General features: G+C 39.4%; 71 protein-coding genes (2 of these 71 cut by a window edge). 17 read left to right on the top strand and 54 right to left on the bottom strand.

Annotated features, from left to right (window positions below):
• The 4 genes from ACJYYY_RS02410 to ACJYYY_RS02395 all read right to left on the bottom strand — a co-directional run.
• Positions 1-283, bottom strand: the 5' portion of a protein-coding gene (locus ACJYYY_RS02410) for a MetQ/NlpA family ABC transporter substrate-binding protein (RefSeq protein ID WP_408869067.1). 539 nt of this gene lie to the left of the window's left edge; the window shows 283 of its 822 coding nt (coding positions 1-283); the start codon lies at positions 281-283; its stop codon lies off the left edge, out of view.
• Positions 284-294: 11 nt separating this feature from the next.
• Complete coding sequence (locus ACJYYY_RS02405; protein ID WP_035313031.1) at positions 295-969, bottom strand: methionine ABC transporter permease; 675 nt, start codon at positions 967-969, stop codon at positions 295-297.
• Positions 966-1,691 (bottom strand): methionine ABC transporter ATP-binding protein, encoded by a 726-nt coding sequence (locus ACJYYY_RS02400; protein ID WP_035313030.1) that lies wholly within the window; start codon positions 1,689-1,691, stop codon positions 966-968. The genes ACJYYY_RS02405 and ACJYYY_RS02400 overlap by 4 nt, the downstream gene beginning before the upstream one ends.
• Positions 1,692-1,831: 140 nt before the next feature.
• Positions 1,832-2,587: a DeoR/GlpR family DNA-binding transcription regulator gene (locus ACJYYY_RS02395; protein WP_035313029.1), complete on the bottom strand. Its 756-nt coding sequence runs from the start codon at positions 2,585-2,587 to the stop codon at positions 1,832-1,834.
• 138 nt (positions 2,588-2,725) lie between these two features.
• On the opposite strand from ACJYYY_RS02395, the gene ppdK reads away from it, so the two are divergent.
• The gene (ppdK, locus tag ACJYYY_RS02390; RefSeq protein ID WP_035313028.1) at positions 2,726-5,353 is read left to right on the top strand and encodes a pyruvate, phosphate dikinase; all 2,628 of its coding nucleotides are present in this window, start codon (positions 2,726-2,728) and stop codon (positions 5,351-5,353) included.
• A gap of 47 nt (positions 5,354-5,400) precedes the next feature.
• Here ppdK and ACJYYY_RS02385 read toward each other — a convergent pair whose 3' ends face one another.
• From ACJYYY_RS02385 to ACJYYY_RS02370, 4 genes are all read right to left on the bottom strand, one after another.
• Positions 5,401-5,889: a hypothetical protein gene (locus ACJYYY_RS02385; protein WP_035313027.1), complete on the bottom strand. Its 489-nt coding sequence runs from the start codon at positions 5,887-5,889 to the stop codon at positions 5,401-5,403.
• Positions 5,890-5,904: 15 nt separating this feature from the next.
• Positions 5,905-6,078: a hypothetical protein gene (locus ACJYYY_RS02380; protein ID WP_156921084.1), complete on the bottom strand. Its 174-nt coding sequence runs from the start codon at positions 6,076-6,078 to the stop codon at positions 5,905-5,907.
• 520 nt (positions 6,079-6,598) lie between these two features.
• Entirely contained in the window at positions 6,599-7,396 is a 798-nt protein-coding gene (locus ACJYYY_RS02375; RefSeq protein WP_035313025.1) for a Cof-type HAD-IIB family hydrolase, read from the bottom strand.
• A 12-nt stretch (positions 7,397-7,408) separates the two neighbouring features.
• Entirely contained in the window at positions 7,409-8,029 is a 621-nt protein-coding gene (locus ACJYYY_RS02370; RefSeq protein WP_035313024.1) for a sugar O-acetyltransferase, read from the bottom strand.
• A 303-nt stretch (positions 8,030-8,332) separates the two neighbouring features.
• On the opposite strand from ACJYYY_RS02370, the gene ACJYYY_RS02365 reads away from it, so the two are divergent.
• Genes ACJYYY_RS02365 through ACJYYY_RS02350 form a run of 4 tightly spaced genes read left to right on the top strand, consistent with a single transcriptional unit; the run spans position 8,333 to position 13,449 of the window.
• The gene (locus tag ACJYYY_RS02365; RefSeq protein WP_408869066.1) at positions 8,333-9,721 is read left to right on the top strand and encodes a PTS sugar transporter subunit IIC; all 1,389 of its coding nucleotides are present in this window, start codon (positions 8,333-8,335) and stop codon (positions 9,719-9,721) included.
• Between the two features lie 15 nt (positions 9,722-9,736).
• On the top strand, positions 9,737-10,744 hold the full coding sequence (locus ACJYYY_RS02360; protein WP_408869065.1) for a LacI family DNA-binding transcriptional regulator: 1,008 nt from the start codon (positions 9,737-9,739) through the stop codon (positions 10,742-10,744).
• Positions 10,745-10,748: 4 nt separating this feature from the next.
• Positions 10,749-12,095: an alpha-L-fucosidase gene (locus ACJYYY_RS02355; RefSeq protein WP_035313022.1), complete on the top strand. Its 1,347-nt coding sequence runs from the start codon at positions 10,749-10,751 to the stop codon at positions 12,093-12,095.
• A complete protein-coding gene (locus ACJYYY_RS02350) occupies positions 12,076-13,449 on the top strand; it encodes a glycoside hydrolase family 1 protein (protein ID WP_408869064.1) in 1,374 nt (457 codons plus the stop codon). The genes ACJYYY_RS02355 and ACJYYY_RS02350 overlap by 20 nt, the downstream gene beginning before the upstream one ends.
• A 56-nt stretch (positions 13,450-13,505) precedes the next feature.
• On the opposite strand, the gene ACJYYY_RS02345 is transcribed toward ACJYYY_RS02350, so the two are convergent.
• A complete protein-coding gene (locus ACJYYY_RS02345; RefSeq protein WP_035313021.1) occupies positions 13,506-14,639 on the bottom strand; it encodes a YhgE/Pip domain-containing protein in 1,134 nt (377 codons plus the stop codon).
• 124 nt (positions 14,640-14,763) lie between these two features.
• Here ACJYYY_RS02345 and ACJYYY_RS02340 point away from each other — a divergent pair, with 124 nt between their 5' ends.
• Complete coding sequence (locus ACJYYY_RS02340; RefSeq protein WP_408869063.1) at positions 14,764-15,348, top strand: TetR/AcrR family transcriptional regulator C-terminal domain-containing protein; 585 nt, start codon at positions 14,764-14,766, stop codon at positions 15,346-15,348.
• A gap of 97 nt (positions 15,349-15,445) precedes the next feature.
• On the top strand, positions 15,446-16,441 hold the full coding sequence (locus ACJYYY_RS02335) for a tRNA-dihydrouridine synthase (RefSeq protein WP_035313019.1): 996 nt from the start codon (positions 15,446-15,448) through the stop codon (positions 16,439-16,441).
• 64 nt (positions 16,442-16,505) lie between these two features.
• Here the strand turns inward: ACJYYY_RS02335 and ACJYYY_RS02330 are convergent, their stop codons facing one another.
• Together ACJYYY_RS02330 and celB are read right to left on the bottom strand one after the other, a co-directional pair.
• On the bottom strand, positions 16,506-17,405 hold the full coding sequence (locus ACJYYY_RS02330) for a PEP phosphonomutase (RefSeq protein ID WP_035313018.1): 900 nt from the start codon (positions 17,403-17,405) through the stop codon (positions 16,506-16,508).
• Entirely contained in the window at positions 17,402-18,694 is a 1,293-nt protein-coding gene (celB, locus tag ACJYYY_RS02325; RefSeq protein WP_035313016.1) for a PTS cellobiose transporter subunit IIC, read from the bottom strand. The genes ACJYYY_RS02330 and celB overlap by 4 nt, the downstream gene beginning before the upstream one ends.
• A gap of 183 nt (positions 18,695-18,877) precedes the next feature.
• Here celB and ACJYYY_RS02320 point away from each other — a divergent pair, with 183 nt between their 5' ends.
• The 5 genes from ACJYYY_RS02320 (at position 18,878) to ACJYYY_RS02300 (ending at position 23,237) form a co-directional block, all read left to right on the top strand.
• Positions 18,878-19,618 (top strand): MurR/RpiR family transcriptional regulator, encoded by a 741-nt coding sequence (locus ACJYYY_RS02320; protein WP_035313014.1) that lies wholly within the window; start codon positions 18,878-18,880, stop codon positions 19,616-19,618.
• 370 nt (positions 19,619-19,988) lie between these two features.
• Positions 19,989-20,300, top strand: coding sequence for a metal-sensitive transcriptional regulator (locus tag ACJYYY_RS02315; RefSeq protein WP_035313013.1), 312 nt, complete (start codon positions 19,989-19,991; stop codon positions 20,298-20,300).
• A 22-nt stretch (positions 20,301-20,322) separates the two neighbouring features.
• Entirely contained in the window at positions 20,323-22,746 is a 2,424-nt protein-coding gene (locus ACJYYY_RS02310) for a heavy metal translocating P-type ATPase (RefSeq protein ID WP_035313011.1), read from the top strand.
• Positions 22,747-22,806: 60 nt separating this feature from the next.
• Entirely contained in the window at positions 22,807-22,983 is a 177-nt protein-coding gene (locus ACJYYY_RS02305; RefSeq protein ID WP_156921083.1) for a hypothetical protein, read from the top strand.
• A 2-nt stretch (positions 22,984-22,985) separates the two neighbouring features.
• Positions 22,986-23,237 (top strand): hypothetical protein, encoded by a 252-nt coding sequence (locus ACJYYY_RS02300; protein ID WP_051456784.1) that lies wholly within the window; start codon positions 22,986-22,988, stop codon positions 23,235-23,237.
• Positions 23,238-23,678: 441 nt separating this feature from the next.
• Here ACJYYY_RS02300 and ACJYYY_RS02295 read toward each other — a convergent pair whose 3' ends face one another.
• From ACJYYY_RS02295 to ACJYYY_RS02145, 31 genes are all read right to left on the bottom strand, one after another.
• Complete coding sequence (locus ACJYYY_RS02295) at positions 23,679-24,632, bottom strand: hypothetical protein (RefSeq protein WP_035313009.1); 954 nt, start codon at positions 24,630-24,632, stop codon at positions 23,679-23,681.
• Positions 24,633-24,647: 15 nt separating this feature from the next.
• On the bottom strand, positions 24,648-25,139 hold the full coding sequence (locus ACJYYY_RS02290) for a Panacea domain-containing protein (protein ID WP_035313008.1): 492 nt from the start codon (positions 25,137-25,139) through the stop codon (positions 24,648-24,650).
• Between the two features lie 285 nt (positions 25,140-25,424).
• Positions 25,425-26,741, bottom strand: coding sequence for a GH25 family lysozyme (locus ACJYYY_RS02285; RefSeq protein WP_051456783.1), 1,317 nt, complete (start codon positions 26,739-26,741; stop codon positions 25,425-25,427).
• A complete protein-coding gene (locus tag ACJYYY_RS02280) occupies positions 26,741-27,016 on the bottom strand; it encodes a phage holin (RefSeq protein WP_035313006.1) in 276 nt (91 codons plus the stop codon). Before ACJYYY_RS02280 ends, ACJYYY_RS02285 begins: the two co-directional genes overlap by 1 nt.
• Position 27,017: 1 nt before the next feature.
• On the bottom strand, positions 27,018-27,296 hold the full coding sequence (locus ACJYYY_RS02275) for a hypothetical protein (protein WP_035313004.1): 279 nt from the start codon (positions 27,294-27,296) through the stop codon (positions 27,018-27,020).
• 1 nt (position 27,297) lies between these two features.
• The gene (locus tag ACJYYY_RS02270; RefSeq protein WP_156921082.1) at positions 27,298-27,453 is read right to left on the bottom strand and encodes an XkdX family protein; all 156 of its coding nucleotides are present in this window, start codon (positions 27,451-27,453) and stop codon (positions 27,298-27,300) included.
• Position 27,454: 1 nt separating this feature from the next.
• Positions 27,455-27,790 carry a DUF2977 domain-containing protein gene (locus ACJYYY_RS02265; RefSeq protein ID WP_035313003.1) on the bottom strand — a complete coding sequence of 112 codons (336 nt, stop codon included), beginning with the start codon at positions 27,788-27,790 and terminating at the stop codon, positions 27,455-27,457.
• Positions 27,790-29,511, bottom strand: coding sequence for a BppU family phage baseplate upper protein (locus ACJYYY_RS02260; protein WP_408869062.1), 1,722 nt, complete (start codon positions 29,509-29,511; stop codon positions 27,790-27,792). Before ACJYYY_RS02260 ends, ACJYYY_RS02265 begins: the two co-directional genes overlap by 1 nt.
• Before the next feature lie 19 nt (positions 29,512-29,530).
• Complete coding sequence (locus ACJYYY_RS02255) at positions 29,531-31,933, bottom strand: phage baseplate upper protein (RefSeq protein WP_408869061.1); 2,403 nt, start codon at positions 31,931-31,933, stop codon at positions 29,531-29,533.
• A gap of 19 nt (positions 31,934-31,952) precedes the next feature.
• The gene (locus tag ACJYYY_RS02250; RefSeq protein ID WP_408869060.1) at positions 31,953-34,613 is read right to left on the bottom strand and encodes a phage tail tip lysozyme; all 2,661 of its coding nucleotides are present in this window, start codon (positions 34,611-34,613) and stop codon (positions 31,953-31,955) included.
• 55 nt (positions 34,614-34,668) lie between these two features.
• Positions 34,669-35,367 carry a hypothetical protein gene (locus tag ACJYYY_RS02245; RefSeq protein WP_035312995.1) on the bottom strand — a complete coding sequence of 233 codons (699 nt, stop codon included), beginning with the start codon at positions 35,365-35,367 and terminating at the stop codon, positions 34,669-34,671.
• Positions 35,364-37,769, bottom strand: coding sequence for a phage tail tape measure protein (locus ACJYYY_RS02240; protein ID WP_051456782.1), 2,406 nt, complete (start codon positions 37,767-37,769; stop codon positions 35,364-35,366). Before ACJYYY_RS02240 ends, ACJYYY_RS02245 begins: the two co-directional genes overlap by 4 nt.
• A 12-nt stretch (positions 37,770-37,781) precedes the next feature.
• The gene (locus tag ACJYYY_RS02235; protein WP_035312993.1) at positions 37,782-38,018 is read right to left on the bottom strand and encodes a hypothetical protein; all 237 of its coding nucleotides are present in this window, start codon (positions 38,016-38,018) and stop codon (positions 37,782-37,784) included.
• On the bottom strand, positions 38,018-38,383 hold the full coding sequence (locus ACJYYY_RS02230; RefSeq protein WP_035312992.1) for a hypothetical protein: 366 nt from the start codon (positions 38,381-38,383) through the stop codon (positions 38,018-38,020). Before ACJYYY_RS02230 ends, ACJYYY_RS02235 begins: the two co-directional genes overlap by 1 nt.
• Positions 38,383-39,015 carry a major tail protein gene (locus ACJYYY_RS02225; RefSeq protein ID WP_035312990.1) on the bottom strand — a complete coding sequence of 211 codons (633 nt, stop codon included), beginning with the start codon at positions 39,013-39,015 and terminating at the stop codon, positions 38,383-38,385. Before ACJYYY_RS02225 ends, ACJYYY_RS02230 begins: the two co-directional genes overlap by 1 nt.
• Positions 39,005-39,379, bottom strand: a complete 375-nt coding sequence (locus ACJYYY_RS02220) for an HK97-gp10 family putative phage morphogenesis protein (protein WP_408869059.1) — start codon at positions 39,377-39,379, stop codon at positions 39,005-39,007. The genes ACJYYY_RS02225 and ACJYYY_RS02220 overlap by 11 nt, the downstream gene beginning before the upstream one ends.
• Positions 39,369-39,653 (bottom strand): hypothetical protein, encoded by a 285-nt coding sequence (locus ACJYYY_RS02215; RefSeq protein WP_408869058.1) that lies wholly within the window; start codon positions 39,651-39,653, stop codon positions 39,369-39,371. The genes ACJYYY_RS02220 and ACJYYY_RS02215 overlap by 11 nt, the downstream gene beginning before the upstream one ends.
• A 43-nt stretch (positions 39,654-39,696) precedes the next feature.
• Positions 39,697-40,023, bottom strand: a complete 327-nt coding sequence (locus ACJYYY_RS02210) for a phage head closure protein (RefSeq protein ID WP_035312986.1) — start codon at positions 40,021-40,023, stop codon at positions 39,697-39,699.
• Positions 40,001-40,267, bottom strand: coding sequence for a head-tail connector protein (locus tag ACJYYY_RS02205; protein WP_035312984.1), 267 nt, complete (start codon positions 40,265-40,267; stop codon positions 40,001-40,003). Before ACJYYY_RS02205 ends, ACJYYY_RS02210 begins: the two co-directional genes overlap by 23 nt.
• A gap of 141 nt (positions 40,268-40,408) precedes the next feature.
• Positions 40,409-41,641 (bottom strand): phage major capsid protein, encoded by a 1,233-nt coding sequence (locus tag ACJYYY_RS02200; protein ID WP_035312982.1) that lies wholly within the window; start codon positions 41,639-41,641, stop codon positions 40,409-40,411.
• Positions 41,642-41,643: 2 nt separating this feature from the next.
• A complete protein-coding gene (locus ACJYYY_RS02195; RefSeq protein ID WP_035312980.1) occupies positions 41,644-42,348 on the bottom strand; it encodes a head maturation protease, ClpP-related in 705 nt (234 codons plus the stop codon).
• On the bottom strand, positions 42,335-43,525 hold the full coding sequence (locus ACJYYY_RS02190; RefSeq protein WP_408869057.1) for a phage portal protein: 1,191 nt from the start codon (positions 43,523-43,525) through the stop codon (positions 42,335-42,337). Before ACJYYY_RS02190 ends, ACJYYY_RS02195 begins: the two co-directional genes overlap by 14 nt.
• Before the next feature lie 19 nt (positions 43,526-43,544).
• Entirely contained in the window at positions 43,545-45,209 is a 1,665-nt protein-coding gene (locus tag ACJYYY_RS02185; protein ID WP_408869227.1) for a terminase large subunit, read from the bottom strand.
• Between the two features lie 34 nt (positions 45,210-45,243).
• A complete protein-coding gene (locus tag ACJYYY_RS02180) occupies positions 45,244-45,597 on the bottom strand; it encodes a hypothetical protein (protein ID WP_035312979.1) in 354 nt (117 codons plus the stop codon).
• Positions 45,598-45,607: 10 nt separating this feature from the next.
• On the bottom strand, positions 45,608-46,057 hold the full coding sequence (locus tag ACJYYY_RS02175; RefSeq protein ID WP_035312977.1) for a hypothetical protein: 450 nt from the start codon (positions 46,055-46,057) through the stop codon (positions 45,608-45,610).
• A 164-nt stretch (positions 46,058-46,221) separates the two neighbouring features.
• Complete coding sequence (locus ACJYYY_RS02170; protein WP_084038417.1) at positions 46,222-46,506, bottom strand: HNH endonuclease signature motif containing protein; 285 nt, start codon at positions 46,504-46,506, stop codon at positions 46,222-46,224.
• A 50-nt stretch (positions 46,507-46,556) separates the two neighbouring features.
• Positions 46,557-46,856 carry a hypothetical protein gene (locus tag ACJYYY_RS02165; RefSeq protein WP_035312974.1) on the bottom strand — a complete coding sequence of 100 codons (300 nt, stop codon included), beginning with the start codon at positions 46,854-46,856 and terminating at the stop codon, positions 46,557-46,559.
• 278 nt (positions 46,857-47,134) lie between these two features.
• Positions 47,135-47,782: a hypothetical protein gene (locus ACJYYY_RS02160; protein ID WP_408869056.1), complete on the bottom strand. Its 648-nt coding sequence runs from the start codon at positions 47,780-47,782 to the stop codon at positions 47,135-47,137.
• A 46-nt stretch (positions 47,783-47,828) separates the two neighbouring features.
• A complete protein-coding gene (locus ACJYYY_RS02155) occupies positions 47,829-48,581 on the bottom strand; it encodes a hypothetical protein (protein ID WP_408869055.1) in 753 nt (250 codons plus the stop codon).
• 121 nt (positions 48,582-48,702) lie between these two features.
• On the bottom strand, positions 48,703-49,248 hold the full coding sequence (locus ACJYYY_RS02150; RefSeq protein WP_035312969.1) for a tyrosine-type recombinase/integrase: 546 nt from the start codon (positions 49,246-49,248) through the stop codon (positions 48,703-48,705).
• Between the two features lie 2 nt (positions 49,249-49,250).
• The gene (locus ACJYYY_RS02145; RefSeq protein WP_408869054.1) at positions 49,251-49,760 is read right to left on the bottom strand and encodes a hypothetical protein; all 510 of its coding nucleotides are present in this window, start codon (positions 49,758-49,760) and stop codon (positions 49,251-49,253) included.
• Positions 49,761-49,892: 132 nt separating this feature from the next.
• On the opposite strand from ACJYYY_RS02145, the gene ACJYYY_RS02140 reads away from it, so the two are divergent.
• Positions 49,893-50,261, top strand: a complete 369-nt coding sequence (locus ACJYYY_RS02140; protein WP_035312966.1) for a DUF2513 domain-containing protein — start codon at positions 49,893-49,895, stop codon at positions 50,259-50,261.
• Here the strand turns inward: ACJYYY_RS02140 and ACJYYY_RS02135 are convergent, their stop codons facing one another.
• Together ACJYYY_RS02135 and ACJYYY_RS02130 are read right to left on the bottom strand one after the other, a co-directional pair.
• Positions 50,262-50,447 (bottom strand): hypothetical protein, encoded by a 186-nt coding sequence (locus ACJYYY_RS02135; protein WP_035312964.1) that lies wholly within the window; start codon positions 50,445-50,447, stop codon positions 50,262-50,264.
• A gap of 22 nt (positions 50,448-50,469) precedes the next feature.
• On the bottom strand, positions 50,470-50,670 hold the full coding sequence (locus tag ACJYYY_RS02130; RefSeq protein WP_156921079.1) for a hypothetical protein: 201 nt from the start codon (positions 50,668-50,670) through the stop codon (positions 50,470-50,472).
• 140 nt (positions 50,671-50,810) lie between these two features.
• Here ACJYYY_RS02130 and ACJYYY_RS02125 point away from each other — a divergent pair, with 140 nt between their 5' ends.
• A complete protein-coding gene (locus ACJYYY_RS02125) occupies positions 50,811-51,125 on the top strand; it encodes a hypothetical protein (RefSeq protein ID WP_035312962.1) in 315 nt (104 codons plus the stop codon).
• Here ACJYYY_RS02125 and ACJYYY_RS02120 read toward each other — a convergent pair.
• The 10 genes from ACJYYY_RS02120 to ACJYYY_RS02075 form a co-directional block, all read right to left on the bottom strand.
• Entirely contained in the window at positions 51,118-51,282 is a 165-nt protein-coding gene (locus ACJYYY_RS02120; RefSeq protein WP_408869053.1) for a hypothetical protein, read from the bottom strand. The genes ACJYYY_RS02125 and ACJYYY_RS02120 overlap by 8 nt on opposite strands.
• A 2-nt stretch (positions 51,283-51,284) precedes the next feature.
• On the bottom strand, positions 51,285-51,470 hold the full coding sequence (locus ACJYYY_RS02115) for a hypothetical protein (protein ID WP_035312960.1): 186 nt from the start codon (positions 51,468-51,470) through the stop codon (positions 51,285-51,287).
• An 86-nt stretch (positions 51,471-51,556) separates the two neighbouring features.
• Entirely contained in the window at positions 51,557-51,751 is a 195-nt protein-coding gene (locus ACJYYY_RS02110; RefSeq protein ID WP_035312958.1) for a hypothetical protein, read from the bottom strand.
• On the bottom strand, positions 51,748-51,948 hold the full coding sequence (locus tag ACJYYY_RS02105; RefSeq protein ID WP_035312956.1) for a hypothetical protein: 201 nt from the start codon (positions 51,946-51,948) through the stop codon (positions 51,748-51,750). The genes ACJYYY_RS02110 and ACJYYY_RS02105 overlap by 4 nt, the downstream gene beginning before the upstream one ends.
• Positions 51,945-52,133: a hypothetical protein gene (locus tag ACJYYY_RS02100; protein ID WP_035312954.1), complete on the bottom strand. Its 189-nt coding sequence runs from the start codon at positions 52,131-52,133 to the stop codon at positions 51,945-51,947. Before ACJYYY_RS02100 ends, ACJYYY_RS02105 begins: the two co-directional genes overlap by 4 nt.
• Positions 52,133-52,741 carry an ATP-binding protein gene (locus tag ACJYYY_RS02095; protein ID WP_051456781.1) on the bottom strand — a complete coding sequence of 203 codons (609 nt, stop codon included), beginning with the start codon at positions 52,739-52,741 and terminating at the stop codon, positions 52,133-52,135. Before ACJYYY_RS02095 ends, ACJYYY_RS02100 begins: the two co-directional genes overlap by 1 nt.
• A 181-nt stretch (positions 52,742-52,922) precedes the next feature.
• On the bottom strand, positions 52,923-53,810 hold the full coding sequence (locus ACJYYY_RS02090; RefSeq protein ID WP_408869052.1) for a helix-turn-helix domain-containing protein: 888 nt from the start codon (positions 53,808-53,810) through the stop codon (positions 52,923-52,925).
• A gap of 80 nt (positions 53,811-53,890) precedes the next feature.
• Entirely contained in the window at positions 53,891-54,064 is a 174-nt protein-coding gene (locus ACJYYY_RS02085) for a hypothetical protein (RefSeq protein ID WP_156921078.1), read from the bottom strand.
• 18 nt (positions 54,065-54,082) lie between these two features.
• Positions 54,083-54,418: a DUF771 domain-containing protein gene (locus ACJYYY_RS02080; RefSeq protein WP_232217875.1), complete on the bottom strand. Its 336-nt coding sequence runs from the start codon at positions 54,416-54,418 to the stop codon at positions 54,083-54,085.
• 42 nt (positions 54,419-54,460) lie between these two features.
• A complete protein-coding gene (locus tag ACJYYY_RS02075) occupies positions 54,461-54,658 on the bottom strand; it encodes a helix-turn-helix domain-containing protein (protein WP_408869051.1) in 198 nt (65 codons plus the stop codon).
• A gap of 166 nt (positions 54,659-54,824) precedes the next feature.
• Between ACJYYY_RS02075 and ACJYYY_RS02070 the strand changes: the two genes are divergently transcribed.
• The 3 genes in view from ACJYYY_RS02070 to ACJYYY_RS02060 are tightly spaced (at most 16 nt apart) and all read left to right on the top strand, a layout consistent with a single transcriptional unit that may run on beyond the window.
• Positions 54,825-55,217 carry a helix-turn-helix domain-containing protein gene (locus ACJYYY_RS02070; RefSeq protein WP_408869050.1) on the top strand — a complete coding sequence of 131 codons (393 nt, stop codon included), beginning with the start codon at positions 54,825-54,827 and terminating at the stop codon, positions 55,215-55,217.
• A 9-nt stretch (positions 55,218-55,226) separates the two neighbouring features.
• Entirely contained in the window at positions 55,227-55,679 is a 453-nt protein-coding gene (locus tag ACJYYY_RS02065; RefSeq protein ID WP_051456777.1) for an ImmA/IrrE family metallo-endopeptidase, read from the top strand.
• Positions 55,680-55,695: 16 nt separating this feature from the next.
• Positions 55,696-56,475 carry the 5' portion of a DUF4041 domain-containing protein gene (locus tag ACJYYY_RS02060; protein ID WP_408869049.1) on the top strand. 576 nt of this gene lie beyond the right edge of the window, so the window shows 780 of its 1,356 coding nt (coding positions 1-780); its start codon is at positions 55,696-55,698; the stop codon falls past the right edge of the window.

Here is a 56,475-nt window from a genome sequence, read left to right as displayed (position 1 = left end):
TCATAAACGGTTCATGCTGTGCAAAATTGGCATCTACTTCTTTATTTTTTAAAAGTTCATTATACTGGATGTTATCATTAACCTGTACTAATTCAATCGTGTAACCGTCGGCTTTAATTACCTCGCCTGCTTTTTCTACCACATCGGTCATTGGTGTCATGTGTGACGCCACTTTAATGACCTTATCTGCTGATTCATCCTTCGTAGCAGTCTTGCTGCCACATCCTGCCATCAACACCATTACTACCACTAATAAAAGGCCAATCCAACTTTTTCTCATCATCTTTGCTCCCCCTACTTTCGTTTATCTAATTTGGTTGCTACATACGAACCTACTACTTGAATCGCAATCACGCTCAGTATCATGATAACAATCGTCGTGTACATCACATCATATTCATAGCGTTGGTAACCGTAGCGAATTGCAAAATCGCCAATCCCACCACCACCGACCACGCCCATAATCGTTGAATATGACACCATACTAATAATAACGGACGTTAAGGTTAACACTAACCCGGATCGTGCTTCGACATACAAAAAATGGCGTAAAAACTGCCATTTGCTTGCGCCCATTGCACGGGCGAGTTCAACCACCTCCTCTGGAACGTCTAATAATACTTGTTCTACGAGGCGTGCATACAAGGCAACGGCTACAAACGCTAGCGGAAAACTGGCAGCATATGTACCAAAAGCCGAACCGATGACCCATCTTGTTACAGGAATAAGGGCGACAACGAACAATAAAAAGGGAAATGAACGAACAATGTTCACATAATTGTTCAATAATAATGAGACGCCCTTATGCTCCAACACACCATTTTTTCGTGATAAGTAGATGAATGTCCCCATTGGTAAACCAATTAAGATTGCGGCTGCAATCGCTATGAGTAACATTACAGCTGTTTCACTCAGCGCACGTAGCATTTCTGGTTGATAATAAAGGAGATGTGCTAAGTATGTTGTCATTGTTGAAGGATCTCCATCGCCCTTGCCTCATACGAGTCATATTGCTGAGCGTTTTCTGCTGATTTTACAGCTGTGATACCAACAAGTTCACCTCTATTAAAAATCGCCGCACGTTGACACATCCGTTTAATTACGGCCAATTCATGACTAACAATGACCATTGTGGTTTGAAACTGACTGTGTATTTTTTCTAATAGACTGAGCACCTCATCAACGTGTTGGGCATCAAGGGCTGAGGTGGGTTCGTCACAAAGAAGCAATTTGGGTTCAATGACTAAGGCGCGGGCAATCGCAACCCGCTGTTTTTCGCCGCCACTCAATTCGCGTGGGTAAGCGTCTGCCTTATGTGTCAGGTTAACAAAGGCTAACATGTCTAATACGCGCGCTGGCTCCATCTTGCCGCGAAGTTTTAATGGCAATGCCACATTTTGGGCCACCGTTTGATTATGTAATAAATTGAATTGCTGAAAAATCATGCCGATTTGTTGTTGGCGCTTTTTTATATCCCGCTCACTTAAAGTAGCTAACACTTGTTGTGCCACTGTAATCGTTCCGCTCGTTGGTCTTTCTAACTGATTAAGCAGTCGCAAAAAGGTTGACTTTCCCGAGCCGCTCTCACCAACAACACCAAAACATTCGCCTTGATTAATCGTCAACGTCACGTTATGAAGCGCTTTCAAATCAGAATCGTAGTTCTTGGTCACTTTATCAAATTGAATCACCCTCACGCGCCTCCTTAGTTCCTTTTAATTAGTTATTTATAACGTTCTTTTCATCTTACAATAACATAAGAACAAACAGATTAATCACAATTTTCGCATAAACTGCTATAGCACACCATTTTTTTGTGCTATAACACCCTTCACCAATAAAACTCGGGTTGGGCCTCACTAGCTGTTAAATAATGTTCATCGACTGGTGCTTGATTAGTAATCACCGCTGAAAAAGCCGTTAATTGGGCTAATTTATAAAAATAGCGGGTTGAAAATTTAGTCGCATCACAGAGTAAAATCGACTGTTGCGAAACGTCCATCACCTGTTGCTTAAAATGGGCGTGTTGATTATTCGCTTCATAAGCAAAGTTAGGATCAATGCCACGGCAGGAGAAAAAAGCAACATCAATCGTAAATGGGAGCAAAAAGGCCTCGGCTAAGCCGCCACTCGCCCCCCCCAATCCTGGCGTGAGCTCTCCTCCAACAAAAAACACGCGGTTATTTGTTTCCGTATTCAGTTGTGCTGCGGTCGCTAAGCCGTTTGTAATAATAACAATATCCTGCTTATCACGTAAAAAGGGCACCAACAGATGGACACTTGTACTGCTATCTAAGAACACTGTTTGCCCGTTACCAATAAAATCACTCGCTATTTCAGCCATCTGTTGTTTTGCTTGTCTATTTTGACGTTGTCGCTGTTGAAAAACCGGTTCAGTATGTGCTAATTGTTTCAGCGATATCTTACCATATGAGCGTTTAATCTGGCCGTCTTTTTCTAACTGTATCAAATCACGTCGCACAGTCGATAAACTGCTATGTAACATCAAACATAAGTCACACGGCTTCACTTCTTTTTTCAACCGTAATATTGCCATAATTTCTTGCTGACGCTCCTGATTACTCATCGATGATTCCTCCTTATGATTACAGTGAACATTCGTCAACTTGTTGAACATTGATATCCGAACCCCTTTTCGCTGTCTATAATGGAATTGAGAAACGCCTTGCTCATAACGTTAATTTTGATTAGAAGGAGTGGTCTTGTGCAAAATTACATTTATTTTTTTGACGAAGGTCGCAAAGAATTGAAGCATCTCTTAGGTGGCAAAGGTGCCAACTTGGCCGAGATGAAACGAATTGGTCTACCTGTACCCGCAGGCTTTACAGTGACGACTGCAGCCTGTCTTGCTTATTTTAACGCAAAACAAACGATGCCACCAACCTTAAAGGCTGCACTGCCACTCGCAATCGAGCGACTGGAACAAGAAACGGCAAAGCAACTCGTTGGTACCACACGTCCGTTGCTCTTATCCGTTCGGAGTGGTTCTGTTCATTCGATGCCAGGAATGATGGACACGATTTTAAATCTCGGTTTAACTGACCAATCGGTTCTCATACTTGCGAATGAAACCAACAACCCACGCTTCGCCTTTGATTGTTACCGTCGCCTCATTCAAATGTTTGGTAATGTTGTCATGGGCATTTCAAGTGCGCTCTTCGAGGAAGCACTGACGGCACTAAAAACAGAGCAGCAACGTGCGCGCGACACTGACTTAACTAGCGACGACCTCCAACAACTGATAACGACGTATAAAACAATTTACCGGACACAAACAGGCAAAGACTTCCCCCAAGACCCTTTGCAGCAGCTCATGTTAGCGATTGAGGCCGTCTTTGATTCTTGGTACAACCCACGGGCACTCACTTACCGTCAACTGCATCATCTAGCAGACGATTTAGGCACCGCCGTTACCATCCAAGAAATGGTCTTTGGCAATATGGGTGACACCAGTGCCACCGGTGTCTGTTTCACTCGCAATCCATCGACCGGTGCAAACGAAATCTTCGGCGAGTTTTTGCTCAATGCGCAAGGAGAAGATGTCGTTGCCGGTATTCGAACACCTTTACCGATGCAATCGCTGCAACACATTATGCCCTCCTTATACGCCACATTTAGCGAACGGATTCAGTTGCTTGAAACCCATTACAAAGACATGCAAGACGTTGAATTTACGATTGAAAAAGGGCAGCTCTACTTTCTGCAAACCCGTAACGGAAAACGAACGGCAGCCGCGCAAATTCATTTACTAATGACTTTTTTGGACGAGGGCCTTCTTACAGCCGCTGAGGTGATTGAACGTCTTTCTTACGATGACATAGAAGCCGCCTTGCATGATACGTTTAACACCGCTGCCATCGAAGCACTCACTCCGTTTGCGATTGGTTTACCCGCTAGTCCGGGAGCTGCCACAGGTCAACTTTATTTTTCAGCGACAGCTGCTCAAGCCGCTGCTGAGCATAACATTCCCGTTATTTTAGCTCGGCAAGAAACATCACCGGAAGATATCGCTGGGATGATTGCAAGCGAAGCGATTATTACAAGCCGAGGGGGCATGACGAGCCACGCCGCTGTCGTTGCTCGTGGTATGGGGACTGCGTGCGTCTGCGGCTGTCACACCTTGTTAATTGATGAGGTGGAAAAAACCTTACATTATGATAACGGTATTTTAACCGAGGGTGATTGGCTCTCTGTTGATGGCAGCACAGGGAAACTCTATCCGCAAAAAATCCCACTCTCACCAGCCGTAATCACACCGAGTTTCAAGCGGCTGATGCAAGTGCTATCAAAGCGCACGCATATATCCGTACGGGCCAATGCCGATACAGCAACTGACTTTGCCCAAGCCTTGCAATTCGAAGCAAGTGGCATTGGCTTAACACGCACAGAGCATATGTTTTTTAGTCCCGAGCGTTTGCTTGAGATGCGTCGCCTTATTTTAGCAACGACGGCGGCGGAACGACTTGTCGCCTTGAACGAGCTTGAACCTCATCAAACAGCTGATTTTAGCGCACTCTTTCGGACAGCCGGATCGCGCCCTGTCACCATTCGTTTGCTTGATCCACCGTTGCATGAATTTTTGCCGACGCAACTGAGTGAACAACAGCAGCTCGCAACCCAATTAAACATCTCGCCCCTCCTTTTAACAGAGCGTTTAGCAGCCTTAAAAGAAAGCAATCCGATGATGGGACACCGAGGTGTGCGGTTGGCAATTAGTTACCCTGCTATTTATAAGATGCAGGTGCAGGCGATTGTTAAAAGCGCCTTACAACTGCAAGCTGAAGGCATTACGGTCACACCAGAAATTATGATTCCACTGATTGGTAGTGAGGCTGAACTGAACTGGATGCGTCATTTTTTAGAACAGGCAATTGACGAAGTGTTAACGGACGCTAATAAACAGCTGACTTATACGATTGGCACAATGATTGAACTGCCTCGTGCCTGTTTAATCGCTGGGAAACTAGCAACTACCGCTGACTTTTTCAGCTTTGGTACGAATGACCTCACACAAATGGTCTATGGTTTTTCACGCGATGATAGTGCCGGTTTTTTGCCGGAATATATAGCCAAGCAATTATTGCCGGTTGATCCTTTCCAAACGATTGATAAGGATGGTGTCGGCCAACTAATGCAACAGGCAATTTTGGCGGCCAAAGCAACGAAGCCAGGTATTAAAATTGGTGTCTGTGGTGAACTGGGGGGCGAGCCTTTATCGGTTGCCTACTTTGAAAAAATTGGGGTTGATTACGTTTCTTGCTCACCCTACCGCGTACCGCTTGCGAAGCTCGCTTTAGCCAAGGCTGCCCTCTTAAATCGTACAGTTAATTAAAACGAGAAAAACCCCAAAGACCGTTAAGGTGTTGGGGTTTTTGCCTGCTATTCACTAACAATCCGGTCAACTTTCCATGTGCCATCTTCTTTTTTGAGCTTAACAGTTGTGCCACTGAAATTAGCTTCAGGCTCATAGTCCAACTGAAAAATAAGTGTCTGTTCTTCAAGATGACTATCAGTAAAGTTAGGTGTAGTCGCTAAAAATACCGCCTTATCTTCATCGGTTCGTGGTGCAATAAAAAACAAATCATTGGCATAATTTCCCGCCTGCCATTGTGGTATCTCACTCTTCATCTTGCGCAGTTCATCTTTGGTGACGAAGTCACTTAACTTGTCGGTTAAGGTTTGTTTGAGTTCATCCGTATTCAATCGACTAAAGGTTTCATTCGTACTAAACAACTTACCCATTGCCGTTAATTGTTTGCTCGCTGCTTGCTGTTCTTTTTTGACATCAAAACTAGCTGCCGAACTCGAACAGCCACTAAAGAAGATGGCGGCTAAGAGTATCATCATTACTGCGGTGATTTTTTTCATTGCGTTTGCCTCCTTTTATGCTACCCATATCATGCCTTGAAAAAAAGCGTCTTCGCTGAGATTGCTATTTACTGGTAATTTTGTCCCATTAGCCACTATGATAACAGTGTAATTAGCAACAGGACCACTTCCAGTATAATAACGCCCGCCTTTATTACTACCTTGAAATGGACTATATTGTCCTACCATCACCATTCCACATTTATACATCGGAAACAGTGGCCTTTCAATAGTACCGTCCCTCTTTTCTCACGTACGTCGCCTGATCCATTCCCTTTCATATTATGCTTACCACCTAATGGACAAGGAATATATTTCGGAGTTTTTTCTGACATATCAATAGTTACCTCAACATCATTTTGACACATAATTATCAGCTCCCTTTTTTATTTCTACTTACATTTTAAAACAGGTAGCTAACGAAAGTCAAAGGGAATGGTCTGAATATTCACTTTTTTAAAAGGAGTAAAAGGCCTGTTAACATACAGTTAACAGGCTCAGAGTGAAGATAAACGCTATTCTAGGTCGTCAATGCCTCGCCTTCTCGGAGTCGAGTACCATCTGTACACTCACCTCAAAGGCTCGTGTTGCCTAGAACAAAAGAATTTAAAACCGTTCTAAACTGCAGTGATTGGAGAAAAAGTCTAAACAGACTTCATTTTCTTTGAAATGCTATGATAGTGTCTTTGTTTACGAGATGATTTCGCTTTTATTTCTCCAGTAATTCTTCCATAACCGTCAGTACGCCTTCAGCATCATTTCGGGGGGCAATGTATTTAGCAGTCGCACGTACAATCGCACTCCCATTTTCCATCGCATAGCTCTGACCAACATGGCTGAGCATTTCGAGGTCATTGCCACCATCACCAAAGGCCGCAATATCCTCTGCACGAATCTGCCATTTTTCTTGTAATACGCGTAACCCATTCGCCTTATGTAAGCCAGGAATGATTAAGTCAATATCGCCATGACCACTGGTGACTGCTTTAATCCTACCACTAAAACGCTCGTTGATGGCAGCCATCCGTTGTTCCGTCTCTGCGATTGGTACATGTAAGGCAAACTTAAATAACACATCAGCCGGTAAGGTCTTAAAATCAGCAACGGTCGCCAAGCGATGATAATACTGACTCGCTTGTGTGATAAAGCTTGCGGGTTCACTCACACGTACGTATGCGCTATGACGTCCGCATAAGATAACACGCACCTCTTGCTGGCTATCTAAAAAGGCTAAAACCTCTGTAATCAGCGCTGGTTTCAACTTGCCACAGAGCAGTTCATCACCTTCACTAATAACTAATGCCCCATTCTCGGCAACAAACGAAATGTCAGCCGCAATGTCCGCAAAAAAAGAGGTCAATTGGTAGTACTGATTACCACTGGCAACAACAAATTTAACATCTTGCTCCTGCATTTTTTGATACAACCTCTGAAAACGTGCTCTATTATAGTCTTTCGCTGAACTTAAAAAAGTTCCATCCATATCTACTGCGATCATTTTCACCATCTAATTGCTCCTCTAGTCGTTTTCGTAGTCAGCCCAATAAGCTGCTTGTTTTTCTTCCCATAACTGCTTATCAGCAGTGGTTAGTTCGCGAATGACACGGCAAGGGTTACCTGCTGCAATAACATTTGCAGGCATTGTTTTCGTCACCACTGACCCCGAACCAATAATTGTATTGACACCAATTGTCACACCTGGATTAACCGTAACGCTACCGCCTAGCCACACATTGTCGCCAATCGTAATTGCTTCTCCATATTCTAAGCCGCTATTTCTAACCGTAGCATCCAATGGATGACTGGCTGTTAACAAGCTAACACGCGGGCCAAACATCACGTTATCACCGATTGTAATCGGCGCTACATCAAGTAGCACGCAGTCATAATTGGCATAAAAGGACTCTCCAACCGTAATATTCGTGCCGTAATCACAACGGAGGTTCGGCTCGATGTACAGCTGTTCACCTGTCTTTGCAAACAGCTGTTTCAGTAAGGTCGTACGATAATCAAGCTGTTCTTCTGTGCTTGTATTAAATAGACGTGTCAATTGTCGTCCCCGTTTCATCTCCGCCTTCAGTACGGCATCATTCGAACGATACAATTGTGCTGCTATCATCTTTTCTTTTTCGGTTGTCATCTTCTCACTCCATTCATCCTTGCTCTTAAATAAAGCGCTTACCTCTTAAGTATAGCGAGCAGACAAAGTTAATGCAAAAAATTACTTTTAGACCCTCTATCATCTACTTTCAAAAGATGCTTGCAAGAACTCATCCGCCAAAAATTATTTTTTCGAGAATTATCATATCGTTTCATCCCCTCACTCTCTTGGTCTCCGTTTAACTCTCCCTGATTTGGCTACAGTATTTATTGCATCTTATAAATACTAATGATTAGTTCCTCTCAAAAACAGTATTTGCAATCGTTTACATTTTGTTTTACGATGAACTTGAATCGATTCAAGTTTTACGATAAACTGATGAAAGAAGGAACATTTATGTCTTTTTCTGATAAGTTAAGCACGCGCTTAATGCCCTTGGCTGCTAAAATGGCTAATCAGCGTCATTTAGTAGCGATTCGTGATAGTTTTATTGATATTATGCCCATCATTATGGTCAACTCGCTCTTTATTTTATTAAACGCCCTCGTCTTTACCAACGTCAAAATCAATCAAAGTTGGCTCGATTTACGACCACTTTCGAATTTAGCGACGATGGTTAACAATGGTACGATGGGTTTCATGACAATTTATTTAACCTTTTTAATCGGCTATCGCCTTGCAACACATTATGTGAGCGTTTCGAAAATCGAAGCGAAGTATTTCAATCCGATACATGCTGGTATTTTAAGCCTTGCGCTTGCATTAATTATGTTTCCACTCATGAATGACGTAATACCACTTGGTGCCGAACAATCGGTTGAAATTGCAGGTGCCTACATGCAATCACTAACTTCTTCAGGAGGGATGTTTGTTGGTATTATTGCTGCACTGCTTGGCACCGAATTATTACTGCGTATTTCACAAAATAAAAAACTACGTATCAGTATGCCCGACGGGGTTCCACCGGCAGTTAGTGATTCCTTTAACTCGCTCATTCCCGAGGCCATCGTCATTATCATTTTTGCGGTTGGTACGTTTAGCTTCGTCTCATTAACAGGGATGACCATTCCTGATGTGGTAACGAAGGTTATTTCGAGCCCGCTTCAATTTGCAATGCAATCACCGATTGGCTTGTTCAGTGTTGAGTTGTTAACCCAAATTTTTTGGTTCTTTGGCCTGCATGGACAAAACATCGTCTCGTCGGTGACCTCACCGCCGATGTTAATTGCGATTCAACAAAACATGGATGCTTTTGCAGCTGGCTTACCGATTCCAAACATTGTCACGAATCCTTGGATTGGCATGTACACCCTCTTTGGTGGAACAGGTGCGATTTTGCCCTTCTTAATTGCCATCTTTATTGGTTCAAAACAAAAAAACTACCGTCAGGTCGGAAAAATTGGCCTACTACCGAGCTTATTCAACATCTCTGAACCAATTATGTTTAGTTTACCCGTTGTGATGAATCCGTTCTTTGTGATTCCTTTTATCTGCGTGCCACTCATCAACCTCGCGATTGCCTATCCGCTCACTGTGATGGGACTCGTTGCTAAAAGTGTCGTCATTCCACCATGGACACTTCCACCGATTATTACTGCTTGGGTAACAACAGCAGGTGACATTCCTGCTACCTTACTGGCGGCAGCGCTTTTCATCCTCGATATTTTCATCTATTTACCTTTTGTACTTGCAAGCAATCAATTAATAAAAAAACTTAATCAAACACAATAGAAAGGTGGAATCTCAATGGCAACGATTCAAGAAGTCGCCAAACAGGCCGGTGTTTCTGTCGGTAGTGTCTCTGGCTACTTAAACGGTCATAAACTGCGACCTCAAAACGCCAAAAAAATTGCTGCTGCGATTGAAGCCTTGGATTACAAAGAAAACTTTTTTGCCAAAGGATTAAAAAGTAGCGAAACGCACACAATTGGCTTATTAATGAATAACATGCAAAGTAATTTCAGTGCTGCTCTTGTCGCCAAAATTGATGATGTATTAGAACCACTCGGCTATTCACTGTTATTATCGAATTACCGTGATGATCCACAACTGATTCCCAAAAAGCTCAACTATTTTGCCTCTCGTGCAATCGATGGCTTAATTATTGTCGGTGCCGAGCAACAGTGGCCGCAGCTAGACATGTTGAAACACTTACCATTTCCCATCGTATCATTGATTACACCACTCGATAATTCCCAAATCGATTCGATTGTCGTCGATAATCGTGCCAGCACAACAAAGGTACTCGCCAAGATGCTTGAGCTCGGACACGAGCGGATTGGTGTAATTGTTGCACCACAAACCGACTATGTTGCACGTGAACGTTTTCTAGGCATTCTTGATGCGTTTGAAGCACAGCAACAGCTGTTAGCAGAAGAGCTGATTTATTACGGTGATTATTCTAAAGAAAGTGGTGCCCGTGGCATGGCCCATTTGCTCACACAAAAAGTCACTGCCGTGTTCGTCTGTAACTACAACATGTCACTGGGGGCGTTGCAGACAATTCATACACAACAAATCCACATTGGCAGTGCTCTTTCGTTTGCCAGTTACGATTATTTTGATGCCAGTGATATCTTTTATCCACAGCTTACGGTCATCAAACAACCGATTCCGCTAATTGGTCAATTAGCGGTCGAACGACTGCTTGAAAAGATTCGCAATCAAGACCACTTAAAAAGTGAAACCTTTACACTCACCAATACGATTTTATGGCGTGACTCCATTGTTAAAAATAACCTAAAAAGCGAGTGATTAGATGGCGATTAACCGTGCAGATATTGAATCAAATGATGATACAGCGCTAGAACGGTATCAAGCGCTCACACCTGGCTTAGCCAAAAAAATTGACTGGTTTAAAGATCAAAAAATCGGTGTCATTTTTCATTGGGGTCTCTATAGCGAAGCCGGCATTGTTGAATCATGGCAACTATCGGCTGAAGATGAGTGGGCCCGTAAAAAACCGTGGCGTGATGATTTAGACGTGTTGCGTCAAGATTATTGGCGACTCAATCAGCAGTTCAATCCCCTCCAATTTGATGCAACAGCTTGGGCACAGCAAATTAAGGCAGCTGGTTTTAACTATATGCTGTTTACGACGAAACATCACGATGGCTTTACAATGTACGATACACAGCAGACTGACTATAAAATGACGGCATCTGACTGTCCTTATGCTGTCCAACCAACAGCTGATGTTTTCAAAGCGCTTGCAACCGCCTTTAAAAAGGAACAGCTGGCCGTTGGTGCTTATTACTCTAAAGCCGATTGGCACCATCCTGCTTATTGGGTGCCCGGTTCTGAGCCACGTGGCCGTTATGCAAGCTATGACCCGCTCAAACAACCCGCACTCTGGCAAAAGTTTAACGACTTTGTTGCTGCGCAATTGACTGAACTGTGCCAAAACTACGGCGAATTAGACATTCTGTGGCTTGATGGTGGTTGGGTGAATCGTGCCAACAACGAACAGCTTGATATGACAACACTCGTGCCACAATTACGGCAATTGCAACCGAATCTGCTCGTTGTTGACCGTACGATTGGCGGTGCCTTTGAAAACTACGTTACGCCGGAACGTCAGATTCCGACTGAATTACCGCTTAAAGCTTGGGAAAGCAATATTCCCTTTGCCAAAAATTGGGGGTACGTGCCGAATGACACCTATAAATCCTTCGCTGAATTGCTGGAAACGCTCGTAAAAATCGTAGCACTGGGTGGCAATGTGATTTTTGGCATCGGTCCTAAACCAGATGGCTCTTTACCTTTGGAGGCGCAGCAGCTTCTGAGCGAATTTGGCGCGTGGCTCAAACGATTTGGTGACGGTATTTATGGCACCCGTCCCTTTAACATCAAGGCCCTTGACCCTTGGTATTTCACTCAAAAGGAGAACAAAGTGTTCGCCTTTTTATTACCACAGCCAACAGCTACTAGCTTGACATTAGCTGATTTGCAACTCAACAGTCCGCTAAGCCAATGTCTGGTAACTGATACAGGTGAAAGTCTCTGCATTATAAAAGGACAAGTTACTCTTCCAGCTGCCACATCAATTACTGCTTTAACACTACTATTAGAAAGTGAGGTCTCTTATGTACCAGTTTCCAACTAATTTTTTATGGGGCGCTGCCGCCTCTGCTCCCCAAACCGAAGGACATGCCCTCTTAAACGGAAAAAGCCCCTCAACTTGGGATAAATGGTATGAGCTTGCACCAGCTAACTTCCAACCGAATCAAGGCCCCGCTATCACCTCTAATGTCTATGAATGCTATGCTGATGATATTAAGCGGATGCAAGCAATTGGCCTGACTTCTTATCGCACATCCATCTCATGGACTCGCTTATTGCCTGACGGAAAAAACATCAATGAAGAAGCTGTTTCTTATTACCGCGACTATTTTAAAGCCCTTAATAAGGCTCACATCCACCCCATTATTAACCTCTTTCATTTCGATATGCCATGGTGGTTGATGGAAAAAGGTGGATGGGAAACTCGTGAATCGGTTAATGCCTTCGCCTTTTATGCACAGACTGCCTTTGACCTTTTTGGCGATCTCGTGCCACAATGGACGACTTTTAATGAACCGATTGTTCATGTTGAATGTGGCTACTTATTCGGTTATCATTATCCAGCAGTGGTCGATTTAAAAAAAGCTGTCCAAGTCGGCTACCATACGCTAATGGCCCATATTGCCGCTGTTGAAGCCTTTAAAACCGGTGGTTTCAAAGGCTCAATTGGAATAATTCTTAACATTTCACCAACCTATGCTCGCAGTGAATCAGCGGCCGATCAACGCGCAAAAGATGCGGCCGATCTCCTTAATAGCAAAAGTTTTCTCGACCCTTGTGTGCTTGGACACTTTCCGCCAGCCTTGATTGCCTTATTGAGCGAACATCAGCTCATGCCACTAACCGAAGATGGTGATGCAGCTCGCATCGCTGCTAATCCCGTTGATTTTCTCGGCCTTAACTATTACCAACCACGCCGGGTGCAAGCGCCGACACAGCCAAAATCCCCTGCGCAAATGCCGGCAGATTTTTACAGTCCTTATGATTGGCCTGCCAAAAAAATGAACCATTACCGTGGGTGGGAAATATACCCCGAAGCACTCTATGACATGGCTGTGATGATTAAAGATGAGTATCACAACATTCCGTGGTACGTGGCTGAAAATGGGATGGGCGTGGCCGATGAGGACCGCTTCATGAACGCTGCTGGCATGATTGAAGATGATTACCGCATTACTTTTATGCAGGATCATTTGCGACAATTACATCGTGGCATTGCTGCTGGCAGCAACTGTTTTGGCTATCATACGTGGACCTTTGTTGACTGTTGGTCATGGCTTAACGGCTATACTAATCGCTATGGTTTTTATCGGATGGCTTTAAACGCTCCGTATGAGCGTTCGCTCAAAAAAAGTGGTCTCTGGTTTAAAACAGTCAGTGAGAACAATGGTTTTTAAATAGCTTTTTAGACATAAAACGCCCCCGTAACCAAAACGTTACGGGGGCATTTTATTTAACGATTTTGTCGTTTAAATCCTGATAACACAAAGACGATTAAACCAACGATTCCAATGCCGGCAATCACATTAAATGAATGACCAGTATAGAAGCCGCTACCGAAGTAGAAAATATCACGTAAGCCTTCAGCAGCAAAGCGGATGGGAATCCATGGACGAACAAAGTTGACGAAGAAATCAGGAAGCATTTCAGGTGGCATCATAATGACACCCATGCCTAATAACATTACCACCATGAAAAGCGTAATGGCTGGTTTGCCGATCCACGCGGTTACCGCTGAAACGAGTAAGTAGAAACAGAAAGCAGCAAATGACACGAATAGCGCCACTAATAAATAGCTCGGCATCGCAATATCCGCAATTGTGCCGATGGTTGCGACTGTAAAGCCTGAGAATAAGGCGATGATAATCCCAAACAGCAGTTGATTGCTCATTAAGCGTAGCACTTGTGACCGGTTCAAGCGTTCTTTTTTTACAATGCTTGCGGTTGCTAAAAAGACGATGAAGCCACCGATTAAAGCACCGACCCAAGCTGGCATCGCCATTAATAACGGTGCACTCCCATTGGCTGTTTTTGCTGTCACAGCATTAAAGACTTTATCTTGTGCCACAATTGGATTCGCCAGCACGGTTGCATCAGCCGCATCAATTTGTTTATCCCCTAGTTGTTTAATAAAGGTTGTTGAATACTGTTGACTCATTTGATTAACGAGTGCTGTTAAGGCCGTTTTTGCCGCATTGGCCCCCGTCGCATTGTATCCTTGGTTCACATACACTTTTAAGGTTGCTGGTTGCTTATTTTTAACCGCATCTGTCAGTGCATCATGATAGCCTTTTGGAACAACTAAGGCCGCATAATAGGTTTTGTCATTAAAGAGCGTGTCAATATCAGCCTCTTTTTCAGTTGTAAAAGCAATCACTGGCTCTGCACCATCGACGCCTTGGCTCATGTTTTTCACGGCTGTTTTAACCGCATCGACGTTTTTACCTTCATCATTCACAATCAATGCAACCGGTAAATTTTTAATTTGTGGATCCCCTTGCACAAAGAGGTTGACCGAAAATAAAGCAATGATTAAAATAACCGCAATCGGTGCCGCCCAGGCTAATTTTTCTTTAAATAATCGCACGTTAACTATCCCCTTCCAAATTTGAACAACTTGTTTATTTTTATGTTATTATCATATAATGAGCAACAAACCAAAGCAATCAACAAAAGTGAACAACTTGTTCATTTTTGAGAAAGAGGTGTTTATGAGTCGTTATATCGAAAAAAATAAGCGCACGAAAGCACTTATTACCGAAGCATTTATTAACATTATGAGTAAGAAAACATTTGATACGATTACGATTGGTGACATTACCGCGGCAGCAAAGATTAACCGCGGCACGTTCTATTTACATTATCTGGATAAGTTCGACCTCCTCGATAAGGTCGAACAGCAACTGTTTACTGATATCGGCAATCATCTTGACGAGTTACAGGCGCGCTATGCCACTCCTGCTACCTTTGCCAAAGAGCAGGAACTGTTAGCGGCCAGTTTATTTCGATCTATCGCCACCCAATCACCCTTGCTGAAGATTTTTTTAAGTGACCATGGTCGGGCTGGTTTTCACCTTCGTTTTAAGGCAGCTTTTGCAGAAAAAGTGCAAATTAATCTCAGCAAAAACGACTATTACCAGCAAAACCTCAATGTACCACTTGATTATTTTATCGCCTTTATCACATCGGCCTTTTTAGGCTTGATTGAACAGTGGCTCCAAAATGACCTCGATCAAACACCGATGGAACTAACGACTCTCTACATTAATATCATCGCTTTTATTCAAAAAAAATAAGACCATCATGAGCGAAAGTCTGTGCAAGTTCCGCCGAAAAATGATACTATTTATGAGCATGTATAATTTAGAAGATAATGACTAAGGAGAAGATGAAATGACTAAGCAAGACAATTTTTGGCTTGATTTACCAAAGCCGTTTTTTATATTAGCACCAATGGAAGATGTGACCGATGTTGTCTTTCGACACGTCATTAGTGAAGCTGCCAAACCCGATGTCTTTTTTACCGAGTTCACTAATACGGAAAGTTACTGCCACCCTAAAGGCAAAGAAAGCGTGCGTGGTCGTTTAACCTTTACTGAGGATGAGCAGCCGTTAGTTGCACACATTTGGGGTAACAAACCCGAATTGTTTGCACAGATGAGTATAGGCATGAAAGAAATGGGCTTTAAAGGCGTTGACTTAAACATGGGCTGCCCCGTTCAAAACGTGGTTTCAAAAGGACGCGGCTCCGGCTTAATCAATTACCCTGAAAATGCGGCTGAAATTATTCAGGCTGCTAAAACAGGTGGGCTGCCTGTTAGTGTCAAAACACGTCTTGGCTTTACCCAAATCGATGAATGGCGTGACTGGCTAACTCATGTGTTAAAACAAGACATTGCTAACTTAACGATTCATTTGCGGACGCGTAAAGAAATGAGTAAGGTCGATGCGCATTACGAACTGATTCCAGCAATTAAGCAGCTGCGTGATGAAATTGCACCACAAACATTGCTAACGATTAATGGCGACATTGCGAATCGTGCCGATGGTTTAGCACTCGTCGAAAAATATGGTGTGGATGGTGTGATGATTGGCCGTGGTGTTTTCACAAACCCTTATGCTTTCGAGATCGAGCCACAAGCACATTCAGCTGCTGACTTTTTAAACTTATTGTTGTTGCAAGTTGACCTTTATGATCACTATGCAAAAATAACCGAACCTCGTCCCTTTACACATATGCACCGTTTCTTTAAAATTTATGTACGCGGCTTCAAAGGCGCAGCCGAACTACGCAATGCTTTGATGAACACCAAGTCAACTGATGCTGTTCGCGCCTTAGTGAATGAAGCACTGCAACAACCGATTGAAGAGATTGGTGAAGATAAATAAGCAAAAGACAGGCGAGTAGTTGAATGCAACTACTCGCCTGTCTTCTGTCTTACACGTATTACTTCTAACGTTTTATCGAACGTGCCATCATACTCACTGTATGGCGTAATCCTCGAATTGCAACAGATAGTGCAAAGATGTTTTGCGGTGGTGCCATTCCACCAACACCTGCATCACCAATATGTTGAATGTCGACTCCTGCCATTTTATTTTTCAATGCAATCTCTTCTATCACATGTTGCGACGATGATTCTTGACTCGTACCTATCGCCGACATCACTAAAGCTCCTGCTGCTCTAATTTTTTTAACAACCACATGAAATTCTTGTTCTGTCACACCTGCAACTGTACCTAAAGCTGGTACTAAAATAACATCCGCACCACTCGCAATAAAAGCATCAATTGTTTCATCATCTGGTAAAACCGATTCATTAACACCTGCACCATGCATCTTACCAGCAATGACTAAACCATCAAAATGTTCTTTTACAGTCTTAATCGCTCGTTTAATTTCTTTATTAGTTACACCCGTTCCTGGATTCCCTGTTAAGCAAATGAAATCAACACCTAATGCCTGTGCTTTCTGAATCGTTGCAACTGAGCATATCCGCCCTGATTCCAGCTCTGTTTTATATTCTAACAGTTCCGCTGTTTCATCTACAGGCTCTAAGTTAATTCCGATTGGACGTCCCGTTAAATCCTTTAATTGTTGCACTGGATTGGTAGTGTTTTCCCCTAGACCATTTACAATAGGATGAATACAATCAAATGCATTTAATAGAATCAAATCCGCTCCAAAACTTTTTGCAACTTCAGCATTTGTAATATTCGAATCATAAGGTTGACTCATAACCACATTTTCAGAACAGACTGTCCGACCTTCACTCGCTAAAATTGCTCGTTTCAAATCGGCTCCCTTCATCTTCTTAAAGTCACTTGCCTGACAATTCAATAGTCTTTTCATTTGTCCATTCCTTTCGAGAAACTCTCAATTTTCATTTTTTCATTATCTAACATCTTAAAGAACGGGAAGTAAATTAAGATATCAATTACAATTATGACTACTTGTAAAATCGATCCCGTTATATCTCCGCCTGTAGCAAGATAACCGCTGATTAATGGTGGTGTTGTCCATGGAATGGCTATCCCGACTGTTTTAGCAACCAGTCCAGAGGACATTGCGATATAGGCAATCACTGTATTCGCCATCGGTGCAAGCACAAAGGGTAAGAATAAAATTGGCTTCATAACAATTGGAATCCCAAACATTGCTGGTTCTCCAACATTGAAAATATCTGGGAAGAAACTCAATTTCCCCATCGTCTTACCTTCTTTACTTTTCGAGAAGAAAAAGAGCAAGAATACTAAAGCAAATATAGCCCCTCCCCCACCGATATAAACAAATGCATCCGTAAAGGTCGATGTGAAAATATGCGGCATTTCTTTGCCTGCTTGAAACGCTATTCTGTTATCATCAGTATTCATTAACCAAATAGGTCCCATGACCGAACCAACAATGTTTCCACCATGAAGGCCAATAAACCAAAAGATAGAATTTAAACTCACAGCAATCATCGTGCCAAATAACGTGCCACCCAAAAAGGTTAGCGGCTTATTAAAAATAATTAAAATTAAATCGTGAATATTTGTAATATCAAACATATTCAATGCTTGATAAATCAATGCAAAAAACAAAATAATCGCAAAACCAGGAATTAAGGCAGAGAACGATTGAGATACTGCCGGTGGTACAGAATCGGGCATTTTAATTCGGATGTTCTTTTTAACAAACCATCTAAATATTTCCGCTGATAATAGACCAATCAACATTGCGATAAACAATCCACGGCTTCCCAAAAACAGGAGCGGTACACCCGCGGCATCAGTGCTGTCTAGTATATTAGGTGTCACAATTAAAAATGAGGATAATGAAATAATCCCCGTTGAAATCCCATCAATTTTGTACTGATGCGCAAGACTATAGGCTATCGAAAAACTGGCGACTAGTCCCATCGCACCAAATGAGCCATCTACAATTTTATTAAACCATACCATCAAATCACTTGTATTGTTTAAAAACTCGCTGTATCCAGGAATCGGTAAATTGGAAATAATTAAGAACAGTGACCCAATCATTACTAACGGCATCGAATAGACAATCCCATCACGGATAGCAACTAAGTGTTTTTGTGTTCCTAGTTTTATACCTAAAGGTGCTAACTTACTTGCTAAAAAACCAACGTACTTATTCACTTTTTTCTCCTCCTACATCTAAAAATGTATTCGTTTACATTAATGCTATTAGCTAATAACTTAATTCTAATTTACCATAAACAAAGCTCACTAATAACACATCCTAGTCATAAAGACTCCCAAACGGTATACTCGGTACAATTATCTAACTAGATACACTGCGTATCAACGGGAGGCTGTTAAATGTTATTTTTAGAACACACCCCTACCTTGGGGGAAATTGATTACGAAATTTACCGCTTTATTTCTAACAATTTAGAGATAATGCCACATATTAATATTAGAGACTTAGCCAAAAAAAAACATACGAGTGTCGCAACTATACAACGCTTTTGTAAAAAGTTCCAATGTGATGGTTTTAATGAATTCAAAATCCGTATGAAAATCTACCTTGAAGAACAACAATCAAAAAAAAATACGTTGAATTTCGATTCCTACGTCTATAGTAATTTTTTGAATCGTAGCAATGAAAAAGAGTTTCAAGATCAAATAAAAGCGGCCGTTTCGTTGCTGAAAGACAGAGAGTTCGTTCTTTTTTTAGGTGTTGGAACATCTGATATTCTCGCTAACTATGGGGCTATTTATTTTTCGTCATTATCAAAAATGGCTTTACGCATTGAACAACCCATTACCAATCCACAAAACTTTGTCTCTAATCAAATTATGGAGCAGTCTTGCGTTATCGCGATTAGCGTTTCAGGGGAAACAACCGATATTGTTAATTATTTAAGTTCTCCACCATTTAGAAATGCCTCGATTATCTCAATTACAAACTCGCCATCGTCAACCGTGGCGATGTTATCCGATGCGAACATTTCTTATTTCATTCCCTCCGAAAGTTTTAACGGACAGGACGTCACCTCTAAATTACCGATTTTATTTATTTTAGAACATTTAGCAAAGGCCCTGCACGCTGAATACTAAGTGTAAATGGACATCACTTTCGATAATGTACACATTGATGCCTTGCTCTCCGTTTACCTTCAATCTGAGGAGCTGTTCTCTGAGGGATAGCTCCTTTGTGCTAATTCAAATAAAAGAAACTCCTTTAATTTGAATTTAAAATACTCACGCGTCACAAATAATTGCAGCAGTAGTGGCTTTTATCGGATAATCGGGGGGGAAGAGAAAAGCCTCAAAACGATAATTTTCGTTATTTTTATAACTTTGTCACAATTATTGTCGCTGATTGTTGCCGCTTTATATTCGATGCAACTAGTATCTCCCTTTAAAATGCGGCTCCTACATACCCCCTGTAGGTATGTTATACTACTCCTATAAGGAGCTGATTTTAATGACGACCCCCAACAAAACCACCCCAAACTGTCGCAAAAGCCACCATCCTGAGGCAGTCAAACAAAACTTAACGACGCGGTTGAACCGTATCGAAGGTCAAATCCGTGGTATCAAAACAATGATTGCGGATGATGTCTACTGCGATGACGTTATTACCCAACTGGCGGCCAGTCAAGCCGCTTTAAACAGCGTCGCCAAGCTGTTGCTCGAGGGCCATTTAAAAGGCTGTGTCGTAGATCGACTCGCGGCTGGCGATGACGACGTGCTTGATGAACTTGTTTTAACCATCCATAAACTCATGAAAAAATAACGACCGAAAGGAGTTGGTTACGATGACAACAACCGCTGTCTTAAAAAACACCCAGTTGCAAATCACTGGCATGTCGTGTGCCGTCTGTGCCACACGGATTGAAAAAGGACTCAAGCAATTAGACGGTGTGACACAGGCCTCAGTTAACTTCACTCGAGAACAAGCCGTTCTCACCTATGATGGCGCTCAACTTGACGAAGCTGCGATTGCCGCAACGATTAAAGAACTCGGATTCGATATCGTCACCGCAACAGCTGACTTCGCGCTTACTGGCATGTCGTGTGCGGTTTGTGCCGCGCGAATCGAACACGGCTTGCAACAATTAGATGGTGTGACACAGGCCACTGTCAACTTCACTCGGGAACAGGCGCACATTGGCTATCTTCCCCACACGATTGACGTTGCTCGCATGGTGTCAACGGTTGAAAAGCTCGGCTATCACGCCCATCATTTACAAGCTGAGGAACCCGCAGCTGATTACCGTGCGCGCGACTTACAAGCGCAAACACGCCAACTGCTCATTGCCGCAGTGTTAACCTTGCCCTTGCTTTGGAGCATGGTGGCGCATTTTTCATTCACGGCTTTTATCTATGTGCCCGCCCTTTTGATGAATCCTTGGTTTCAGCTGTTATTAGCCACTCCGGTGCAATTTTTAATTGGTGGTCGCTTTTATGTTGGCGCCTACAAAGCGCTCCGACATTGGAGTGCTAACATGGATGTACTCGTTGCGTTGGGCACTTCTGCGGCTTACGTATACAGTCTCTATCAAACCATTGCCACAAGCGGCAGCTCACAAGCGCCCCAACTCTACTTTGAAACAAGCGCACTCCTAATCACCTTAGTGTTATTAGGCAAGCTAATCGAAGCTAAGACCAAAGGTCGCTCGGCGGATGCCATCAAAAAATTAATTGAACTGCAACCAGCAACCGCTCTCGTCATTCGTGATGGTCACGAACGTGCAGTGCCACTTGCCGACGTTCAGCTCAATGATTTAATTGCGATTAAGCCTGGTGCCAAAATCCCGGTCGATGGTGAGGTCATTAACGGTTCATCCGTCGTCGATGAAGCGCTGTTAACCGGCGAAAGCATACCCATTTCTAAACAGAGTGGCGATAGCGTCTATGGGGCAACCCTTAATAAAACTGGTTTCATCACCATGAGGGCCACAAAAATCGGCAGCGATACGGCTTTAGGTCAAATTATTAAGATTGTCGAAGATGCCCAATCCTCAAAGGCACCGATTCAACGCTTAGCTGACACGATTGCCGGTGTTTTTGTGCCGATTGTTGTTGGCTTTGCTCTTATTAGTGGGCTCAGTTGGTTTTTCTTGTTTGCTCCAGGTGACTTTACGACTGCCTTTGAAGTCTTTATCGCCGTCCTTGTAATCGCTTGCCCCTGTGCGCTAGGCTTGGCAACCCCGACCTCGATTATGGCAGGATCCGGTCGTGCTGCTGAAATGGGTGTTTTGTTCAAAGGTGGCGAATACCTTGAACAAACTGGGCAGATTGACACCGTTGTTGTCGATAAGACCGGCACACTCACACATGGTCAACCGGTTTTAACTGACGTTATCCTCGCTCCTCAACAGACGAGAACGGCCTTTTTAGCAGTTGTGGCCGCTGCTGAAAAACAATCGGAACATCCACTCGCTCAAGCCATTGTTGATGCGGTGTCAGCCGAGTGGATTGCTATCGATAACGCCGAGGCGTTTGAGGCAGTGCCTGGTTACGGTGTAAATGCAACGGTTGCTAACGATACCATCGTGATTGGCACGCGTGCCTTGATGCACCAAAATGGCATCGCGACTGCGGCGCTTGAAGCAACGATGACCCGCCTCGAACACGAAGGAAAAACGACCATGATTGTAGGTATTAACGGCCGCTATGCCGGCTTAGTGGCTGTAGCGGATACGCTCAAACCGACGTCGGCAGCTGCTGTCGGCACCTTACAAAAAATGGGCATCGCCGTGATGATGATGACCGGCGACAATGCCCGAACAGCAGCAGCAATTGGTGCTAAAGTCGGCATTGATACCGTCATTGCTGAGGTGCTCCCTGTCGATAAAGCGCGGGCGATTGAGCAGTTACAACACGAAGGAAAAATCGTAGCAATGGTAGGCGATGGTATTAATGATGCCCCTGCCCTTGCGAGCGCTCAAATCGGGATGGCGATTGGCACCGGCACCGACGTGGCAATCGCTGCCGCTGATATTACCTTAATCGGTGGTGACCTTAACGCTATCGTTGATGCCATCATCATCAGTCGTAAAACGATGCGTAACATTAAACAAAACCTTTTTTGGGCGTTTGCTTACAACATCATCGGCATTACGATTGCTGCATCCGGCCTCCTCGCACCGTGGGTCGCAGGTGCCGCGATGGCCTTTAGCTCAGTGTCGGTTGTGCTTAATGCACTGCGACTACAACGGGTGAAATTAAATGAATAACTTGTTACCTACATTATTCCACAACGAACTAGTCGTATCTAAAAGAAAAGAGCTTACATCATGTCATCTTTTATCATCCAAATTGTACTTGGTCTCTTAATCGCCCTTGGCGGTGTCACCTACACAATGGTTGCAACTCAACCTAATTACCTCATCGTAACGTTTCTCTATGCCCTTGCTGTGATACTGATTGCCTTAGCAATCGCAAAAGTGTTTAAATCAAATGAAGAGGAATGAGCTTGATTATTTCACAAGCAGCCACTGAATATCAAGATTCTGACTCAGAAAAGCAACCTACCGAGCAGACCAACGAACAAGGTTATAGTATAGATGAAACGACATTAACAGGCTTTTTGAATAAATATGGAATGACCCCTGTTTCTTATAAAATACAGCAAGGTATGTCTGAAGATGAAGCATTTCGCTCTACACCTCGTGATATGAAAATGTCTGGCGAAATTCAGTATGAATATATGGAATACGGCCGATAATGACATAAAATAAAAAGAACAAACAGCCGATAAATCCATTCAATATGTCAGTTTTTAAACAAAGCGGAAGACATTACGGAAGAAGTGGACAAAAAAAGAGGACAATACTCACGAAACCCATTGGGGCAGTGAGTATTATCCTCTTTTAGCGTTCCAAATTAATGGAGACGGCGACCATTGTTTAATTATCTATAAACACTTGATATAATAATGATTACAAGATGTTTACCCATCAAATAATGTACCATTAGTGTACACTATCTTTGGAATCACAAATGGCTTTTCCAAAAATATCTGTTAATATATATAGTGACATTAAAATCCAAACAAGATAAATATACCTTTATTTAATTAGTCGAATTCAAAAAAACATACATTCTATAGTGGTAAATGAATTGGTATCTTTCTATTTTAAAAAAACTGTAATTACTAAGTACGCTTTTATTTTTTGTTTGTTTTTTCTCCAAATATACGCCATTTTTTATTTACTGACCAATTGAGACTTACAATCATTCCAATAATCAAAACTATTCCTATCATAACTAATCCATAATATAAGTACGTTTCTTTCACATATATGCATTCAAAAACAGTTTTTGGGATTATTTTAACTAACACACTAATAATGAAAATTGATGATAAAGCAATAAGATTAAGACTCATAACTGGATGTCGTTGAAAAACAGAATGATAACATTTCGTTTTATTGTCGCATCCACAACTCTTTAAAGTTGATTTAGATAGTATTTTAATGCCTTGCATTAAAGCAAATAATAATAAACTTAGTGATCCTAGTGTCAAAGAAATCGCTATCATTATATTAGGTAAATTAATAGATTTATTAAACGTAGCAGTTACTATGTCTCCTATAGCTGAAAACCCTCCAAACAAACCAAATATCAAAGCGGAAAATATCCCCATAATTGCAACAAAGTCTGTATATATTTTCCCTTTTATATCTTGTATGTCTTCTATAATTTTCTTCGCCTGTAAACTATTTTTATTTGCATCTACCATATTTTTATCTATATAACTTTTTTGAACACATGCAAGGTTATAATGTGTTTTTACTTTGCTTTTGAATTTTTCAGTCTCTGTATCAATTTCACCACAAACTGCCTCTACTATTCTATCGAAATTTGTGTCAAACACATCAATTTCAATACTTTTACTGCTAATAGAATAAACACTACTAGTTATAATAGGGTATGGAATGTTCTTTTTTGTAATATACTCTTGTAGATATATTGAGACAATTTTTATTTCATCAGATTCTAAAAAACGGTTACTAGAGAGGTTAATTATTTTTTCTATGACCGGATTTAAATTTACAATTTTACCTTCATCATTAGTTTCTACAATATCTAATATAGTCTGTACATCTTTACTAGGCACTATTCTTACCACCTCTTATTTAACAATACTATTTTTTTTAAAATATTTTTCGATTTCGTCATTTTTATATTGCAAATGTCTTACACCTGAAAGAATATCTTTTTCATCATTACTCCACATAGGGTGTGCGTGAGTTAATTCGACTAAATCGAAATCTCCATATTTAGACAATTCTTTAATAACCTTATCTATAAAATTTTTGACATCCTCTAATTTAGCAGAATCAAATGATTTCCATACCACATTTGACTTAGTAACATATAATTCTTTTTCTTCAGTTATAGGGTTACTACCAAATTGATTGTAATTATAATAAACACTTGGTGTTACAGGTCCTAGTCTCCATTTTTCAATAATATCATCAAATAAAGGCTTACCATATTCCGCAAGATACTCTCCTTGTAAAAAATACATAGTTTTTTGTAGTCTTAGATTACTAATTCCTCCTTCTGATTTACCTATTATATATTTTGCTATATCGAGTGCATCATATGTTTTTCCCATCATATTCCACAACCCCTTCTACATTATTATCTCATACCAGAAAAACAGCCCCTCTTAGTACACTTTAGACAAGCGGTGCGAGAGACTGTTCTATTAGTTAACCCTATCTTACCTGTTATTGAACATAACGTCAACGAAAAATATATATTACAACATTCATAAATGTTTAGTATTCAGAACATTTAAAACGAATATACTAATATTTTTCAGTGCGATATGAATTTAATTTCACTTTCATGTATATATACTCTATATAGCCCTATCTCAAATAAGAGGCGGAGCTTAGTTTTATTTCACTTGTAGTTTTTGATCAACGTAAATTTTATTCACGTCTGAAAGCTTGTTCAAGCTCTTGATTTTAGCGGTTGTTGTTGCGTGTTTTTTAGCAATGAACTCGACGTTGTCGCCTGATTTAACAGTGTAGTACTGCTTAGCAACTGTTGTGGTTGTTTGTTGAACGTATGTCTTGTTCGCAGTGAGTAAGTGACCTGATTGCGTTACTAATCGAGGTGTGCCACCACTTGATTTTTTAATGCCTGTGATGACAAATTCAGTGCCTTTTTTGAAACTTGCTACCTGGTTAGATTGCTTATCCCAGTCAGCTCCGTTTTGCGCGTTTTTCTTGCGAAGTGTAGATGCCTTCTTCAAGGTGACACGTTTCGGATTTGTGTTGTAATAGTTATCATTCGCAGCAGCTGTTACTTTCGCAACGTCCTGTGCCAACACCCATGAATTAATGCCGCTAAGTAATACAGCTTGTTTTGAGTGTGACTGCGCAATCACTTTTGTTTCTAATACTTTGTAGTTTTTGTTTTTAACTGATGCATCGATTTTTTGCCCGGTGTGGTAGTGAGTAGCTTTATTAAGCAACTTCACTGATTGCCCGACAGAGTAGCCACCCTCTGTGTAATCATTTGCTTGTTCGTTTGCCTCTGTTTTACCCACATAGTAAGATAACGGCTTAGCATCGTTTGTGAGCTTGTTTAAATCAACACCACCTGTGATACCTTTTACTTGTCCACCGTCCGTATATTGCCAAATATCATGCTTGTGGTCGGGTGCGGCTGTTCGGTAAGCTGGAATCCATACAAAGTCAAACTTAGAAGTATCTAAGTTGAACTGCGTGTACGTATGATTCCCTACATATAAACCGATTTTTTTATCAGTTAATGATCGCAACTCTTTAACGAATGCATTTGTTGCCTCACGCATTGTTCCTGATGTGACAGTAAATTCTTCCACATCTATAACGTAAAACTTAGCACTTTTACTTGTGCGATTGTATAATGCTCGTGCTTCTGTTTTTGCATCAGCAGCATTGATATAACGTGCGTATGCATAAGTCCCAAACGGCACATCATGCTTAATTGCTTCTGACTGATTACGGTCAAGATACTTATCTTTATAGTTTGTTCCGTACTGTGCACGAATAATTGCCATGTTTAAATCATCTTTTGCTAATGACCAATTGATGTTGCCTTGCCACTCTGAAACATCAGCAATCTTGGGATTTTTAATATCATTTGCTGATACTGTTAATGCACTACCTAAAAATAGCCCTGTTGCTAATACACCTGCTGTTAATAATTTAATTGTTTTATTCATTATTTATCTCCTTTTGGATTATCGTATTTTTGGGCTTGTGAGCTGTCTGTAGCACCTTCGGTCGTTGGGTCAATAACGACACCTAACAGAACTAAAACGCTGAATACCGCACCTACAATGTCTAATAACTGCGATTGTAGTTGCGTGAAGTTGAAGTCAATTCCCACAACAATTAATAATTTTGAGCATAAAAAAAGGATAGCCGGGATAATGGCCACCCAAAACATTTTTGATTTGATTCGAACTTGCCAGTTAATGCCTAAAAAATTCTTCATATTAATTCTCCTCTTTTCTTAAGTCTGTTATTCGTACGTCATGTTTCGCTAATAAAACCGTATGCTCTTGTAATTTTTTCTCTGCTGAATCTAATCGTTTGGTCGTTGCATCTAATGTTTGTGCTAAAATATCAATGCTTCGTTTGAACGTTTGCATATCAAAACTTAGTCTATCCATTACAAGCTTTTTAAGCATCCAAATAACAAAACTAAATGCTGATGTTAATAAACCGACAATTGCACCAATATCCGCAAATGAGTAATCACCAATTCCGTGCATGTTATACCTCCTCTAAGATGTAATCAAATCCAGTAATGTCTTTGTATTCTTTGGCAGTTAATCGGTTATTCAGCACAAGCTGTTTCATATCGTCTAATGTATATGTTCCGTTGCTATAAGACATTATTACTAGCTTCAAAGCGATAATGCTTGTCATGTCATTCTCCTCCATTCAGATTTGTGGCCAAATACATTTCAGCCACCATTTCAGTCAATTCAGCAAGAGTTAAAGCCTCATTATTTTGTTCTTCGATTGGTTCGATATAGTTTTGATTTAGAATGATGCGATCATCTATTAAAGAAAAATAAAGAGGCTTAAAATCAGCCTCAAAATTCGGTGGTAACCCATACAGATATTCATCATCTCGTCCATCGTCACTTCGGAGTCTGTCAAACTGCCGCGGCAACAGTAGTTCATAGGATACCGCGCCTTCAATTTCTCCGATTAATGCATAGGCTACAATTTCATTTGATTCATTTAAAACAAGCTGCATTAGTCTACCTCCTCTACTTTTCTTAGAGTAAATGTATTTTTATCAAGGGTTGTTTTACTTGTCGTCAAGTCATAGACCGCATCAAAAATAATTTGAAATCCTGTAAGCGTTGAAAAATCAACTTGTGCTTCATAAACACCACCACCACTTCCAGCATCAATTAAATTCAAGTCGTGAATAATAAACTTCTTAGTGTTTGTTAAATCAATGACAGCTACTTTTCCACTTGCACCGGGATAATCATAAGTAATCCGTATCTTACGAGCAAGATTAATCGCACGTGTCAGCTTATAAATGGTGTTTGCGACACCCTTTGCTGAACCAGACCATAAAACAACTGGTTTCAAAGTCGTAATGGACGATTGTAGTGTTGAAATATCAGTATTTGTTGCCAACTTAATCCAGCCAAGCCATGTACTTGTTCCTGCATTATAAGCATTTCGATAAATTTCATTTTTACCAAAGGCGGAAAAGTACACTTCCATGTACCCACCGTCACGTACGTTACGCTTGTAATATCCTGACGAATTAGTTGTATCAGGACCGTTTAAAGGGGTTGTTACATAAATATTTTTACTTTTTAGTTCTGTCACATTTAACATGTCGTAGTTGCTTTCTATTTTTATAGTTCCATCGTCTTTCCATATCTGATCTTTTTGAAAAGTACTAACATCTTCATCTGTCATATTTTGAAGCCAAGGCAACCAAGCGGTTGCTCCCTGTTTACGTTGGCGTGAATATACTTTATTGGTACTGTAGCTTCTAAAAATCTGTAGGTAGTATCCAGAATTGGTTGTAATGTCTATATTACCGGCAAGGACCGTTAAATAACCATTTCCTGTTGTAGGCCCATTTTTAGGACTTAGACAATAAAAATCACCTACGGTAAAAAACGTGTCAATATCTATATTGCTGATAGCCTTTTGTGTTCCATTTGCGTTCCATCTTTGGAATAACTCGCTTTTTTTCCAAAAGTCGCCGTCTTTAATTGCAGCTAACACTTCTTCACTTTTTTTATCAACAGCGTTCATTGCTGTAGTCGAAGTCGTTTCAATGTTTTTTTGACCGCTGGTAACCGCAGCGTTAATAGATATTACAGCTGTTGTTGCCGCAGCCGAAACATCTGCTTGAGCATCAGTTGCTGTATCCTTTAAATCTGACATAGATTGATTGACTATTTTTTCTATCTCGGACTTTCCAGATGCTAAAGTCGTATTCATCAAAGATACATAATCCTCTCCGTTTGCAAGAGCTTCTTCGATAAGCTGAACACGTTCAGTAATAACCGTTTCTAAGTCATGAAATGTTTTTATATATTCAAGTTTAGTTTGAGCACTGTAACTACTTGTAAGACTGTCTTTTAGCGTGAAACTAAACATACGAGTCACAAGAATATTGTCATTTTGATACACGTATATCTGACCAATAACAGGTCCAGTATGTTTTAAAAACCAAGTCGGAATTGTATAACTTATCTCTCCTTTTTCTTCATCAAATACAATAGGTAAATCGTATATTTTACTGCCATCTTGAGCAATCAAGACAATATTGCTTTTCGCTTTTTCTTTTGATAAATTGATTGGCTTTCCGCATCGTGTCAGTATAAAGTGCAAAACTGACGTGTTAATATCTTGATCGTAAAATTCAACATTCAAATCGGATAGCGGTTTAATGCTAGACCCTAGTTCCATGCGAGAGTGATTTACTTTTTTTATTTTCATCATCGAGACTCCTTTCTAATCAAAAGATAGGTATTGTTAGATACATATAAACAGATGTAATTGCCGGTTCATTAACTGCATCTAATCCATAAAAATTCATGCGGCCATCCGCATTAACGGTCACCTTCGTATAACCAGTTGTCCCTCCTAATGCGCATATTTGCTCCCAGTAAAAATTAGGACGATAGCCTTCAGGTAAGTTAGCAAAAATAGCACCGTCATTATCTTTGAAATTTATTTTTGTTTTCCCTCGAATGATTAAATAATTCCCTTGATTAGCCACACGAAGTTCTTCTACTTCACTAGCGATTGCAGGCACTAAAGGTATCTTTACATAATCTAATTGACCGGCTCGTGTAGCTATCCACGAACTTATGCCATTGTTCATCCGTTGGTGAATGTGTCCGCGCGTACTGCTGTTTTTTGTTAATCTTTGCAATGAATTTCCAGCGCTATCACCTGATAACACTTCAAAGAACCAGCCCGACTCGCCATCTTTTTCAGGATGGTCTTTAAATAGTTTTGCTTGAGGTGTTGTAATGTAATAGGTGTCTGGCAAAATAACATTAGATAACTGATAATCGTAATCTGCAGCTGCGATATATTCCTGTTGTGAACTTACTGACGAGCGAGTGGACCAAATGCCGGCGCTACCATCGTAGTCCAACATTCGTTCAACACTTAAATTTTTCCGACTATAAGAGGACCGTGTCACAATTTGTCGTAAATTATCATGTTGTTCACCAGGTTTATTTTCTACAAAGATTCCAGCATTTTTAAATTGTGGGGAAGGTAAATCAGTCAATAAAGCACCCATTTCAGCTGTTAAATAATAAACACCTGTTCGTCGTAAATCAGACAGTTTAGTAAGTCCAGTTGGAATGCCATGTGCGCGTCCATCACCTCTAAAATAGGCGTAATTTTGAGATTCTAACGCTCTGAGGCTGTCAAAATGTTCTTGTGCACCTCGTTGGTGGATAGCATAAATCATTTGATAACGTTTAATTGAGTCCCCACTCGTAATTCCCATCAATAATGACTCTTTACCTGTATAAGGGTTGATATAGTAAGCCAAACCTTCAGGCTCCCGATAATCATCAGTAAATCCATTACCTGTCTCATTTGGAAATTCAAACTCACGTGTGATCAGTAATTTTTTTGAGACCATATCATACTTAAAAACTTTCACTGCATTGGTTGACCAACCGGAGTACCAGTACAAAGTAGTGCCGTGTGAAACAGCGCCTTGCATTGGACGGTCGTCATTATTTTCAGTGATAGGCACCTGTACGCTATATAACACCTTATCTATGCCGTTCTTAATGTCATCTAAATGACGTAATTCACATAAACCATCACCACGGCGAATTAGCATGGTGTTATGAAGCATGTCAACGACTGGAGTGAAATAGATGTTTTTCAGACTTGCTGGTGTATAATCTTTCAAGTCCGTTGAATAGTCGAGTGTGCTGTTTTTTACATAAGGAACACGAATTAGACGTTGTTCATCCGCACAATTGTTAGTAATCGTCCAGATATAAATAGTGTCTTTTTCACGTTCCATGCCAAATGTCGTCCCATGTCCAGAATTTGGAAAGTTCATGGTAGATAATAACTTGCTGCCTGCAGGCGATATCTGAGAAATAACAAACCCTTCAGGCGTTTGACTATCTGATTGTGCTGCATAATACTGTGAAGTTTTAGTATCAATACAAAATGCCTGCAGCACAGCATTTCTTCGAGTGGCTAAATTAGAAACGAACATAGGCTCTAGCGTAGCTAAATCAAAGCTATTTTCTAACTCCTCTAACCTTTTAACTAAGGCATCAGTATAGTCCAAACGTTCTTTTAATGTACTGTGTTTCATATCAAACGGTGTTGAATGACGTGCATCGAGTAGTTCTTTTAAAATAACGCCACCAGGATCAATCGAGGCTAAAATATCTTTGACAGATTCAAACCAATCATCAAAATCACCCATCGCGTGTTCAATGTAGTCTTTCAGATTCTCTATCAAATCTGCAATCGTCCAAACATAGTCGCACCCATGATGTAACGGGTGGCTCAGTGCGGACCAAATAACGTTATAACTAAAGTCTTTTGTGCTAAATAGAACATCATCTTCATTTTTAAAGCTAAAGTAAGCTTTACAACGACCGACTGACTGCATCGCAGCTTTATTTAAATGGTATTCAACCAAACCATTTGGTCCATCTGTGATATAAGCTTCATCAACAATAACGTGGTCCTTTGCATCAACCATATTAAATTCCGCAAAAACACCGGTTAAATTTTTAGGTGAGCCGTTTTCATAGATTGTTACTTTGAAAATTTGCGATTCATCATCGTCTTGTCGTACACGAATAAGCCCGATAGAGTTGTTAGGCTCTGTCGTGCTTAAGTTGAATTGGTAGATTGTCATGTGTCACACTCCTTATAATTTACGGTCGTATTAGCCCAAGAAACGGAGCGGGGTCTTGATACGGTCCCCACAGTGCAGTCCCAACACTGAAATGTAGATGAACACCTGTTGAGTTCCCTGTCGTCCCCATGTTGCCTATTTGTGACCCTTTGCTGACTTTAGCGCCTGTAGATACTGAACGAGCATTCAGATGGCCGTATCCTGTAAAATTGCCGTCTGCGTGCTTAATAACGACGTACTCACCAAACCCGCCACTTTCAGCTGTTGGTAAGCTGGCAATAACTTCGCCATCTTCTACTGCAAAAATCGCTGTTCCTAATGAATCTGCAAAGTCCATCCCTTTATGCGTTTCTAAATTACCGGGATTCATTGGATCATCACGATCGCCGAACCACGACGTGATTTGATAACCGGCCGGTACAGGCATGCCATATTTTCCTGCGGCCACTAAGCCATGTAGTTTTTCATACCAAGCCTTCGCCATTGGAATACGCTCTGGATGAGTTACCGCAGGTCGTTCAAAGTTTCGTTCGAAGGCAACCGTTGCCGTCGTGATATCCGTTAATTTTTTAAATTGCGTGGGGCTATAAGGATAATCGGATGTTTGAATGTACTGTCCGTTTAACATATCCCATTCCAATAACTGGAGCTGCACGTTAATCGTGCGATAGTCGCCAGAAATACCAGCTTCTTTCAGCTTACGTTGCACGTATGCTCGACCGGTTTCGCCAGCGTTCGGAGACGTCCATTGCACTAATCCATAACCAGGGCCACCGCTACCTTCTTCAGTGTCGGGTATAATGTACGACTCTTGTTCCATGTTTCCCAATACGCCGGCCACTGCTTGTTCGGACCAATCTCTGTCTTTGAGATAAGACCAAATCGCCCAAGCGTTTTTTTCTTGTTCGGTTGTTAGGCTTGGTGGTGTACCACCGCCTCCACCACCGCCTGAGCCTCCGCCAGTGACTTCTTTTCCGTTAACGAACAGTTTATTAACGTTTAACGTTCCGTCAATTCCCATGTTTCCCATGTGTACCCAACCTGCAGGATTATCTGGATCAACCGCACTGTTAATTTGTCCACCTTTGTATATACCGATGCCATATCCTTTCCCATCATCAATTTGGAAAAGTTCAGCCGCGGTATCTAATGAAATAAAGGCTCCTTTGCCTGTCTTATCTTTTCCAAAATCAGCCGTTCCAGCAATGGCCACTTTCCCTGCTGTCCCAATTCGAGCGAGTTGGATGTCGTCGTTCCAAAATTCGAGACCTGTTTTTGTCAGTTCCATAATTTTATTTTTAGCATTGTAAATCACCAATGCATTATTCACGAGTTGCAATGTATCACCAATGCCATTAAAGCCAACGCGTAACATTTCAGCGTTAAATGTGCCGGCAGTAATTACATCTGCCACAATTTGTCCGTCTGCAGTCATGGCCGCATTAAAAGGGCCATCCACTCCATTTGATGAGTGGCCAAGACCGCCTAAGTTCCAGCGCCACACTTCTTTGGCCGTATTAACGTTGTCAGTGTCCATAATCAAAATTTCAGACGGTTTATTCTTCGGTCTGAAACGAACGTAACCACCAACTGTACCGGTAATTAGATTTGAGGCGCTTAGAATCTTCTCTGAGAGCACCTCACTTTGCAGTTTCAGCTCTTTTCGCACGCTATCTACCGTATTGTTGAAGGTATTTGAGTACATTTCTAAATCATTGCCCAAAACTAATGATTTATAGTTTCCCGTACGCGGTAACCAAGTGTATTCGATCAAACGTTCTTCGACTTCGATATCAATTTCCTGTAGCTGACAATGAACAGTATCGCCTAACTGTAATTCGACTAAACGAATAAATTCTTTGTACTCGTCAGTCCCAGCTAAATCAATAATTGAAAGTTCATGTGTGACTTTCGGTAAATGAATTTTATCTTTATCAAAAAGAGACTGTCCCCATTTTTTCAAATCTTCAATGGTTTTACAGTCTCCGTTTTCACGTTTTTTTATAATGCGAGTTTCGTCGGTCACGCCCTTAACTTCTAAATAACTGAAGGTTATAGGGTCCTGTTCAACATCATAATCGCCTTCAGGTGTTGCTCCGACTAGAAAAAGTGAGTTGGCCATTGTCGTGACATCGACAGTTTCGGTGATACTATCTAAGTTAATGCCAAAATCGACACGAAAGCCGCGGTCTTGTCCGAGCCGGTCTTTCAACGTAATCTTGAACTGGTCCATATCTAGCTCGCCACCTGTCACGCCAGTTAAGTTCTGACCACCATTGTTACTTCCAATCAGAATGTCTATCGGTGAACCTTGCTTCGCGGTGAACTGATGCGTACTTGTGACATTAGACGCGTATGAAAACCGTTGTTTAAAAGCCAACGACTGTTCCAGACCGGCCATGATTTTAGCACCACTTCCATTAGACTCAAAAAAATTAGAAATGAAGTTTCGATTCGCATCATAACAAATATGAAACCCAGAAAGTTCAATGGTATTCAAACTTTTTTCTTTGATTTGAATACGAAACAGCTGCCACGTTCGATCAGGACAAAGAACTTTTAAAATACAGTTTTCTTTCAGCTGTTCGGAATGTTGGCCATGCATCGCATACACACCAAAGAAACTAAACGCGCCATTTAAAACACGTTTAACCTCTGGTTCATCCTCAAAATCTTTCATTATTAAGCCATTGTGTGTAAAATCAACTTCATTTGCGTCGTATAAACTAATATCGTTAATACCAAACACTCCTTTTTTGCAGTGACACGCGCTTGAAAGCACCGTTCACCTCTATTTCGTTCAGACCTGGTTGCAGTTGTGGGTATTTCCCTTTAGATTTAACGATTGCACCATCAAATATAGCTTGTCCGAGCTCACTATCTAATGTAATGAAGCCCGCTTTTGTGTTCATTAATGAGAACGTGTCACCATTAATGACGAACACTAAGTCACCACCCAACGACTCAATATAAAAAACTGGTTTGGCACTTTCTGTGCCTGCATCGAATAGACGATTGACCCCTGTTTCTAAGTCAATCACAGGGTCCACAACCTTGTATCTAAAGGGCTGACATTCGAAGCTCACACTGAACGTATAGAAAACACCCCACTCGTTTTCGTACTGAAAAGGCGCGCCCATTAGTACACGAGCTTTTCGACACTTGTCTTTATCTGTATGCAAAATTAAATCACCAGAGCCCCTTAGCCAACCTCGAACATCGTCCAACCGGTCGCAGGGAATGGTTATATCTTTGATTTCATAGGTGAAAGAATCATAATCGCCATATGAACGATGTAAGGACCCGTTTCGTCCAGTTATTTTGATAACTTCAACACGTTCTTCGGCAGACACTTCATGAAGTTCATTTTCAATGATGCAGTCATAATCAATCAAACTGTGTTGATTGTTAAAAATAAAATAAGGAACACTCACGCATTCGTCCTCCCTACTCCGAAGTTATTTAAACGTGCCGCTTTTGCAATGCCACGATTCATACGATCAAGCTCATTCATGCTACCTGTATTAATACTGTTAATATGAACATGTTGTTCGACGGTTGTTCCTTTAAGGTTGCCACCAATCCCTTTGCTTTTTTCATCATTAGATAGAGGTGTAACGGTAGTTCTACCATTTGTACTCGAAACAAGTTCCGGTCCAGCTTCACCTACAATCGCTTGGCCATTTAAGAAATGACCACCTTTAGCAAGGTAAGGAATTGGAGAGATTGAGAAGCTATTCCCACCAAATTTAGGCACCCAGTCCGGTATCTTGATATGATTTAAACCACCAATAAACCCATTAATCATACCAATCACAGCATTGAGTGGCGCTTTGAATACCGCGCTTAAACCGTCCATGATGCCTCCGAAAATGTTAACGAGACCTTCCCAAGCGCGGGACCAGTCACCTGTAAAGACACCCGCAACAAAATCAATAATTCCATTAAAATAGCGTTTCATTGCAGAAAAAACATCACTGACAGTAGTTAATATTCCGCCAAAAGACGACTTGAAAAAGCCGGATATAAACTTGAGAATCGTGACAAATATATCTTTAACACCTTTCATGTACATATTGACGCCGTCCCGGAACCAGCCTATTTTTGTGTAACACAAAACAAACGCAGCAATTAATAACCCAATTCCTAAAACAACCGGGTTAAATGACATTAATGCTAAAGCGACCTGTAGCGATTTAACCACTCGAACAATCGCACTAACGCTAGTTACCAGTTGACCTAATATAATTAAGGTCGGCCCAATAGCAGCTACAATACCAACGAACGTCATAATCATTTGTTGCGTGTTTTTGTCAGCCTCACCAAACTTGGTAGCGATTGAAGAAATAACATTCAGTATCGGTGTTAATCCATCCAACATTCCCGCAACAGCATCCATAAAAGGTCCTCCGACAGTAATCATAATGTCAGAAAATTTATTTTTAACCATCTGAAGTTTCGACTCAAATGTAGCATAGCGTGTCTCGGCTTCTTTAGTGAGAGCTGTGTTTTCGCGCCAACCTTCAGCCGACGTATCTAATGCGCCACTTAGTACATCACCGGCACCAGCTAGACGTAGCATCGTATCAACTTCTTGTGTTGAACGGATACCCATGTCTTTTAAAATGCCAGATACATCCTCGCCTGATTTACCGGCCGAGTCCAGTCCTTCAACAAATGAAACAAGTGCACTCGATGCATCCTCTTTCCACGCTTTCTGAAAGTCAGAAGCACTCATGTTCGCAACACTTGCAAAGTTTTCGAGGTTTCCAGCACCACTCATCACGTCGCTATTGATTTTCTGCATGATGCGCGACATAGAACCACCACCGGCTTCAGCATTAATACCAACTGACGACATGGCCGCAGCCAATGCTAATATTTGGTCCTCGCTCATGCCTGCCTGTTTAGAACTACCAGCCAGTCGCAAAGACATTTCGACAATATCAGACTCTGTCGTTGCCATGTTGTTCCCTAAATTAACAATTGACGAGCCTAACTTATCAAAGTTCTCTTGTGGCATTTGCGTGATATTCGCTAATTTTGCTAATGCGGTGGCCGCATCCTCAGAACTCATGTTTGTCGCTTGCCCCATATCAATCATCGTCCGAGTGAACGAAAGAACGTTCTCCGTTTTAATACCTAATTGGCCAGCCGATTCAGCAACTGCATTTATTTCAGTCGTTGCTGCAGGTATTTCTAATGCCATTTTACGAATACCATCTTCAAGGTCTTTATAAGAAAGTGTTACTTTACCGTTCTTATCAACAACCTCATCCACCGTTTTCTTTACACCAGCGAACGAACTTTCGAAGTCAGAAGCTGCCTTAATTGATAGACCGACACCTGCAACGATTGGCGCAGTGACATACATCGACATCGTTTTCCCGACACTTTTCATTTTATTGCCAACTTCAGTCATTTTGTTTAATTTTTCTTTTAGTTCATCGCTGTAAATCGCTTGCTTCTTTAACTCTTGGTTTGTCTTTGCGAGCGAGTCTTTTAATACTTTTTCAGCGCTGTCAGACTTGGCTAACTGCCCATGTAATTTAAGTGATTTATCAGAGTAGGCGCCTGTTTCTTTAACTGATTTTTCGTATTCTTGGCGTAATTTTTCAGTTCGCTTGGTTCCTGCTTCGATTTGTCGTGTTAACTTTTCTTTCGTCGCTTTCAATCGATCGGTGGCGGTGGCATCAGTGCCCATCGCATTCGTTTGCATTCTGTATTTTTGCGCGGCTTCGTTCATGATTTTATTTAGTTGTTTCGCATTTTGTGCAAACTCTACTTGACCGGTCTGCTTGAAATTAAGTACGACGTTTTCTTCTTTTGTCCCCACTTTTTTCACCTCCTACCAAAACGAGCCTTTATCAATAGTGAGTACCTGTTCTTCTTCAAAAAGTTCACCATTTTGCATTTCCAAATATTTAATGTATGAAACAAGCCAAAAACGAGGAGATGCTTTAAGAAAAAAAGCGATATCCCAATGTAGGAGGGACACCGCAACATGCAAATAAACGTCCCAGGGGGTAACTAATTCCTCGGACGTTGCATCTGTTTTCTTCTGTTGTTCGTTCGTGACTTTCATTATTTTTTTAAGTCAGACTCCTGAAAATTCTGGCGCGTAAATACATCCAGACATGTTTCAAAAATAGCTGGTAGCGTATTAAATGGCATAGACGCATTTAATTCTTCCGGTGTACATTCTGTTCCACCGGAGCGCACCATTCCGTAAATCAATGCACGTATAATTTTCAATGTTGAACTTTTAAAAGTAATGGTTCCTTCTTTCAGAAATTCATTAATGTCCCGCTCAAACTGGGCATATTCACCGTATACATCACCGATATACTCCATTGACTCCATCCCAAATGAAATAGGAATTTCAGCCTTTTGAATGGTAACTACGTCACTGTTATGACTGACGTTAACTAAATCTGATAGTTTGGCCATTATTCATCACCTCCAGCAGGTGGTTCTGGAATATTTAATTGTTTTTCTTCGTAGATTGGTTCTTCAATAAACGTTGCGAGATCAATCATATCTGTATCCATGCGAGTGCTGTCATACGCTGAATTCAAGACATCATTAAATAATAAAGCGCCCGCAGTAAATGTCGCTTTAACATCTTTAATCTCGTCATCTTCTTCAGCAGTGACGTATTCAGACTCCGTCGCATTAACCATTTGAACTTTTGGATACCAAACAGCCATTCGCTCACCATCACTAATTCGGCCGATAAAACCGAAGGCAAAATAAGGTAACTCAGTGGCCATCGCACGTTTAAATACGACACCTTTATTTGAAATGACATTTTGTATCTTATCGAGCACTTCGATTGGAATACCGACATGCTCCAGTGATAATTCATGTTCGGTTTCGCGACTAACACGACGAAAAACCTTACTAGAGGCATACTTCACTTTAGTTGAACCGTTCCCTTTAACACCTAACTTAGTAGCAATCGGTAAACGATACAGTTGCTCGTCATAAACCGGTGGTGTTGCAATCGTATCTTCTTCTTTCATCATGACAATCATGATGTCATCAATGCCTTCAAAATACACTTTTTGATTAGCGGCCATAATTACTCATCTCCTTTAATAGTTGTTTACTCATTAAACTTTCAATTTTTGTTTTGTTTTGCGCATAGGTTCCTGAAGCGAAACTTTGTGCACGTTGATTGACCGTACCGTTTTCAACAAAACGCCAATAAAAAGCCGTATCTTCAAATACGACTCTAATTTGTTCATTTTCGATGATGACTTTCACGTGATCACGCATGTGTTTTTTTGTCTTAAGACTTTTTGGAATTCGTGGTATCATTTGTTCGACATAGTAGGTCGCGGCTTCTTCTAGCGATTTCAATGTAATGTCACTTTCGGCCACATCAGATAACTTGCCTAAATAATCGGCCATTCCTGCAAAACCATTGCCATCAGACGACATCTTCAACACATCCAACCGTTATATAGAAATTAGTCACCGTCTCATCGTTTTCATCACCTTGAATACTATTCATCGGTGAAAAAAGGACCTTTCTTTCGTTCAGAGCATCTCTAATCGCTTTAAATTCATCTTCGACTCCAGTCGTAAACAATGACACTTGGTACTTAGGAAACACCCTGTATATTGACCCTGATGCGCGCTTGTAGTCTTGATTAATATACGTGTAAACGATATACGGATAAGCGGTGTTGCTGGGCGCTTTATCTCGAAACACTGGAAAAGGTGTCTTTTTTAGTAACATGACAAATTCTTTACTGCTAATCGACATAAGCCAAACTCAACTCCATTTCTCGCAATGTCCTGTTTGTAAAGATACGTGTAATGTTGTAATTGACATCATTGATACATACGGCTGACTTTTTTTCAGTGATCAAGGGGTCCCATCGTACTTTTATACGTAAAACAACATTTGTTTTAGCTTGTTGTGATAGATATTTTTCTTCTGCTAAAATACCAAGTTCTTCATACAACAAATCACGTTTCTTTCGATACGTCTGTGTTGGACGATCGTTGGCATCTTTATCAGCTATAATTTCCATCAACGCTGCACGCCACTTCAACCTATTTGTCAGACGTTTTGCCACCGGCTAACACCTCCAAAATTAATAATGGCTCGACTGCTTTTAGCGCTTTCTTTAAGCCATCTTCTGACACACGATATTCAAACATCAAAGCCGCAATCATCACAATTAAATAAGGCTCATCAGAACCTGTAGATTTATTCACATAGTTTGTAGCGGCCTCAACATAAAAAGGGAGCATGGATTCGTCCATGTCCCCTTCTAGTTGAATGTGGCCTTTCAGTTTTGCTATTAAATCATCAGACATTTTCAACGCCCACCTTCGATAACAACGTTGCTTTATTATCGCTTGGAACGTATTCAATCTCTCGCTCATCTAACCACGTTTTAATTTGTGCGACCGTCCAACTTTCGTTAGGGGTAATCACCTCTTTTTCAAGAGGGGGTGTTACTCCCCCGACGGCGGTGTTGGTTCTTCTACAGCTTTTAATGTAAGATGTGCGAAGGCTTTTTCTTGTGTTACTGACCAGTCAATAATGGTATGGCCTTGATACAAGGTCTCGCGTTTTTTAAGATGACGTTCTGTTTCGATTGAGAGTGGTTTATTGGTGTTGCAGATAATACCGTTAGCTGGGTTCCCTAGAACGATTTCATCTGTTGGAACGCCATCATCTTCAACAACTGGAACACCGAAGATTGTACCGACTCCGCCGGCAGATGGCACTGGAATGAAAATGGCACGTCCCGTTTGATCAACGACATTTGCTAATTGATTCCAAATCGTCTCTGATTTCGCATAATACTTTAATCCATCTGAAAAATCAGACGCAATTTTCGAACGCATGCTTGTTAAATCTGTATAACTAACTTTTCCACCTTCGCTTGTTTCCATCGTCTGAGAGGTGCCTGCGAGTTCTACTAATACACCTTTCGGTTGTTTAACTCCGGTCCCGGTGAAAATGCCTTTTCCTAAGGTATGGCCGATTCGTGTCGCAATTTCTCTTTGAATGTAAGCTGTAAATTCTTTGATGCTCATGGCTTCTAATTTAAATGAGATTGTTACATTTTTAACAACTTCAAATCCGCTCAAGACAATTTCTTCGAATTTGTTCTTTTCGTCATTTCCTTCTTCGCCTTCATCTACAAAAGCAGCATCACCTTCAGTAATTTCAGTATGTTTTTTTACTGAGATTTTACCAGGAATGTTCAATTTTTGAACTTCGCCAAAGAACGGATGACGCGCGCTAATCAAACCAATAATGTTACCTACAACTGTTTCTGGAACAAGAATTTCTTGGTCTTTTGCTTGATGTACGTATGTTGTATTGTTCATTCGCTCGTATTCTTCAATTTCTAAATTTGTTAAATCGCGACCCATCAAAACCTTTGCAAACACTTCTTCATAAGACGCATTACCTAAAGCTGGACCCACTGCGGTAGACAAATCTGCCTGACCGATTTGGCTCACGTTTTCTAGACCATTAATCGGATTATGACTTTGCACCTTGTTATCTAATGCCGCTAAGTTCGCTGCCATTTTTGCAGATTCTTCAAATTGAGCATCCAACACTTCAATTTCTTTCATTTTAAGATTAGCGTCTTCTGGATTAGATGCATCTAAAAGCCCTTGCGCTTCATTCACCATTGCAGTTCGTTTTGCTAAATATTCTTGTTTAGTCATAATTATTTCTCCTCTTTTCTAATTTTTAGTAGGTTCAATCGACTTTGTGCCACTAAAAAAGAAGCATCGCCGCCGTTGGCAATTGCTCCTTTTTCTTTATCCATTAAGGATTTTAATTCAGTTATTTTATCGGCAGAGAAAGGTAGATTGCCATAATTGGCAGTAAATGCATAATCTTGTTTTTCTTCAAACATAACCTGATCAACAAAGCCTTTTTCTTTTGCTTCATTCGCCGATAACCAAGTCGTTTTATTCATCATTTCATGGACCTCGACGTCTGATAAACCTGTTTTAATGATATACGCATTTTTTATAGCCGTGTCAGCGGACTTTAACTTTTGTAAGCCCGACTCTATATCGTTCTTGTCGCCTGATAGCGTACCAGAAGCGTTGTGACACATGAATTGTGCGGTAGGTGACATCTTAACAACGTCACCAGCCATTGCAATAACCGATGCGGCACTTGCGGCCAAGCCAACAATTGAAACGGTTACTGTTTTTTCATGTTGCTTCAGCATTGTGTAAATAGCTGACCCGCTCCAAACATCGCCACCCGGCGAGTTTATTTCAACGTCAACATCTTCATTCGCATTACTTTCAAGTGCTTCGGCCACTTTTCGTGGACTTGTTCCTTCAATTTCAAGCCAGTCATACAATTCTTGATAATCATTAGGGATAATTACACCTGAAATTTTAATCTTCGGCATCTTCTTCATCACCTCCTTTACCTTCTCTCAAAGTAGCTGTATCTAATCGAAGGACCATCACATCACCACCTTCAACAGGTGACAAGTTAAAGTAACTCCTCATTTCGTTACGCGTTAAAACACCGCGATCAACTAATGCTGCTAATCCGAGTTTTGTTTTCATGCTCGCGAATGTAAGTGCTGATGATTCAAAAATAATTGAATTGCCGTCAAAACGATCACGTCGACTAAATAGCTTCACTGAAAATTGTCCGGATAACTGCATCAAGACCGGTTCGATTTGGCTTTCATAGTAACTAATCCATTCGTTTTCTGTGTACTTAGATTGCACTATCTTTTCATTTGAATTAAACAATGAATAAATACGCTCTTTAGTCACAGCCATTTGACGTTCATTCGGCACATAATCTTTTGGCTCTATCTGAATAGCTTCTGCTTTTGTATCTACACCGGCAGCTCCTCCAGATTCAGCTTCTTCCGATAAAAAACTTTTTGTGAATGCCTTTGTATTTTCTTCAATATCTTCTGGACGAAGTACCTGGTTAAATTTCAATAGCCAACGAATGACATTAGAATTTTTGATGGCCTTAACAATTCCCTGGTCCGTCGTGCTAACGATTTCCATCAAAGGTGCCAATGCGGGTGCTAAACTATCGCCAAAGTAATCATTATCATTAAAATCTTTTCTTAAATGGATGATATCAGCGTATCTAAACGTGTATTGTTTGCCAGTTAGTAAAAAGCAGTTTAAGTATAAGGTCCCTTGTTCGCCTTGTAACAATCGGAACTGCGTACCTACTAGCGGATATAATCTAACCGGATAACCATTCTCATCTCTATCGATTAACGCAAAAGCATTCCCATTCAGTTCAAGTTGATTCGCTAATTTTTCAAGTAGCAGTTGCATGGTCATCATCTCATTCGGTTCTTCCAATAAAAAGCGCATATAAGGATCGTCGTTCACCATTAATTTACCATCAGCATCTTTTTTCATATGTTTAGCAACGGCTTTACCAATGGTCTGTGCTTTAGGCCGCATTGCTGACCGAACAATATCAGACTTGTAAATGTCACCGTTCCATGAATAATAACCAGTCCCGGTGTCACTCATCATTTGATATGAACTGACTTCTGTCGTTTTCTCTTTTGTTTTCTTCTTAAAATTAAACAAACCCAATTTCTCACCGCCCTTCACATCAAATGACAGACTCATATTCTTCCAGATAGCGTTCGTAAATAACATACGCGTCTAAAAGACTTGCTAATCCATCGATACGACGTTTCTTATTTTTACCTTTATCTGGTTGAATGTTTCCGTTCCTATCCACTTCAATCGTTGTATTCGACATACACCACTTCAGAACAGGGTTGTTGTTGTAATTAATTACTTTAGAGGCTAAATCTGCGCCTAAGTTGTGCATTGGACCTGAAAGCGTTCGTTTACCTTGCATAACTTGGTCCATCGAGTTTTTACCAAAATTGGACTCCATATCTTTAATAAAGTAAGTAGAGCTCCAATTGTCATAACCCGTTTTGAATAAATAGATGTCATACGTGTTTTGTATTTCTAAAAACCACTCCGTAATGTCGCGATAGTCAATTTTATTACCTTGACTCAACCTTAAGTGTCCGGCATCTTTCCACTTGTCGTAGGGTATTCTATCGTCTTGAATACGTTCTTGAAAAATATCTTCTGGGAGCCAATACATTTGTTTAACATAAATCGTTGGATCCCCCGCAACTCTAAAAATAACTGTGGCGCACGTTAAATCGGTCGTGCGAGATAAATCGACACCACCCACACCATAACGAGGCTTTAATTTAGCGAGGTCATACGTTGCTTCATTGTTCAACTCGTTAAAGGTTAGCCAACTTTCTGTGGCTGTTTCACGAATATTAAACTCTTTACACACTAAGTTTTTAACAAGCCGGAGGTTTTGTTTCGCTTTCCCTACTTTTTCACGTAAGGTTCGGAGGTTTTTAATTGTTCCCAGTCCAGGATTTGCCTTTTTCCAACAATCCTCGTCCTTCCATTCCTCTCGCTTATCCAATTCATACACAAAAAAAATAGACCTCTCATCGGAGTATCCATCGTCTAAGTCATATCCTGAAATGGTCATCTCGGCTTCATCATAAATCTCATCGTAAATATCTTCACGAATAACACCTGCAGTTGATGTCATAAAAATAAGTGGCTGCTCTCTGGCAGCTATACCATCAACAATAATGTCATAAAGAGGTCGGCCGTGTTTCCACTGGTGAAATTCATCCATCAATGCGCCATGAACATTTAAACCATCGAGCGTATCACTGTCACTGGCTAACGGCTTATAAACGCCATCATTAAATTCTTCACTCGATATTTCAGCGACTTTTGTTTTGATTCGCTTACGCAGTGCCGGCGATTTACGCACCATGCTGCGCGACTCATTCCAAATGATTTTTGCTTGGTCTTTTTTTGTGGCCACCGCATATATTTCGGCACCAGGTTCACCATCTGCAACTTGTAAATAAAGTGCAACTGCAGATGCGATTAACGATTTACCATTCTTTTTTCCAATAATCAAAATGGCTCTTTGGTATTTCCGATTGCCTTCGATATCTATAAAACCAAAGATAGAAGCCAACATCGCTTTTTCCCATAATTCCAAAACAATTGGTTTTCCACCCATTTTACCTTTGGAGTGTTTGCAATACTTTTCGATAAAGTCAATAACATGCTGCGCACGATCATGGCTATAATAATATTCACCTTCGACATCATGTAAATCTTTCACTAGTTTTCGGTACGTACGGTAAATCTTTTTACTCACAATTTCAGTGCCACCATTTTGCTTGAACGTTTTCCAATACAAGTAAATCGAACTTTCATCTAGCCGCAAAGAGTGATCTTGCTTACTCACCACGTTCACCTACAAAAGCATCGAACCCATCATCCGTTTCAATGGATGTCAGTTCGTTTTTAGGTAATAAGTCTAATACTTTCGAATACATCGCATTGTAGCGATTAATCATTGCGTTGTATGACTTCTGGGCTGGATTCTCAATGTTCATCACTTGTTTGCCGTTCTCCATTAAAATGATAGGGCCGTACTCATTAACTTCTTCTTCCAGTTTTTCTAATGTCACCTGCATGAATGCCAGTCGCTGCATAAGTGGTTTGGCCACTCTGACTTTTTCTTCTGGAATTTCATCGAATATTTTAACTAGATTATCATAGCGCCGCTTGATTTTCGTTTTATTTTTCATTCAGGACACCTCACTCGTTATTAATAAATTCACATTTTGAAAACACTCCTTTTTTAGCACTTTGCTGAATAGATAACATAATGCTTCCGTAATTTTTCTCTGATAAGTTACGAACAGGATCTTTGTTAATACGTTCGAAACATGTCGCTGCCGTTTCGTTCATATAATAGTATCTGACAGCTTCGCTTTTCAACTTCTCACAAAATGCTGCATCAGGAACACTGCGTATTAACCAAACCACGCGATCGCTTTTGTCTAATTTTGCAGTTGTAATAATACTATCTAATATGCCCAACACATATTCGTGAACTGATTCATACGAATGCCACCGTTCACCATTTGTTAAAGCCAACATGATTTCGTCGTAATCGAAAACGACATCCTCCTTCCCTTTATTCGCTTTTACGTACGTTGATTTTCCACTTGCGGGAAAACCAGACACCACTTTAAAAACAGCCATATATGCCCCCCTAATCAATTCTGTTTTTTCACGATTAATTACGCGTATTCCTTTTAAAAACCGCACACGAGCGTTGTCACTCGTCCTACACCCCCCCTCATGTAGAAAACGCCCTGCGCGTTACAAAAAAGTTTACCCTCCGGTGTTTATCCAAAAACTAAAAATCAATTTGAAGGGGGGCTTAGTTGAATAAGGTTGCCTTCTTTATCAAAGGTTAAGCCTTTATCAACCATTACATTCGCATGATGTTCTTGGTTATGACAGTCTTGACAAAGATATTCAAGATTACTCCAGTTCAACGTGATATATACATCATCTATGTTCTCCTCTGTGATGTATTTAATATGATGAACTATCTTTCCTGGTTTAAACTTCTTTCGTCTAAGACATCGTTCGCACAGTCCACCGACTGAATCGATGTAACCTCTGCGGCACTTCTTCCATGCCATTGATTGATAGAACGATTCTGCATACTCTTTGGACACTCTCTATCACACCCTTATAATCTTTCACTGTTTGCTATTGCATCTTCTGATTCAGCAATGACCTTATCTACTTGTTGCTTTGAATGCTCTGTCTCCATGTACTGAAGCGTTAAGAGTTGTTGAATGGATGTGACGGCTTCAACTGTCAGCGTATTCGTTTTGATTCCCAACGGATTAAGTATTGCCTTGCTACTTTCAAAGTTGAGATGAACGTACATGACTGATGTAAGAACTGCAGCGCGTTCCTTTACATCCAGCCCACTCGTCGACATCATCTTAACGATTTCTTTTTGAATATCATCTACTTCATTCACACGCTCACTCCTCAATATTTCAAATTGAATTTTTTATCACATTTGGGACAATGCTTTTAAATTGCCCTTACACTATATGGCGCATTCATATGACAAAAGTGCTCTGCGAATGTAACATATCTTATAAACTGTACACTTTCGCCAAATCATCAAACCCTTTCTGTCCCAATAGTTAGCGTCGTTTTTCTTTTTGAATGTAACGTTGTTCATTTGAGTGACTATTTGGTTTTAAGGATTAAAGTATCTGAGCATAAAAAAAACACCACATAGGTGCTTTTTTAATACCGTACTTCATCTCTACTTATGCTGAGTTTATCTATTTCATCCATTAATACTTGTTTTTTGTTTATATCATCAGAGAGAGCAACTTCTTCTGTTTTCACTCTTATTTCTTCGTTAGTTTTACCTTTCCTTTTTATATATGTATTATTATTATCCGTTGCTTTTCTCAATAATCTTTTGTACTTTAGCGCCTTAGGTTCAAAATAAAAACAATAAGTTGTTTTCCCTTTGAACCAAGCGAATTCATCATCCCCACCAATTTTTTCTATTATAAAATACACATTTGAATAACTTTTACCAAAAACTGATAACCTCGTATGTTTATATTTACCGCAATGATTAAACGGAATTTTCAATTCAATACTTGTTTCTTTGTTATTTACTAACAATTTACTTGTATGCACTTCGTTATCTTGCTGATATATAAATATTAGCATTTGAATTTTTTCTGGATTTTCCATTTCTATAGTCAAGTTAACCTCGGCATTATAGTTTATAGATAAATTACTATCCACAGCCTTTAAACACGAGCTCCAATTCAAACTCGGACTATTATTCACCTTGTAATTCATCAAATTAATAATTGTGGTAATAAGTCCTGTAACAAAGGCACATATCGATATTACAAATGCCGCTCTCTCCATCATTTAATCTCCTTTTAATAAACGTGCGTATACTTCCGATTCATTTTCAAGTAATGCTTTCTGCAAAATCCCATTCTTTTTTGAAAAATTTCTTGAATGTCTCAATAAGTGCTTCTAATTCGATTAATTGCATTTCACAATTATTCTCCGCTGAAATAAATACACAATGTTTTTCTAATTTTTTTAACACTACTATTTCTTCGTCTTTAATCAATTTTAGTGATAATTGGATTTTAATTCCTCTTAAATTTTTCAATAGTTCTTTAACTTCAGAATCGAATGTTTCTAAGCCCTTTTTTAAGATATTGAGTTCGTTGTGTTTAATATTATAATCATCACGATTCACGTTTATTACTTCCCCAGCTGTCACTTCAGGACTATAACCCAATGTTTCATCTCCATATTCATTAATATAATTTGATTCATATCCCTCATGAATAATTTCATCTTGTCTGTCTCTGTACTCGTATTCAAAAGAATTTATCTCTGTGATTATTTTATTTATTTGTATTATTTCATTATTGTTCTCCTGCATCGTTTCTTTTTTCTTTATTATTTCGTTTGAAGTTAAAACATATTGAGCAAAGTCGCTTTGTATATCTCCTATAATTTTCAATCTATTATTATATAGATAATTCCCCTTAATTGTTTTTCTATTTAATTCACGCGTTTTATAATTAGACCATAAACTAGCTACAAATGCGAAAAATGCTGAAATCGCAGTAATTCCTTGCCATTGAAATTCGTTTTCTTTATTGAAAAATATATCTTTGTGATTGTACAATTCTACTCCTAACACTCCCACGAGCATTAGAATACAAACAATTCGTATTATTTTTAACTTTAAATTTTTCAGTATAAACTCCCCCTTATACCAATTATACCCATATTCAAATATAAATTTATACTTATATTTATATTTATAAACCGAATCCTTCCATCATCGTATCTAATCCATCTTGTTCAATACCAATGTACCTTAGCGTTATTTTAGGGTCCGCATGATTAAAAATAATTTGCAAGGCAGCTACATCTTTATATTCCTTGTAGAAGTGGTAACCAAATGTTTTACGTAAACTATGTGTCCCGAGGTTTCCTAGTTTAAAGGTCTCTTGGATATCAACTAAAATACGATAAGCTGTAATTCTTGATATTGCAGCATAACCTTTTCTACTGGCAAATAACCAATCATCATCGCTTTTATTATAGATAAAGCGGCTGACAGCTTTTCTTGCTTCTTTATTTAATTTTATCTTCTTATGTTTTCCGGTCTTTTTTTCTCGAATATTAATATAATCGCCTCTAACATCCTTTACTTTTAAAAGTAAAAGATCACTAATACGTAATCCAACGTTAATGCCTAGTACAAATAACGTATAATTACGTCCACCGCTATCTTTAATTAATAAATATTTTTTGATTTCACGTATAACATTCTTATCTCGTATTGGTTCAACAAAATTCACACTTACCACTCCTTTAATTCAACAAATGGATTATTTTGTTTATTTTTTTCTATCTTCGCAGTCGCGCGAATGACAAATCTCTCAACAGCACCTACACTAATATTCAGCAAATCAGCTGTTGCGTTATATGAAAATAAACTTTGTTTAATTAATAGATAACATTCTTTTTCACGTGCGCTCAAATTTTTTAGTAAGTCGTTCAATAATGCTTCATCAAACGTATTGGCTTCCAATTCTTCCTCTATTGGAGCTTGTTGACTTTTTAATACCGATAGCAAATGTTCATCCGCAATTAATGTAATCCTTCTTTTAGGTGCACTCGCTTCGCTTTTATAATTCCACGGATCGATACCTGTCTCCATGTATTCCATCGCTTCGCCTAAATCACGAGCCATACTATTCAACAACGTTTTCTCGGTTGATTCCGTTCTTTTGTTTGCTTCTCTATTGACGTACCTTTTACAAACAGCATATTCAAAAAGCAAATCGCTAAATTGTTCTTTTCTACTCATAATTATTCCTCCTTTCATAAAATAAAAAAGGATATTAAAGGATAACCATAATGATTATCCTTTAATATCCTTCGAGTGTTTCGACCAGATATACGTATTTTTGTTATAATTCTATTAGAGGGTGGTGAAAAAATGAAACTTAATCATGAGTGTGTAAGAGATGTTTTAATGGCTATTGAAGAACAAGCCAACACTACTCTATCGTTGCAGAGTTTAAATTTCCCTACAGTTTATACTGAAAATGAAATTATATACACCTTAGAAAAATTAAAAGAAGCAAACTTCGTAAATGTCACGTTCAAATATGCGAGCAACAAACTATATTCATGCCGTATATCCTCGCTAACCTGGGATGGACATGCTTTTTTGGATACGATTAGAGATGATACTGTCTGGGCTAAAACAAAATCAGCAACTGAAAAATTAACTAGTGTATCGTTAAACATGCTTTCTTCTATCGGGAGTGAAATCGTTGTAAAACTACTTTCAGGAACTAACTAATTACACTTCAAATACATTTTTTTCTAATAATATATATAACTTTTTATACTTAGGTATTCCAGCTGTATGTCTTATTTCTTTAATTTCATTCTCATCCAATAGCATTTTTATGTCGTTAGATTCAACAATGCTTACTATTTTTTTTCTGAAAATATTGTTCACAAAGTAAACTGCTTGATAAGACATTTAACTTTCCCCTTTCTTTTATCTAATCACTCAAGTTAAAAGGATTCTTTGCTAGATCTTCTATTTTCTTCTCTAAGTCAGCAAATAAATCCCTATTTTCTATGCGCAACTCTTTATTTGCCTTAGTATCTTTCGCCAAAGTGCTAAGGTGCTTTTCTATGCTCTCTAAAGCTTCAACTATTCTTTTTTCGTTACTCACTTCCACTTCCATTGCTGTTTTCATTACATTTCAACTCCCTAACTTTATAAATTCCAACCATTTTCGTTGTTAACATTTCAGAACTAACCATAATATATTTCAATGGTTTAAATCCGAGATAAGTGTTTTTTGTTATACTAACTAGAGAAAGTGAGGTGATTAACATGGATGCAGTATTGAAAATTTGTATAAATGATGGTTCTGATATAATTATTGATGGATTCGATACTATTTCTTTTTCAAATGATGCAACAACTTTTGAAATAGATTCTTCTGCTTATAACATTCAAAAAGAGTACCCAAATGTGTTAAATAACTTAATTCATTTCAATTTCATTCGAATTACACGTTGTTATATGAGTGATCGATTGGAGTACAAGGACCATTCCTTTACATTTGAAAATACAATTACTTCGAAAAATACACCGTTTATTCTTCCTACTCAATCAATAACGACAATTATTGATATGATCAATTAACTTTTTTTGGCACATAGCCCTCAGATGCTGTGTGCCAACTTCTTTCTAGAAACAGAGCATTCGCTTTTTCCAATACTTCGATGGCTTCCTTAGCATTCATATTACTATTCACTAAAATACCGATTACCTGACTCACTACAGCATCTTTATTTTCCAAGTCTATTTCATCTCCTTAACTTTATAAGTTGTCGCCATTGTCATTGTTGTTGGTTCGTAATTAATCCATTTAATATCTGTTTGTCCAAAACCTGTGGAAGGCACTGGACACACCTTAGTTAACTCTCCATTCAACTTCACATAGACTCCGTCTGATTCAACTACTACTTTCTTTTTTTCATTTTTCATTAGTCACCATCCTTTTCAATATTATCCAATTACACTAAACATTTATAATTTCTCGGACTCTCATGTTCCACTTCATTTTTCATGTCTTATGAATCGGACATCGTTCCAGCTATTTTCGTTTTTCTTAAACGCTTGCCTTGCAAGGTATATACACCATTGACGGTTTCTATTAAATAGCGATCATATTCAGTATGATAGGCTCTAATCGTCAAATACGTTACTTTTTCACCTAGCAATGACTCCACACGATTCCTTACATTTTTGATTAAATCATTTCTCATGATATGTACACCCTTTCTATATCACAGTCGTTTGCTAGTTCACAAAAACCGCTCGTTCCATTGTTATAATTTTTAATTGCCTCTGTCTCCTCTGCAGCGGAATAACAAACGGTCTTAAAAGTTGCTACACCATCCACCAACCAATTAATGATTGAAAATGGTTCATTATCATAACCAATAAATTGAGGCTTTATCATTTCAAACCACCCTTTCTAATGCCTTTTTGGATAAACAACGGTTCGTCATTTTTTCTTTGAAAACTAATCTCTCTTTGCGTGTCTGAATGAATAAACTCTGTAATTAAATCAAACATCGCTGCTTTACTGATACAATTTGCTGTTACTTGATTATTAACAGTTACCGTTCCATATGATTTGTTCATTACCAATCAACCGCCTTTACTCGATAATCGAGTGTGTTTTTAAATGTTGTAATTTTGATGTTAGCCATCAACCGAGAAACCGTTCTAGCATCATACATATTCACCAGTTCATCCTTTGATAAATTAGTTGTGATAATCGATGGTTTTGTCTGTAGTTCTGACGTAATTTTATTTAAAACCGTTGTCGTAAAGTTCGATGCTGCGTTGTTAGAATTGACGGTACCTGTTTCAGCACCTAAATCGTCGAGTACGACAACATCAGCCTCTGTCACTAACTCAATAAAATACGATTGTGTTGTATTTGATTCTTTGTTATTGAACGAGTGATAGATTTTATCAAACATTTTTGGAACATTGAGGTACAAGCACTTTTTATTAGCCTTTGTATATTCATTAATCGTGTTGAGGATGCCCCAAGCAATGTGAGACTTACCAACACCAGCATTACCGATAAGCCAGTAACTGAAGGCTTCACCCTTAATCGCTCGTTTAATAACTTCTTTTGACGTTTCAATTGCCTGTTCTTGTTCATGTTGTTTTGTAACATAGCTTGAAATACTCGCTCTATACGTACTGACATCTCCTACAAGCGATTTTTTACGTAGCATGCTGTAGTTATGTTGTTTAGGCTCTAAACGTCCTCTACTGTTCACCAACAGCCTTTCCATAACTTCCATTTGCTGTTCCCTATTTCTCTTGTCGCGATCACAAATTGGGCAGTAAATAAATTTCGAGCCATCTTCGTTATCCAGCTCCCATTTGTGTACATGCGGATGTTCATCACAGTGTTCACCAATCGGGCGTGCCCGGTTGGAAATTGCTCTGCTTAGCTTGCTGAGGCTTGTTTCGTTGATTATTTGCATTGTATTGCCCTCCTGTTTGTCGTTTTGCGGTTAACATTTGAGTCATGAGTATGTCGAATTTATCTCGAAGTTTTTGTGTGCTTAAAATATTGACCTGCCAAAACTTATTAGTCTGTGCAAAAATAATAACTTTTCTAATATCCTCCAGATTACGTCCGTCTCGTTCAATCATCAGTCGTATGACATCAGCCCATTTTTGTAGGTCAGGTTTTTTATATTTCGGATTAATTTTTCGAATCATCGTCAGAAGTAATTCTGCTGATTGTAATTCGCTGGAGTCGTTAGTGAATTTATTCACTGACTTCTTTTTTCTCTTTTCTTTTTTATTACTGTTATTATTAATACTGTTACTATTAATACTGTTACTATTAGTTCCTCTGTTTTGACTGTGTTCAAAATGACCGGGGTCAGATTGACCACTATCAAATTGACCGTTATCAATATCGTTGCTATCAGTTTGATTTTGAGAATTATCTTCTTCCTTTTTTTCGACATCGGCTAAAAGAATATTACCTAGTACAATTTCATACATGTTTGATTTATTTCTGTTGTTATTAAAACGTTTACTCACTTTTAAATAACCGCAGGCCACAAGTTCTTTTCGATATTTATAAAATCTTTTTTCGCCTATTTTTAATTTCGCACAAATATATGACACACTTGGATAAGCCGTTGCTCCAGCGCCAGCATAAGAAGCGATAAAGCCATAGATAGCTTTGGCTTCTATACTCAATCGATCGTCTTTAAAGACCTGCTTAGGTGCAAAACCAAATCCTTCTGATAAAACTCCATTTAATTCTTTTTTTTCTGCCAAATTAGAAACCTCTTTTCGCCATTTGTGTTATACTAACTATAGTTATTTTGTTCAGCGCCGCTCTCGTAAAGCGGCGTTTTTTATTGTCTTTTTTTAAGATAAGTTCTTTCTAGTTCAATCTCTTGCATAATCCTCTCGAAACGTACTTTCGACCCTTTATTCTCAATCAAATCTTGAATAACTATGATATAAATCATACGAGCTACTATCATTGCTCCTAATGTGTATAATCCTGCATACCAAATAATAGGCATTGTCCTCACCTCCTTTTATTATCTGGAATAGATTTCCGAAAAATGCTGATCTAAAAAATCAGCCATCCCTTTTGCTTGAAACGACCATTTTTCACCTGTTCCAGGTGTCGGATAAAATACACACCCGCCATTTTCAACATCGAGATATTTTTTAAACAAAGGTTTTTCCAAAATGTTTTCTTTTATCCATTTGGATTGTCTTTGAACACGTTTTTCTAAATCTTTCATGGTCCAGGTTTTCCCTAACAAACTACTTTCTTCTAACTGATAAAGTTCAGCTTCAGCAACCAACACCATCCCATCTGGAATCTGAAACACAGATTTCACTTCTAAGCTTTTATATGTATCTATCAAACTAACTCCTCCTATTCCAACCCACTTTTGTAAACGATTCGCTTATCTTTGATCAAAAAAAATATTACTTTCAACTTCTAATATCTCAGCAAACTTTTGTATATCGTCCGCTTTAATATTTATTTCTCCGTTAGATATCTTTGAATACCATGGTGCTGTGAATCCAAATGCTTCTGCAATACTTTTTTTAGAAATTCTTTTTTCTATTCTAATCATTTCTATCTTTTCATAAATCTTCATTTTGGCCTCCTATTAATAAACAATTCGTTTACTTAATTACACTATAAAATAAACGATTCGTTTAGTCAAGGTTTTTTAGGGCAAAAGTAAACGATTCGTTAATAAAACTAAACATATTGTTTATATCATGTTACTATTTTAGTATCAAGTTAACGAGGTGCTTACAATGAGCGATTTAGGAAGAGAATTAAAAAAAGCTAGAGAACGTACAAATTTAACTCAAAAAGATGCTGCTGAAAAACTAGGCATTACTGCCGGTGCTTTGTCCGGATATGAACGTAACTATCGGAAACCTGATACAGATATGATTTCCGATATTGCAGTTCTCTATGACGTTTCAGTAGACCACCTTTTAGGTTTGAGTAATCTTTCTGTTCCTGACTGGGCTAATGAACAAGATAAATTAGATTTAAAAAAGTTTTTGGATAATCAGCAAGAAATGTACTATGGCGACATCAAACTTACTGAAGAAGAAAAGAAACAGTTAAACGACATTGTAATTGGCGTATTTTGGAAACGCATGAAAGAAGCTAAAGACAATCAAATCGAAAAGAAATGAGCGTGATCTATGGCTTGGGTAAATGAAAGAATATTAGACATCGTCTATGATATTGCTGATAATATCAGTACCGATCCATTCGATGTCTGTGATTTTTTAGGTGTGAAAGTTGAATATGTTCCATTACCTGGAACTATAAAAGGGATGCGACTGGCAATTGATAATAGTAACCTCACTGAAACAACTATTTTACTTGATGCCAATACCGATACCGATTCATTGAAATTCATTTGCGCACATGAATTAGGGCATTGCTTATTGCACGAGGGAATAAGCCGAATGTTTATTGAAAAAGAAACGTTCAATGCTCCGGGTAAATTCGAATTGGAAGCTAATTTATTTGCCACTTATTTTTTGTTATACAAAAAAGATCTGAATTCCTATTCAGACCCTTACGAATTATTTTCAAGTTATGGTATACCCAATGAAATGATTGGGTATATTGAAAAAATATATAGTTAAAATTGGAGGCTATTAAATGAGTTTTTTTAGTGATATTAAAGATTATATGAACTTAAAGAAAACAATAACTCGTGATAAAGAATCTTTGGAATCTCTCAAACATGATATATCTAAAAAAAATGATTTATTGGGCATTGCTGAAAAAAAACTTAATAATAAAAACGATCTTATTCTAGAAATCAAAAATGAGATAGTTGCTGAAAATGAAATGATTCGAAAAAAGATAATAGAAGATGCTGAAAAAAAAGAGCAAGATTTAACCGCAATTGTCGACGAACTAAATGTAAAAAAAATTGAACTTCAAAAAGAAATTGTTTCCATTGGAGAACAAATCCAAGCTGAAAGTTTTGGTTTTTATACACCTCAATATAATTTAGCAAGTTCAATTTCCTATAAAAATCGCTTATTACAATTAAGAAACAAACAGAAATTAACAGTTAAAAATAATGAAGCTGTAGTTATTATCCATCAAATGTTATTGAATAATAGTCTTTCTAAGGGACAAGCAATGACAAAAAAACAAATTAAATTTTTAATAAGAGCCTTTAACAATGAATGCGAAGCAGCTATAAATAAAGTTAGGTATTCAAATTTCATACAAATAAAAAAAAGAATCATAAAATCATTTGAGCAATTAAATAAAATGAATAGTTATAATCAAATAGAACTTACTGAATACTATTTACATTTAAAAACTGAAGAACTTCAGTTAGCATACGAGTATGAACAAAAAAAGCAAGAGGAAAAAGAAGAGTTGCGAGCACAAAGAGAAGTTGAACGTGAGGAAAAAGCACTT

Origin of the sequence: Brochothrix campestris, from assembly GCF_046058945.1 — a bacterium.
Classification (GTDB): domain Bacteria; phylum Bacillota; class Bacilli; order Lactobacillales; family Listeriaceae; genus Brochothrix; species Brochothrix campestris.
Note: the sequence above shows the minus strand (reverse complement) of the source record. Positions and strands in the feature narration are given on the sequence as shown.

Excerpts from the sequence above, each read along its gene's own strand:
- ACJYYY_RS02405 (WP_035313031.1), bottom strand. The coding sequence starts at position 969 with ATGACAACATACTTAGCACATCTCCTTTATTATCAACCAGAAATGCTA.
- ACJYYY_RS02395 (WP_035313029.1), bottom strand. The coding sequence starts at position 2,587 with ATGAGTAATCAGGAGCGTCAGCAAGAAATTATGGCAATATTACGGTTG.
- ACJYYY_RS02385 (WP_035313027.1), bottom strand. The coding sequence starts at position 5,889 with ATGAAAAAAATCACCGCAGTAATGATGATACTCTTAGCCGCCATCTTC.
- ACJYYY_RS02380 (WP_156921084.1), bottom strand. The coding sequence starts at position 6,078 with ATGGTAGGACAATATAGTCCATTTCAAGGTAGTAATAAAGGCGGGCGT.
- ACJYYY_RS02375 (WP_035313025.1), bottom strand. The coding sequence starts at position 7,396 with ATGGTGAAAATGATCGCAGTAGATATGGATGGAACTTTTTTAAGTTCA.
- ACJYYY_RS02370 (WP_035313024.1), bottom strand. The coding sequence starts at position 8,029 with ATGACAACCGAAAAAGAAAAGATGATAGCAGCACAATTGTATCGTTCG.
- ACJYYY_RS02365 (WP_408869066.1), top strand. The coding sequence starts at position 8,333 with ATGAACTTGAATCGATTCAAGTTTTACGATAAACTGATGAAAGAAGGA.
- ACJYYY_RS02360 (WP_408869065.1), top strand. The coding sequence starts at position 9,737 with ATGGCAACGATTCAAGAAGTCGCCAAACAGGCCGGTGTTTCTGTCGGT.
- ACJYYY_RS02355 (WP_035313022.1), top strand. The coding sequence starts at position 10,749 with ATGGCGATTAACCGTGCAGATATTGAATCAAATGATGATACAGCGCTA.
- ACJYYY_RS02350 (WP_408869064.1), top strand. The coding sequence starts at position 12,076 with ATGTACCAGTTTCCAACTAATTTTTTATGGGGCGCTGCCGCCTCTGCT.
- ACJYYY_RS02340 (WP_408869063.1), top strand. The coding sequence starts at position 14,764 with ATGAGTCGTTATATCGAAAAAAATAAGCGCACGAAAGCACTTATTACC.
- ACJYYY_RS02335 (WP_035313019.1), top strand. The coding sequence starts at position 15,446 with ATGACTAAGCAAGACAATTTTTGGCTTGATTTACCAAAGCCGTTTTTT.
- ACJYYY_RS02330 (WP_035313018.1), bottom strand. The coding sequence starts at position 17,405 with ATGAAAAGACTATTGAATTGTCAGGCAAGTGACTTTAAGAAGATGAAG.
- ACJYYY_RS02320 (WP_035313014.1), top strand. The coding sequence starts at position 18,878 with ATGTTATTTTTAGAACACACCCCTACCTTGGGGGAAATTGATTACGAA.
- ACJYYY_RS02315 (WP_035313013.1), top strand. The coding sequence starts at position 19,989 with ATGACGACCCCCAACAAAACCACCCCAAACTGTCGCAAAAGCCACCAT.
- ACJYYY_RS02310 (WP_035313011.1), top strand. The coding sequence starts at position 20,323 with ATGACAACAACCGCTGTCTTAAAAAACACCCAGTTGCAAATCACTGGC.
- ACJYYY_RS02305 (WP_156921083.1), top strand. The coding sequence starts at position 22,807 with ATGTCATCTTTTATCATCCAAATTGTACTTGGTCTCTTAATCGCCCTT.
- ACJYYY_RS02290 (WP_035313008.1), bottom strand. The coding sequence starts at position 25,139 with ATGATGGGAAAAACATATGATGCACTCGATATAGCAAAATATATAATA.
- ACJYYY_RS02285 (WP_051456783.1), bottom strand. The coding sequence starts at position 26,741 with ATGAATAAAACAATTAAATTATTAACAGCAGGTGTATTAGCAACAGGG.
- ACJYYY_RS02280 (WP_035313006.1), bottom strand. The coding sequence starts at position 27,016 with ATGAAGAATTTTTTAGGCATTAACTGGCAAGTTCGAATCAAATCAAAA.
- ACJYYY_RS02275 (WP_035313004.1), bottom strand. The coding sequence starts at position 27,296 with ATGCACGGAATTGGTGATTACTCATTTGCGGATATTGGTGCAATTGTC.
- ACJYYY_RS02270 (WP_156921082.1), bottom strand. The coding sequence starts at position 27,453 with ATGACAAGCATTATCGCTTTGAAGCTAGTAATAATGTCTTATAGCAAC.
- ACJYYY_RS02265 (WP_035313003.1), bottom strand. The coding sequence starts at position 27,790 with ATGCAGCTTGTTTTAAATGAATCAAATGAAATTGTAGCCTATGCATTA.
- ACJYYY_RS02260 (WP_408869062.1), bottom strand. The coding sequence starts at position 29,511 with ATGAAAATAAAAAAAGTAAATCACTCTCGCATGGAACTAGGGTCTAGC.
- ACJYYY_RS02255 (WP_408869061.1), bottom strand. The coding sequence starts at position 31,933 with ATGACAATCTACCAATTCAACTTAAGCACGACAGAGCCTAACAACTCT.
- ACJYYY_RS02250 (WP_408869060.1), bottom strand. The coding sequence starts at position 34,613 with ATGAAAGATTTTGAGGATGAACCAGAGGTTAAACGTGTTTTAAATGGC.
- ACJYYY_RS02235 (WP_035312993.1), bottom strand. The coding sequence starts at position 38,018 with ATGAAAGTCACGAACGAACAACAGAAGAAAACAGATGCAACGTCCGAG.
- ACJYYY_RS02230 (WP_035312992.1), bottom strand. The coding sequence starts at position 38,383 with ATGGCCAAACTATCAGATTTAGTTAACGTCAGTCATAACAGTGACGTA.
- ACJYYY_RS02225 (WP_035312990.1), bottom strand. The coding sequence starts at position 39,015 with ATGGCCGCTAATCAAAAAGTGTATTTTGAAGGCATTGATGACATCATG.
- ACJYYY_RS02220 (WP_408869059.1), bottom strand. The coding sequence starts at position 39,379 with ATGTCGTCTGATGGCAATGGTTTTGCAGGAATGGCCGATTATTTAGGC.
- ACJYYY_RS02205 (WP_035312984.1), bottom strand. The coding sequence starts at position 40,267 with ATGTCTGATGATTTAATAGCAAAACTGAAAGGCCACATTCAACTAGAA.
- ACJYYY_RS02200 (WP_035312982.1), bottom strand. The coding sequence starts at position 41,641 with ATGACTAAACAAGAATATTTAGCAAAACGAACTGCAATGGTGAATGAA.
- ACJYYY_RS02195 (WP_035312980.1), bottom strand. The coding sequence starts at position 42,348 with ATGCCGAAGATTAAAATTTCAGGTGTAATTATCCCTAATGATTATCAA.
- ACJYYY_RS02180 (WP_035312979.1), bottom strand. The coding sequence starts at position 45,597 with ATGAAAAATAAAACGAAAATCAAGCGGCGCTATGATAATCTAGTTAAA.
- ACJYYY_RS02175 (WP_035312977.1), bottom strand. The coding sequence starts at position 46,057 with ATGGCTGTTTTTAAAGTGGTGTCTGGTTTTCCCGCAAGTGGAAAATCA.
- ACJYYY_RS02170 (WP_084038417.1), bottom strand. The coding sequence starts at position 46,506 with ATGGCATGGAAGAAGTGCCGCAGAGGTTACATCGATTCAGTCGGTGGA.
- ACJYYY_RS02160 (WP_408869056.1), bottom strand. The coding sequence starts at position 47,782 with ATGGAGAGAGCGGCATTTGTAATATCGATATGTGCCTTTGTTACAGGA.
- ACJYYY_RS02145 (WP_408869054.1), bottom strand. The coding sequence starts at position 49,760 with ATGAGTAGAAAAGAACAATTTAGCGATTTGCTTTTTGAATATGCTGTT.
- ACJYYY_RS02140 (WP_035312966.1), top strand. The coding sequence starts at position 49,893 with ATGAAACTTAATCATGAGTGTGTAAGAGATGTTTTAATGGCTATTGAA.
- ACJYYY_RS02135 (WP_035312964.1), bottom strand. The coding sequence starts at position 50,447 with ATGTCTTATCAAGCAGTTTACTTTGTGAACAATATTTTCAGAAAAAAA.
- ACJYYY_RS02130 (WP_156921079.1), bottom strand. The coding sequence starts at position 50,670 with ATGAAAACAGCAATGGAAGTGGAAGTGAGTAACGAAAAAAGAATAGTT.
- ACJYYY_RS02125 (WP_035312962.1), top strand. The coding sequence starts at position 50,811 with ATGGATGCAGTATTGAAAATTTGTATAAATGATGGTTCTGATATAATT.
- ACJYYY_RS02115 (WP_035312960.1), bottom strand. The coding sequence starts at position 51,470 with ATGAAAAATGAAAAAAAGAAAGTAGTAGTTGAATCAGACGGAGTCTAT.
- ACJYYY_RS02110 (WP_035312958.1), bottom strand. The coding sequence starts at position 51,751 with ATGAGAAATGATTTAATCAAAAATGTAAGGAATCGTGTGGAGTCATTG.
- ACJYYY_RS02105 (WP_035312956.1), bottom strand. The coding sequence starts at position 51,948 with ATGATAAAGCCTCAATTTATTGGTTATGATAATGAACCATTTTCAATC.
- ACJYYY_RS02100 (WP_035312954.1), bottom strand. The coding sequence starts at position 52,133 with ATGAACAAATCATATGGAACGGTAACTGTTAATAATCAAGTAACAGCA.
- ACJYYY_RS02095 (WP_051456781.1), bottom strand. The coding sequence starts at position 52,741 with ATGCTACGTAAAAAATCGCTTGTAGGAGATGTCAGTACGTATAGAGCG.
- ACJYYY_RS02085 (WP_156921078.1), bottom strand. The coding sequence starts at position 54,064 with ATGCCTATTATTTGGTATGCAGGATTATACACATTAGGAGCAATGATA.
- ACJYYY_RS02075 (WP_408869051.1), bottom strand. The coding sequence starts at position 54,658 with ATGAAGATTTATGAAAAGATAGAAATGATTAGAATAGAAAAAAGAATT.
- ACJYYY_RS02070 (WP_408869050.1), top strand. The coding sequence starts at position 54,825 with ATGAGCGATTTAGGAAGAGAATTAAAAAAAGCTAGAGAACGTACAAAT.
- ACJYYY_RS02065 (WP_051456777.1), top strand. The coding sequence starts at position 55,227 with ATGGCTTGGGTAAATGAAAGAATATTAGACATCGTCTATGATATTGCT.